Raw genomic sequence first — 57,671 nt, forward strand, 5'->3', positions numbered from 1 at the left:
CGCGTACGGCGCGTTCAGCGCTGGACGATGACCTTCGCGCCGACCTTGGCGCGGGTGTAGAGGTCGGCCACGTCGTCGTTGGTCATGCGGATGCAGCCCGAGGACACGGCGGTGCCGATCGTCTCCGGCTCGTTCGAGCCGTGGATGCGGTAGATCGAGTTGCCGAGATACATGGCGCGGGCGCCGAGCGGGTTCTCGATGCCGCCCTTCATGAAGCGCGGCAGATCGGGGCGGCGGCGCAGCATCTCGGCCGGGGGACGCCAATCGGGCCACTCGCGCTTCATGGTGATGGTCTGCACGCCACCCCAGGTGAAGCCCGGGCGGCCGACGCCGACGCCGTAACGCAGGGCCTTGCCGTCGCCGAGCACGTAGTAGAGGCGCCGCTCGCCGGTGGAGACCACGATGGTACCCGGGGCGTAGCCGCCGGCATAGGCGACTTCCTCGCGCTGGATCGCCGACATCTGCGGCACGGCCGAGGACGGAGCCATCGGGTCGGCGACAGGCAGGGAGGCGTTGGCGGTGGGGAGCGCGACGGGCTCGTTCTGCGGCCGCACCCGGATGACCAGGGCGTTATCCAGCGGCTGACGGGTGAGCGGGTCGATCTCGTAGGCGGCGGCGGGCGACGCCCACGCGCCCAGCGCGCAGACGAGCCCGGTCAGGGCGGGGGCGAAACGGCGCATCGGAGCCTCTCAAAGGCGAACGTAGTCTGTGGAAACGACTTGGAAAACTTGACGCACGTTACGGTGCGAAGTGTGCCCAAGACGTAAACGCTCACGCTTCAAAGCCAAGCCGAATTCGCACTGCAACGACGCTTGCCGCCGCGTCGTGATTTCATGGCAACACCGTGGCACCTTGGCCGTGCGGGCGTCCCTCAGACGGCGTCAAGGCCGAGGTCGATGATCGGCGCGCTGTGGGTGATCCAGCCGCACGAGATCAGGTCGACGCCGGAAGCCGCCACCGCGCCCACGGTGTCGCGGTTGATCCGGCCCGAGGCCTCGGCGATGGCCCGCCCGTCGATCATCGCCACCGCCTCCGTGAGCTGCTGCGGGGACATGTTGTCGAGGAGCACCGCGTCGGCCTTCACCGAGAGCGCCTGCGCGAGCTGCTCCAGGGTATCGACCTCCACCTCGATCTTCACGAGGTGGCCGGCATAGGCCCGGGCGCGCATGATCGCCGGCACGATGCCGCCGGCGACGGCGACGTGGTTGTCCTTGATCAGCACGGCATCGTCGAGGCCGTAGCGGTGGTTCGAGCCGCCCCCGGCGCGCACCGCGTGCTTCTCCAGGGCGCGCAGGCCCGGGGTCGTCTTACGCGTGCAGACGATGCGGGCCTTGCCGTGGGGCCGGGCCGCCTCGACGAGGGAGGCGGTCGCGGTGGCGACGCCGGATAGGCGGCACAGCAGGTTGAGAGCGACGCGCTCGGCCGTGAGGATGGCCCGAGCCGGGCCGGCCAGGCGGATCACCACGTCGCCCGGCTTCACCCGGGTGCCGTCGCCCCGCTCCACCGTGACGCCGACGCTCGGATCGATCAGCCCGAAGGCGATCATCGCGGTGTCGATGCCGGAGATCACCCCGTCCTGGCGGGCGGCGATGACGCCCTCCAGGCGGGCGCTGGCCGGCACGATGGCGTCGGTGGTGATGTCGCCGGCCCGTCCGAGGTCTTCCAGCAACGCCGCGCGGACGATGGGCTCCACCATCAGGCGGGGCAGGGGAGGCAGCTCTGAGGGATCGGACATGGTCCAGCTTCCGGGATGGAGGACGAGGGCCGGCCCCGCCCCTGGGGACCGGACCGGGTTCGCGAGGCTCAGGCGGCGACGACGGCCCGGCCGGGCGCGACCGCCTCGGCCATCGCCCAGAGGTCGGACAGCGCCAGCTCGGTATGCACCGGCGCCTCCTGGGCGGGATGATCGCTGCGCCAGTGCGCGCCGCGGCTCTCCCGCCGCGACAGGGCCGAGGCCGCGATGGCGAGGCCGGTCAGGGCGACGTCGCAGCCGCCCCGCGCCGCCGGGGCGAGGTGGCGCACGGCCTCTGCGAGACCGTCCGCCGCGCGCACAACGCCCACCTGCCGCTCCATCACGGTGCGCAGGGCGTCGGGGTCGCCCTCGCTCCGGGGCGTCGCGGCCTCGGCGCGGGCCTGGCCCGGGGCCGGGACCGCGGAGGCGGCCTCGGCGATCGACGGCGCGAAGGCCATCGCTTCGAGCAGCGAGTTGCTGGCGAGCCGGTTGGCGCCATGCAGCCCGGTCGAGGCGACCTCGCCGCAGGCGAACAGGCCCGGCACGGTGCTGGCGCCGGTCGCGTCCACCTTCACGCCGCCCATGTGGTAGTGCGCGGCCGGCCGAACCGGGATCGCCTGGATTCGCGGATCGATGCCGGCCGCGGCGCAGAGGCCGGCAACCGTGGGAAACCGCGTGGCCATGCGGGCGCCGAGATCGCCGCGACAATCGAGGAAGACCCGCGCGCCGCGGGCCTGCGCCTGGAAGATGCCCCGCGCCACCACGTCCCGCGGGGCGAGATCGCCCCCGGCGATGCCCGCCATGACGGGCGCGCCGGTCTCGTCGATCAGCCGCGCCCCCTCGCCGCGCAGGGCTTCGGTGGCCAGGGGCATCGGATCCGCGCCGGTGGCGATGGCGGTGGGGTGGAACTGCACGAACTCCATGTCGCGCAGCACGGCGCCGGCCCGGACCGCCAGGGCGAGGCCGCGCCCGGTGGCCCCCCGCGGGTTGGTGGTCGAGGCATAGAGCGCCCCGACCCCGCCCGTGGCCAGAACGACGGCGCGGCCCGGCAGGGAGAAGCGCACGCCGTCGCGCTCGCAGACCACGCCGGTCACGGCGCCGCGGGCATCCCGCATCAGGTCGCGGGCCGAGGCCACGAGGATGGTGACGGAGGGCGTGCGCGCGACAACCCGGACCAGGGTTTCGAGCACCATCCGGCCGGTGGAATCCCCGCCGGCCCGGACGATGCGGCGGCGGGAGTGTGCCGCTTCGAGACCGAGGGCGAGGGCGCCGGCGGCGTCCCGGTCGAAGGGGGCCGCGAGGCCGACGAGCCAGTCGATCAGGCCGGGGCCGGCCTCGGCGACGCGCAGGGCCACGTCGGCCTCGGTCAGCCCGGCCCCCGCCGCCACCGTGTCGGCGGCGTGCAGGGCCGGCGCGTCGTCGCTTCCCATGGCGGCGGCGATGCCGCCCTGCGCCCAGCCGGTGGCGGTGCCGAACCCGAGGGGCGCGGCGGTGACCAGGGTGACGGGGCGCGGCGCGAGGCGCAGGGCCGTGGCGAGGCCGGCAATGCCGGCGCCGACCACGATGATCCGGTCCGAGCCCGGAAGCGCGAATGAGACCGGGGCGTGCGCGTTCATCGCGTCCGCACCGCGAGCATGCGCTCCACCGCCATCCGGGCGCGCTCGGCGAGGGCGGGCTCCACCGTGACCTCCTCCGTCATGGTCTCCAGGGCGTGACGGATGTTCTTCAGGCTCATGCGCTTCATGTGCGGGCACAGGTTGCAGGGCTTGATGAACTCGATGTCCGGATTGGCCGCCGCGATGTTGTCGCCCATGGAGCACTCGGTCACGAGCACCACCTGCTTGGGGCGCTTCTCCAGGACGAAGTTCATCATCATCGCGGTCGAGCCCGAGAAGTCGGCCTCGGCGACGACCTCCGGCGGGCATTCCGGGTGCGTGATGACGGTGACGCCCGGATAGCTCTCGCGCACCTCGCGGATGTCGGCGGGAGTGAACTGCTCGTGCACCTCGCAATGGCCGGCCCAGGTCAGGATCTCGACCTCGGGCACCATCGCCTGGACGTTCTGCGCCAGGAACTCGTCCGGGATCATCAGCACGCGCGGCGCGTTCAGCGAGCGCACCACCTCGACGGCGTTGCCGGAGGTGCAGCACAGGTCGGATTCGGCCTTCACCGCCGCCGAGGTATTGACGTAGGTAACGATCGGAACGCCGGGGTACTTCGCCCGCAGGCTGCGCACGTCCGCCGCCGTGATCGAGTCGGCCAGGGAGCAGCCGGCCCGGCTGTCGGGGATCAGCACCGTCTTGCCCGGGTTCAGGAGCTTGGCCGTCTCCGCCATGAAGTGGACGCCGGCGAGCACGATGACGTCGGCATCCACGGTCACGGCCTCGCGGGCCAGCGCCAGGCTGTCGCCGACGATGTCCGCCACCGTATGGAAGATCTCCGGCGCCTGGTAGTTGTGGGCCAGGATGACGGCGTTGCGGGTCTTCTTCAGTTCGAGGATCGCGGCGACGTCCTCGGCCAGGGCGGGCCACTCGATCGCCGGCACGTGACGGCTCACGCGGGCGTAGATGTCCGGCAGGGGAAAGCCCGCGGGGAGGCCTCGGGAAGCCGGGCCGATCGGGAGACTGGTCGCCGCCATTGACGCGTCCTCACTTATGCTCAAACTGAGCATTGTGCCGACTAACGTAGGCGGCCCCGATCGCGTTGTCCAGATATACAGGGTTTGAGCATAACGTTTTTGCGATGCGAAAATGACGCTGCACCGCGAATGTCATTCGGGTCCGGCAGGGGGGTCAGGCGGGGCGGCGGACCGGGCGCAGGCGGAAGCCCGGGGCCGGGCGCTCCAGCAGAACCTCGCGGCGGAAGCGCACCAGGCGGGCCGGGCGGCCGGTCGCGCCGCTGGTGACGTCGTCGGTTTCCTCCACCAGACCCTGCTGCGCCACGAGGCGGCGGAAGTTCTGCTTGTGCAGGTTGGTGCCGGACAAGGCCTCCACCGTGCGCTGCAGCTGGAAGAGCGTGAAGGTCGGGGGCATCAGCTCGAACACCACCGGGCGGTACTTGATCTTGCCCCGCAGGCGGCCGATCGCGGTGGCGAGGACCCGGCGATGGTCGAGGGCCATGGGCTGGCCGGTTATCGCGAGGTCGTCTTCGCGGGCCTCGCCGGACTGGCCCTGCGCCTCCGGGATCAACCCGGCCTCGAACAGCAGCTCGTAGCGCTCCAGCACCCGCTCCTCGTTCCAGGCGCCGCCGCAGAGGCCGAAGGTCAGGCCGAGGCGGTCCTCCCGCCGGCGGCGCAGCTTCGGGTCGGGCGCCTGCTCGGCCCAGGCCAGGAGCTGGGTCTCGATCTCGCCAAGGGATTCGGGCCGGCCCTCCCGCCAATCCTCCCAGGGCAGGTAGCGGTACCAGTTGCGCCAGGAGGCCTCCGCCAGTCCGCCGGGACGTACCTCGCGCACCAGGGCGAGATAGGCCACCGACAGGGAGTGCAGGCCGCCGGCATCGTCGCCCTGCCTGTCGCGGTCGCCGAAGGTGTAGAGCTGCTCGACGTAGCCGAGGCGCTGGTGGGTCTGGCGCTCGACCCAGGCGCGCAGGCCGCGCTCCAGCGTCGGGTGCTCGGGCACCAGGGGCCCCGCCGGGAGGCCGTCCGAGCGGCCCCTGGCCTGGCCTCCGACCTGGACCGTGAGGGCGCGCGGCTCGCCGTCGGTGGCGGCGACGATGACGGCCACGAGCCCGACGGCGGAGGGATTGGAGAGCGCCCCCTCCGAATCCCGCTGGGTCTCCTCCGCCGTGGTCACGCGCCCCGATCCCCGCCGCTATCCGTCTGGTCCGCCTTGCCTACCCCTGCTCATGGCACATCGCGGCGGCGTGATGAATGTGGAAAAACCGCCGCGGCCCATTCGTCCCAAGGGGGGATCGGCGCATGCGCCCCCAGTCGGGATCGGGGCGGACGCCTCAGGGCTGGCTGCGGGGCAGGGCGCGGGCGGGGTTGCCCACCACCGTGGCGCCCTCGGGAACGTCGCGGGTGACGACGCTGCCGGCGCCGATGATGGCGTGGTCGCCCACGGTGATGCCGGGGAGCAGGATCGCGCCGCCGCCGATCCAGACGTTGCGGCCGATCCGGATCGGGCGGGCGAATTCGAGGCCGGCCTCCCGCGGGCCGGGCTCGCGCGGATGGTCCGGCGTGAGGATCTGGACGCCGGGCCCGATCTGGGTGCGGTCGCCGATGCTGACCGGAGCGCAATCGAGGATGACGCAGCCGAAGTTCAGGAAGACGTGGGCGCCCAGGCTGATGTGCAGCCCGTAATCGCAGTGGAACGGCGGCCGGATCACCGCGCCTTCGCCCACCGCGGCGAGGCGTTCGCGCAGGAGGTCGCGGCGGATCGCAGGGGTCTCCGCCAGGGCCGCGTTGTAGCGCTGCATCCAGACCTTGCAGGCATGGCTTTCGGCGTGAAGCTCCGGGTCGTCGGGATCGTAGATCTCGCCGGCGAGCATCTTCTGCTTCTGCGTGCGGTCCATGCGCGGAGCGTGTCCCTGTCTGGCTGGCTGGCGGTCGGGTTCGGGGGTGGCAACGCGACACCGCGCCGGAAAGCTCCGCCCGTGCCGGAGCTTCCGATCGCGGCGGCGCAGCCCTACAGTGCGGCACACCAGCGACGGAACCGGGGAAACGCAGCGTGATCGGACGGGACGAAGCCATCGGACGGGGCCGGCCGGTCGACCTGCGGCTCTACGGCCTCCTCGATACCGGCGTCTCCGGCACCGACGGCGCGCGCCTCGCCGCGATGGCGGCGGAGGCCGTGCAGGGCGGGTGCACGCTCCTGCAGTACCGGGAGAAGGCGATCGCGGATGCCCGGGCGGCCCTGGCCCGCATCCGGGCGATCCACGCGGCGCTGACGGGCACGGGGGTGCCGCTCCTGATCAACGACCGGGTCGACCTCGCCCTCGCCGCCGGCGTGGAGGGCGTGCATCTCGGGCAGAGCGACCTGCACCCGGCCGAGGCCCGCCGCCTGCTCGGCCGCGAGGCGCTCATCGGCCTCACCCTGAAGACCGGCACCCAGGCCGACGAGCTCTACCGCCTGCCGGTGGACTACGCCTGCATCGGCGGGGTGTTCGCGACGACGAGCAAGGACAATCCCGACCCACCGGTGGGGCTCGACGGCCTCGCCCGCATCGTCTTCCGGGGGCGCCTCGCCCGCGGCGCCGCCTTCCCCCTCGGGGCGATCGCCGGCATCGATTCCAGCAACGCGGCGGCCGTCATCGAGGCCGGGGCCGACGGGATCGCGGTGATCTCCTCGCTCTTTTCCGGCGAGTCGGTGGCCGGGCGCGCCCGCGACCTGCGCTTCCGGGTCGATTCGGCCCTCGCCGCGCGGGGCGTCGCGGCCTAAGCTGCGGAAAACGCCAGGATCTCCAAGCCATGACCTTCATCGCCGTCACCATCGCGGGATCCGATTCGAGCGGCGGGGCCGGCATCCAGGCCGACCTGAAGACCTTCGCGGCCCTGCGGGTCTACGGGGCGAGCGTCGTCACCGCCCTGACCGCGCAGAACACCCGCGGCGTCCAGGCCATCCACGACGTGCCGGCCGATTTCGTGACGGCGCAGATCGACAGCGTGTTCTCCGACCTCGCCGTCGGGGCGGTGAAGATCGGGATGCTGTCGCAGGTGGCCACCATCGAGGCGGTGGCGGCCGGCCTCGCCCGCCACGCGGGCCGGATCCCGATCGTGCTCGATCCCGTGATGGTGGCGACCTCGGGCGACCGGCTGATCTCGGAGGCCGCGGTGGAGGCCCTGCGCCGCCACCTCCTGCCGCTGGCCGACCTCGTCACCCCCAACCTGCCGGAGACCGCGACCCTGATCGGCGAACCCACCGCCGAGACCGAGAACGCCGCCGTGGCCCAGGGGCGCCGCCTCCTCGCCATCGGGGCCAGGGCCGTCCTGGTGAAGGGCGGCCACGGCGAGGGCGACGAGAGCGTCGACCACCTGATGCGCGGCGACGGCACGCTCCGGCGCTTCGCCGCCCCGCGCATCCGCACCCGCAACACCCACGGAACCGGCTGCACCCTGTCGTCGGCCGTGGCGGCGGGCCTCGCCCGGGGCCTGCCGATGGTCGAGGCGGTCGCGCAGGCCAAGCGCTACGTCTCCGCCGCCATCGCGGGGGCGGACGGTGTTCCCGTCGGGCACGGCCACGGCCCGGTGCACCATTTCCATGCCCTCTGGGTCTGACCGCGCCTTGCGTCGCCCCGCCGTTTGCGTTTGAAGTACCGCACAAGCGTCCGGTTAACGGAACGGACGCGCGGATCTCGGAACAGATGGACGACCAAGTGACGACGCCCGAGCGCGGGCGGCAGCGGGACATACTCACCGGGGCGCAGGTGCTCTCCGGGCAGCTCGGCAAGACGATCCAGCGCCTGCGCAAGGCCTACAACCTGTCGCTGTCGGAGCTGGCCGAGCAGTCCGGGGTGGCCAAGTCGATCATCAGCCAGATCGAGCGCAACGAGACCAACCCGACCCTGGCCACCATCTGGCGCCTGAGCCAGGCCCTCGACGTCTCGATCGAGCGGGTGCTCGCGACGAGCGACGAGGAGCCCTTCATCGAGAAGACCTCCCGCGCCGATACGCCGATCCTGGTCTCGGACGACGGCAGGGTCCGCCTCGCCATCATCGGCTGGATCAAGACCGTCGAGTGGCTGCAATGGTACGACCTCACCGCCGATCCGGGCGGCGTGCTCGATTCCGACCCGCACCAGCGCGGCTCGGTGGAATCCCTGACGGTGACGTCGGGGCTGCTCGAGGTCGAGGTCGCCGGCACCGTCCAGCGCGCCCGGGCCGGCGAGACCCTGCGCTACCGCTGCGACCGGCCGCACACCGTGCGCTGCATCGGGCCGGAGCCGGCCAAGGCCATCATGGTCGTCATCATGAAGGCGGCCGTGATGGAATGAGGCCGGGAGGGCGTCGGCCCCACGAGCCTCAGCGGCCGGAATTCACCCAGGCCACCATCTCGCCCAGCACCCGCGCCAGCGCGGCATCGAGGCCCACGGCGGCGGTGCCGGCATCGACCTTCTGCACCGGCACGCGGGCGGTGAAGATCCGCGCCGCGATCACCTTGCCCGTGCCCTCCGCGATGATCTTGGCGGAGATGTCGACCACCGCCTCGCCGGAGCCGGCGGCGATGTCGAAGGCCCGGATCTCGCTGATGAGCTGGTAGTCGGACACGATCTTGTCGCCCGGGCGGCTCACCGACTTCAGGCGGCCGGAATTCTCCAGGCTCTGGATCAGCCGCGTCTGGATCAGGCGCGGCAGGCGGTCGGCCCATTGGCCGCCGCCGAGGAAGGACAGGGCTCCGCCCGGCTCGCGCACGATGATGCGGTCCGCCTCGAAGGGCTGGATGCCCACGGGCTCGGCCACGCTTAACGACCGGGCCGCGCCGACGGCCCGCCCGCTGGGGGGCAGCGCGGCGAGATCGAAGGTGAGCGGCACCGCGCCGCCGCCGCAGCCGCCGAGGCCGGTGGCGAGAAGCATCGCGACGAGCGCGGGGGCCGTCTGGTGAAGTGTCATACGCATTCCGGAAACCCGTCGCCGCACTGACGCACAGCGTGGCGGTAAACTAACTCAAGTCCGGAATGTTGCCGTGCGCCGCAGCACGCATGGCCGGGGAGCGGTTGCTTCAACGACCACCGTTGTATTCCGGCAACGATGGCTTGCCGCCGAAGATGACCTGCGACGGATCCCGCTCGAGGCTCTTCACCGTGCGGTTCAGGGTGTTGAGCGTGCGCTGGCCGTCGGTCGAGAGCGCCTCCACCTCGCGCCGTCCGGTGCCGCTCAGGCGGTTGAAGCTGGTGGCGATGTTCGAGGTCCGCTTGTCAAGGTTCTCGGAGAGGGTCCGGAAGGCCCGCCCGGCGTCGCGGACGGAGATCGCCGCCTCGCGCACCTCGGTGAAGGTGCTGGTGCCGGCCGAGCCGGAGGCCGAGCCGAGGAAGCCCTCGGCCCCCTTCAGGACGGCATCGACGCGGTCGGCGGAGGCGTTGAGCTTGGCCGCCAGGGACCGGGCGTCCTTGAGGGCGCCCTCGATGTCCGGGCTCCCGGCGGCGAGGGCGCTCGAAAACCGCTCGGCATTGTCGATCACGCGATTCAGCTTCTGGCCGTCGATCGCCTTCACGAGGCCGCTCACCGCCGGCCCGGCCTCCGCGAGGGTCTTCGAGAAGGTTTCCACGTTGGCCAGGGTCCGGGTGATCGCGCCCTCGTTGCCGGCCACCACCTTGTCGAGGCGCTGGAGCACGTCGTCGGCCCGCTGGGCGATCTGCTTGGCCGCCGCCATCATGTCCTGGATGTCGGAGCTGTCGGCGAAGATCGTCGGCATCTGGTCGCCCGAGCCCGGCGTCAGGGCCGGGGCATCGGCGTTGCCGCCCGACAGGGAGATCGTCGAGACGCCGGTGAGCATCGCCGAATCGAGGCGGGCGCGGGTGTCGGCGCGCAGGGGCGTGGTGCGCTCGACCTCCACGATGGCGACGACGCGGCGCGGGTCCTGCGGCAGCAGGCGCACGTCCATGACCTCGCCGACCTTGATCCCGTTGAAGGCCACGGTCGAGCCCTTGGCGAGCCCGCCGACGCTGCCGGAGAACACGATGCGCACGGCCTGCCGGACCTGGCTCCGGGACCCGCCCTGCAGCCAGAACACGAAGCCGAAGGCCGCCACCAGGACCGCGAGGGTGAAGGCGCCGATCAGCGCGTAATTCGCACGAGTCTCCATCGGATCAGCAATACCTTGACGGGGTGGGGCGCGGGCGGTGCGCGGCGGCACGCCATGGGCGGCGGGCGTCAGGCCGGCGCATGAGGCGTGCCGGGCGAGACGACCGCGCGCCCGCGCTTGCCGTGGAAGTAGGCGCGCAGCCAGGGATGGTCGCTCGCGAGCATCTCCGCGATCGTGCCCTGCGCGATGATCTGGCCGTCGCCCAGGGCCGCGATGCGGTCGCAGGCGGTGTAGAGGCTGTCGAGGTCGTGGGTGACCATGAAGACGGTGAGGCCCAGCGTCTGCTTCAGGGTCGCCACGAGCTCGTCGAACTCCCCGGCGCCGATCGGGTCGAGGCCCGAGGTCGGCTCGTCGAGGAACAGGATCTCGGGGTCGAGGGCGAGGGAGCGGGCGAGGGCCGCGCGCTTGATCATGCCGCCGGAGAGTTCGGAGGGCAGCTTGTCGGCGGCATCCGGCTTCAGCCCGACCATCTCGATCTTCAGGCGGGCGAACTCGTCGAGGAGGCGGTCGGACAGGTTCAGATGCTCGCGCATCGGCATCTGGATGTTCTGCTTGACGGTGAGCGCCGAGAACAGCGCGCCCTGCTGGAAGAGCACGCCCCAGCGCTGCTCGATCTGGCGCCGCCGGGTCACGGTGAGGCCGTCCACGTCCTCGCCGAACACCTCGATGGTGCCGGCCCGCTTCGGCACGAGGCCGAGGATCGTCCGGGTCAGGACCGACTTGCCCTGGCCGGAGGGGCCGACGAAGCCCAGGATCTCGCCGCGCCGGATGTCGAGGTTCAGCCCCTTCATCACGATCTTGCTGCCGAAGCCGACCACGAGATCGCGCACGCGGATGATCGGCTCCGGCGCGACCGCAGGCGCCGGATGGCTGAGGCTCGTCTGCGGGTGCGGGGCGGACACGTTCGGGCCGAGCCTCAGAAATCGATCGCGGCGAAGAAGACGGCGAACAATCCGTCGAGGACGATCACCATGAAGATAGACTTGACGACTGAGGCCGTGACGTGGCGGCCCAGGGACTCGGCCGAGCCCTCCACGGCGAAGCCTTCGATGGTCGCGATGATGCCGATGATGAGCGCCATGAACGGCGCCTTGATCAGCCCCACCGCCACGTGGTGCAGCGAGACCGCGGCCTGCAGGCGCGCCAGGAAGGCGTCGACGGTCATGCCGCCGTAGAGCGAGGCGGTGAGGCCGCCGCCGGCCAGGGCCGCCAGGGAGGCGAGGAAGGTCAGGATCGGCAGGCCGATCACCAGGGCGAGGATCCGCGGGACGATCAGGATCTCGATGGGATCGAGTCCCATGACCCGCAGGGCGTCGACCTCCTCGCGCATCCGCATCGAGCCGATCTCGGCCGTGAAGGCCGAGCCGGAGCGCCCCGCCACCATGATCGAGGTGAGCAGCACGCCGAGTTCGCGCAGGATCAGGAGCCCGATCAGGTTCACGACGAAGCTCTGGGCGCCGAAGCGCTGGAGCTGGAAGATGCCCTGCTGGGCGACGATGCCGCCCACGAGGAACGAGATCAGCACGATGATCGGCACGCCCCGGAAGGCGACCTGCTCGATCTGGTTGACGAGGGCGGTTCCCCGGAAGGTGCCGGGGCGGGCCGCGACCCGGATGCAGGCGGTGACGACCTCGCCGAAGAAGGCGAGCCCTGTGACGAAATCCGACTTCGCGCCGACCACGCGCCGCCCGAGATCGTCGAGGAAGCCGAAGAGGCGGCCGCGCCGGGGCGGCGGCGGTTCGGCGGGGCGCAGCTTCACCTCGCTCAGAAGGATGCGGTGCTCGGGCGTCGCGCCCGCATAGGCCAGGCGCCCGCCGGCGGCCTCGATCTCCGCGCGGGTCCGCTCCAGCACCCAGGCGCCGAGGGTGTCCAGGCGGGCGACCCCGCTGAGATCGACGAGGAGGGCCGTGCCGGCGGCGCTGCCGGCGATGCGCGCGGCGGCGACCTCCACGGCCGCGCCCTGGTCGGCGGTCCAGCGTCCGGACAGGCCGACGCGACCGCCCGCGAGGATCGCGGCGTCGGCAGCTTCCGGAAGGGTCCTGATCTCGGCTCTAGCCAATGACGCCGCACTCCATGCCGCGGTCACGGTACACCGATCCGGGTTACCGGACGGTCAAGGTTAATCGGGTTGTCCTGCCCCCTGACCCACAATCGTGGTGCTGTGAAGGCTGAACGCGCGGGCGGCCTGCGCGGCGCGTGCCGCGAGGCACAAGCCGAGGCCGGCCAGGGGCGCCATCAACACGAAGGCGAGAGGCCCGCCCCCGGCCTGGTAGGCGGCGCCGGTCATCAGGGTGGCGCTGGCCGAGGCAAGGGCGCCCGCGGAACTGACCGTGCCCTGGGCCCGCCCGCGGGCGCCGTCCGGGGCGAAGCGCGACACCGCCGCCATGGCGCCGAGCTGCGTCGCCCCGAAGGTGAGGCCGTGCAGGACCTGGAGGACGATCACCGCCCCGAGGCGATCCCCGAACGCGGCCATGCCGAACGCCCGCAGGAGGGCGGCACCGCCGCCGAGGCCGAGCAGGACGAAGGGGTTGCGCCAGCGCGCAGGCAGGCGGCCGACCACGGCGAAGAGCAGGATCTCGGAGGCGACGCCGATGGCCCAGAGGGTGCCGATCCACGCAGGGGCGATGCCGTGGGTGCTCCAGTGGATGCTCCCGAAGGCGTAGATCGCCGCGTGGCTCGACTGGATCAGGGCCGCCGCCCCGATCGAGAACCACAGGACGCGGGGCAGGGCGGGCCGGCCGGCCTCGGGGTGGCGGGGCGGGACAGGAGGCGCGTCGATGCGGGCCGCCGCCACGACCCCGGCGGCGATCAGCGCCAGCACGGTGAGGAGGAGGGGCACGGCGAGGCGCTCGCCCATCGCCCCGAGGGCGGCGCCGCCGGCGAAGTTGGCCAGGAGGAAGCCGATGGAGCCGGCCATCCGGATCCGCGCGTAGTCGAGCCGGCGGCTCCGGCGCACGGCCCCCAGGGTGAGGTAGTCGATGCTGGGCACCAGGGGGGCGGCCGCGACGGCATTCAGCGCGATGAGGAGGGCGAGCACGGGCCAGCCGAGGGCGGCGCCCGTGGGCATCAACCCGTAGGTACCGGCCAGGACCAGGCTGCCGGCGAGCAGGATCCGCGGCGCGGCGATCCCCCGGTCGATCAGCCCGACCAGGGGGGCGGTAGCGACGATGCGGATCGCGATCGGCAGGGCCAGCAGGGCGCCGATGACGGCCGCGTCGAGCCCGAGGGCGTTGAGCCAGACCGGCATGAACGGCATGGCGATGCCGATCTCGACGAAGACGACGGCGTAGAGCACCGACAGCCGAAAGGCGTTCGGCTCCGGGGGAGCAGGAGAAGGGTCAGACACAGCGACCGGACTGGGACGAGGGGGGCCTGTGGGAACGTCGCGTCAGGCGGACGCTGCGTAAAGCCGGCGTTAAAACGATCCTGTCAACCTGAGACGGCTTGGACCCGGCCATCGCGTGCCGGCCCCCGCGGCCAAGGACACGTACTTGATGTCGAGTTCCCATTCGCTGACGTCCCTCGACATCTCGGAATACGATCGCATCGAAGCGGCGATGACCGAGAGCGAGCGCGGTCGCTGGTTCCTCGACGCCTATCTCCGCCGCAACCGCACCAGCGACACCGGGATCCTCCTCGACGCGATCGCCCGCCTGGAGAGCGTGGTCACCCGCGATCGCGAGAGCAGCCAGATGGGGCGCGTGCGCGGCGACCTCATGGACATGGCCCACGCCATCGCCCGCACGAAGGCCGAGATCGCCGCCATCAACGCACCCGAGCAGGATCAGAGCCGGCTCGGCGGCGCCTCCGCGGCCCTCGACGCCATCGTGCGCTCCACCGAGAACGCGACCTCCGATATCCTCAGCGCCGCCGAGCACGTGCAGGAGGCCGCCTGGACCCTGCGGGAATCCGGCTCCGACGCCGCGATCTGCGACGAGCTCGACCGGCGCGCCACCGCCATCTACACCGCCTGCTCGTTCCAGGACCTCACCGCCCAGCGCACGGCGCGCATCATCCACACCCTGCGCTACCTCGAGGAGCGCCTCGCCGCCATGATGGCGATCTGGGGCGATGCCCTCGATCCGGTCCCGGCGGGCCCCGGGGGGTCGAGCGCGCCCGAGGTTCAGGCCGACCTCTGCCAGAGCGACGTCGACCGCTACATCGACATGGACGGATCGTCCGCGGAGCCGGTGCCGCCCGTGGCCTTCGCCCGGGCGCCGCTGTCGGACGACCCGTCCGCCGAGGACGACATCGTCTTCCTGGAGGCGACCGACGCCCTGGCGGACAGCGCCTCCGCGACGGCGCCCCCGGAGGAGTCCGCGCGTGCGGACGACCCGCACGCCGAGGACGCGCCCTCGCCCGGCGAGGCCGCCTTCGCTGTCTCCGAAGCGGCCGAGCCCGCGGCCCCGGATGCGGCCGAGGCGATGGTCGCGCCGGAGGAGCCCGAGGCCGAGCCGAGCCCGACGGGTGAAGACGAGGCCGATCCGGCCGGGGATCTGCCCGAGACGCTGCCGACGGCGACGATCCGGGTCTCGGAGCAGGCGCAGACCGACATCGCGACGGCCTTCGCCGAGATCGATGCGCTGTCCGAGGACGAGAAGCGCGCGCTCTTCTCCTGAGGACCGAACCCGTGAGCGGCGCGGGGTCGCGCCGTTCACGGAAGGAGGCGCGCGGCTGCGGCGCGGCTGCTACAACGCCGCCATGCCCGCCGTCATGCCCGCCGCCCAAACCCTGCACCTGCTGAAGCTCTGCGTCGGTCCCGCCAGCATCGGCGATCTCGAGGCGCGCATCGCCCACACCCGCGCGGCGGCCCTGCGCGAGGGGCGCGATCCCGCCCCGGTGCACACCACCCGCATGGTGCCGACCCGCGCCGCCGAGATCGTCGGGCGCGGCTCGATCTACTGGGTCATCAAGGGCACGCTGCTGTGCCGCCAGTCCATCACCGCCATCACCCCGTTCACGGATGCGGATGGGATCGGCCGCTGCCGGCTGATCCTGCAGCCCGACGTCACCGCCGTGTCGCCCCGTCCATGCCGGCCGTTCCAGGGCTGGCGCTACCTGAAGGCGGAGGATGCGCCGGCCGACCTCGACGCCCGCACGGCGGGCGGGCTCGCCGAGATGCCGGAATCCCTGCGCCGCGAACTCGCCGGCCTCGGCCTGATCTGACGCGCGCCAATCCACGACGGAAGAACCCCCGCCCTCCGGGGGGAGGGCGGGGGGTCCGTTCGTCCGGTCCGGGGCGTGCGGGGCCCTACGCCCCGTCGAAGCGGCCGCTGGCATGGGCCAGCATGGTGTAGACCTTGCCGGTCTCCGAGGTAAGGTAGGCATCCGCCCGCGAGGAGTCGCGGTCGTTCTTCGAGACGTCGCCGAGCAGGCGCTCGAACTCGCCCACGTAGCGGTCGACCGTGCGCTGGAAATCGGCGTCCGCGGCGTAGCGGCGGCGCACTTCCTCGAAGGTCTGCCGGCCCTGCGCCGTGTAGATCCGCCGGTCGAACAGGTTCGGCTCGCCCCGGCGATAGCGCTCCCACAGCTCCACCGCGGTCTGGTGGTCGATCATCTTGGCGATGTCGCTGGAGATCGTCTCGAGGGCGGTGCGCCCGCGCTCGGCGGCGTTCTTCTGGGCTTCAGCCTGCTGCGTCGTGGCCGCAGCCGGCGCGTCCGGCGCCGGGTCCGCATCCTCGTCGAGGGAGGCCCGCGTCAGCAGGTCGGAGAGCCAGCCGCGGCCTTCGCCCGGCCGGGCCTCGGCGCGGGACGCCGGGCCGGTCCGTCCCGCCGCGGGGGCGGAGACGAGGTTCATCGAGGTGCCGGGGCGGCCCGCCGGAGCCGCGGCCTTCGCCGCCGTTGCCGCGACCGGCTTGGCCGGGGCCGCGGCCGGCTTGGCCGGGGCGGCCTTCGCCGGAGCGGTCGCGGCGGGAACGGGGGCCGGCGCCGGGGCGGCGGGGCGCTTCGGCTCCGACACCTGCGGAACCGCCGCGTCCACCGCGCGGCCCGCGCTCTGGACCAGGCCGGAAAGCTCGGTCAGGGCCTTGAGCTGCTCGGAGACCACCCGGCGCATCTCGCCGGTGGCGTCCTGCGTCTCGCGCGGGATCTCCAGCACCCCGCGCTGGAGGTCGGCCCGGGTGGCATCGAGCTCGCGCCGGATCTCGGCCGCCATCTCGCGCAGGCCGGAGACGGAGTCCCCGAAGCGGCCGGAGGCGGTTTCGAGGACGCCCATCATCTGCTGCGACGCCGCCTCGATGGCGGTGCGCACGGCCTCGGCGGTGCGTCCGCTCTCGCTGTCGGCGCTGGCGCGCAGGCCCTCGAACGCCGCGGCGACGGTGGTCCCGGCGCCCGCGGCGGTCTCGGACAGGCTGGTGCCCAGGGCCCGCGCCCGCTCCTCGGCGGCGCGCAGGGTCTCGCCGATCATCGCGTCGAAGCGCGCGGTCTGCGCGTCGAGGGTGCCGGAGCGCTCCTCGATCCGCGACAGCACGCTGGCGATGGCGGCCTCGCGCTCGCCCAGACGGTCCGCGAGGCGGCTCTCGGCGCCCTGGATCTGGCCGGCCGCGCCCTGCAGCTGCCCGGCGGCGCCTTCGAGGTGGCCGACGGCTTGCCGCAGGGTCCCCGCATGGATGCGGCCGATCTCGTCGAGGGCACGACCGCGCTCGTCGAGGGAGGCCGCCAGCTCGGCGGCGTCCCGCAGGGCGCCCTCGGCCACGTTCCGGAGAAGGTGGACCTGCTCGGACACGCCCGCGCTGGCCCGATCCGTCTCGCTGGCCACGGCCGCCAGGCCGTCGCGGATGTCGGCGATCCGGTGCGAGAGGCCCGCCTCGATATGGCCGAGGTTCTGGCCGGTCCCCGCCAGGAGCTCGCGCAGGGCGTCGTTGGCCCCGTCGATCCGCTCGAGGATGGCTGCGAGTTCGCCGCGCATCTGGGCGTTGGCGTCGTTCAGGGAAGCGATGGCCCGGGTCGCACCGCCGTCGATGGCCGAGAGCAGCGTCTCGGCGGAGGCGCGGGACTGGGCGGCCAGGGCTTCGGTGCGCTCGCGGATGGCGGCGACCAGCGGCGCGCCGCTCTCCTGCAGGGCGCGCTCGATGGCGTCGCCGCGCAGCGCCAGGGCTTCCACGAGCTGGGCCGCCGGTCCGTCCACGATCTCGCGCAGGCGCTCGGACTGGTCCGTCAGCTGGGCGACCACCGCGTTCCCGCGTCCGTCGAGGGTCTCGACCAGGGCACCGCCCCCCGTCTCGATGGCGCGGGTGATGGTCTCGGCGCTCTCCGCCAGCCGGCGGGCGAGGGCCTGGCCACGGGCCTCCATGAGTCCGGCCAGGGCCGTCGAGCGACGGTCGAACGCCTCGGTCATGGCGCCGGTGCCGGTGTCGAGCAGGGCCGCCACGGCCTCGTTGCGCTGGTCGAGGGCCGCGGCCAGGGCCTGGCTGTGCGCCTCGGCGAGGGCTGCGTGGCGGTCGACCCGCGCGTCGAAGGCCGCCAGCATCGCCGCGGTGCGCTGGTCGACCAGGGACGCGTAGGCGTCCTGGCGGTCGTCGAAGGCCGTGGCCAGGGCGTCGCCGCGCGAGGCGACGAGGGTGGCGAACACCTTCATCCGGGTGTCGATGCGGCTCGTGAAGGCCTCCGACCGGCTGTCCACCGCCTCCGTCAGGGCCTGGCCCTGCGTGTCGATCGTGCGGGCGAACTCCGCCGCGCTGGCCTCCACGAGGCCGCCGAGGGCCGTGAGCCGCTCGTCGAACATCGCCGCGAGGGCGCTGCCGCGGTCCTCGGCCTGCTGGGCCAGGACGTTGGCGCGGTGATCCACGGTCTCGTCGAGGGTCCGCAGCTGGCTGTCGAAGACCGAGGCGAGGGTGTGGGTCCGCTCCGCGACGCGGTCGGCCAGGGCGCCGGCGCGTCCATCCACCAGGCTCTCGAGGGCACGCAGGCGCTCGTCGAAGATCGCCGCGAGCGCGAGGCCGCGCTCCTCGGTCTGGCGGGAGAGGCTGTCGGCCCGGTGCTCGACCGTCTCATCGAGGGTCCGGAGCTGGGTGTCGAACACCGAGGCGAGGGTGCGGGTCCGCTCCTCGACGCGGTCGGCCAGGGTGCCGGCGCGCCCGTCCACCAGGCCCTCCAGGGCCCCCAGGCGCTCGTCGAAGATCGCCACGAGGGCGCGGGTCCGGTCGTCCGCCTGTGCGGCGAGGCCGGTGGCGCGCTCCTCGAAGAGGGAGACCAGGGTCTGCGCCATGGCCTCGGCCTGCTGGCGCAGGGCGCCCGCCCGTTCATCCACCACCTGGTCGAGGGCACCGACCCGCGTGTCGATGAGCGAGACCAGTGCCTGGGCGCGGGCATCGACTTCGTCGGACAGGGTGCCGGTGCGGTGGTCGACGAGGCGGTCGAGGGCGCCGAGCCGCTCGTCGAACAGGGTGGTGAGGCCGCGCGTCTGGGTCTCGACCCGGTCGGTCAGGGCCTCGGCGCGGCCGTCGATCAGGCCGTCGAGGGCACTCAGGACTTCGTCGAACAGGCCGCGCAGGCCCTGGGCCCGGGCGTCGAGCGACTGGGTCAGGTGGTTGCCGCGGCCGTCGACGATCGCGTCGAGGGCGCCGATGCGCTGGTCGAGGAGGGCCGTCAGGGCCTCGGTCCGGCCCTCGAGGGTCTCGGTCAGCTGCGCGCCGCGATGGTCGACGAGCTGGCCGAGGATGTTGATGCGATGGTCGAACAGGTTGGCGAGCGCGCGGGTGCGCTCGTCCACGGCCTGGGCCATCTCGCCGCTCCGGCGCTCGACCACGTCGTCCAGGCTTCCGAGGCGCTGGTCGAACTGCTCGACCAGGCTCTGGGCCTGGGCCCCCAGCGTCTCGGTGAGGCGCCTGCCGCGGGTGTCCACGAGCTCGTCGAGCACACCGATGCGCTGGTCGAAGGTCTCCGCGAGGGCGCGGGTCCTGGCCTCGACCGAGTCCGCGAGGCTGCCGCCGCGACGGTCGACCACCTCGTCGAGGTGCTCGATGCGCTCGTCGAAGAGGGTGGCCAGGGCCTGCGTCCGCGCCTCGACCGCCTCGGCGGCACTGCCGAGGCTGGCCGCAATGGTGTCCACGAAGGCCCGGCCGCGCTGGTCGAGCGTGTCGTGCAGCGGCGCGATGCGGTCGCTGAAATTGGAGCCCAGGGAGCTGGCGTGGTTGTCGAGCAGCGCGCGGATCTCCCCCGTGCGGTCGTCGAGCAGCTGGTGGACCGTGCGCACGCCCTCGTCGAGGAGCGAGCTGATGTCGGAGGTCCGGCGGTCGAGGGTGGTGCCGAGGCGGCCCTCTCCCTCGCTGAGCTGGCGATCGGCCTCCGTGACCATGTCGCGCAGGCGAGCGAGGATCGTCTCGCCGCGCTGCTCCAGCACCGCGCCGAGGGAATTGCTGCCGAGGTCGAACAGCCGGGCGAGCTCGGTGATGCGGCCGCCGAGGGCGCCGAACACGGCGCGCCCCTTCTCGTCGAGCTCGGTGCCCATCGCGGCGGTGCGGGCATCGATGAGGCGGACGAGCTCGTCGGCGCGCTGCGAGAACGCCTCGCGGATGGCCACGGCCTGGGTGTCGAGGGCCTGGTTGGCGCTCCCGGTGCGCTCGACGATCATGTCGACGAGCTCGCGGGTGCGGGTCGCCAGATCCTCGTCCACCGCGCGGGTGCGGCTCTCGATCAGGCGGATCGCCTCGAAGGCCTGGGCTCCGAACGACTCCTCGATGAGGCGGCTGCGCTCCTCGAGGGCGGTGCCGATCGCTTCCAGGCGACCGAGCACGCCGGCATCGAAGCGGCCGGCGCCCTCGTCGAGGCGGCGGGACAGCTCCAGGGTCTGCTCGTCGAGGCGGCGGGCGATGTCCGCCGAGCGCTCGCCGAGGACGTCGCCGAGGCTGGCGCCGCGCTGGGCGATGTCGAGGGCCATGGTGTCCGCCCGCGTGTCGAGGGCCTGGACCAGGTCGCGGCCGCCCTCGGCCATGACGCGGGCCATCTCGGCGGTCCGCACGATCAGGGCTTCGTTCAGGGCGGTGGCGCGGCCGCCGAGATGGCCGTCGATCTGGGCGACCAGGTTGGCGAAGGTCTCGCCGATCTCGGTCGAGCGACGGGCGGAGCGCTCCTCGAGGGCGCCGAGCTGGCTCTCGACGGTCTCCTGGGCCTCCCGGGTGCGGGCGGCGATGCTGTCGGCCACCACCTTGCCCTGCACCGTGATGACGCGGTCCATCTCCTCGAGGCGACCGGACACGGATTCCGTGAGGGCGGCGGTGTCGCGGGCGATGCGCTCGGCCAGGATGTCGCCGCGGGCGATGGTCTCCTGGAGGGTCGCGAGGCGGTCGTTGAGCACGCGGTCGATCGCCTGGACGCGAGTCTCGGTGGTGTCGGCGAAGCTGGCGCCGGTCTGGTTGAGGGCGTCGTTCACCCGCGCGCCCTGCGCGGTGACGGCCAGCACGATGTCGCGCCCGGTATTGGCGAGCTGGGTCTGGGCGTCCTGCGCCTGGGAGGCGATGAGGTTGCCCAGGGTCCGGCCGTGGTTGTCGAAGACCGTCTCGACGTCGCGGATGCGGGCGATGAGATCGCCGCCGAGGCCGTCGGCCGCGCGGGCGATGGTGCCGGCGGCCTCCTCGGCGCGCCGGGCCAGTTCGTCGTTGACGGCATCCAGGGTGCTGCGCAGGGCCTCGATGGAGGCGCTGGCCCTGCTGCCCACCGTGCCGCCGAGGCCGTCGGCGGCGTTGCGCAGGAGCTCGGCCGCCTCGGCGGTCCGGGCCGCGAGATCGGCCGACGTGGCGGCCAGCCGGGTCTCGAAGATCTGCACCGCCTCGACGGTGCGGGCCTCCAGCTCGCCGGTGGCGCTGGCGGAGGCGCGGCGCAGGGACTGCGCGGCCTCGGTGGTGCTGGCGCCGAGGGCCACGGTGGTCTCCTCCGCGCTGCGGCGGAAGGTGTCGGCGGCCTCGGACGTCCGGTTGCCGATCTCGGATTCGAGGGTCGCGGCCGTGGCGCGCAGGCTGTCCACCGCCTCCAGGGCCCGGGTCTCGAAGGTGTAGCCGAGGGCCGACAGGGCGCCCTCGAGCGTCTGCGTGGCTTCCTGCGTCCGCAGGCGCACGAGTTCGCCGACGCGATCGCCGGTCGCCCCGAGGGTGGATTCCAGGGTCGCGCCCTCGACCGTGACGGTCCGATGCAGCTGGTTCGCCACCGTCTCGATGCGCTCGGCCAGGGCCGCGCCGTGCTGGTCCAGACCGTTGGCGAGGCCTTCCACCGAGCGGAGGAGGTCGTCACGCACGCCGTCGGCCCGGTTGCCGAAGGTCTCCACGATGGCGCTGGCGGCGAGGGCCAGGGCGGCCTGGGCCTCGCGGCCCGACGCGTCGATGCGCTCGGAGACCGAACCGCCGTGCACGTCGATCGTCTCCCGCAGGCGGGTGGCCGCGGCCTCGATGCGCTCGGCCAGGGTGCCGCCGCGCTCGTCGAGGCGGGTCGTCGCGTCCTCCACCGAGCCGATCAGGGTCTCCCGGAGGGCGTCCGCGCGGGCGCCGAAGCTCTCGATGATCGCGCTGGCGGCCAGCGCCAGGCCGGCCTGGGTGTCGCGGCCGCGGGTCTCGAACAGGTTCGAGACCTCCGAGCCGTGGACCGTGATGGTCTCGTGCAGGCGGGCCGCGGCGGTCTCGATGCGATCGGCCAGGGCGCCGCCCTGGGTGTCGAGGCCGGAGGCGATGCCGTCGACGGAGCGGACGAGGTCCTCCCGCACGCCGTCGGCGCGGGCCGTGAAGGTCTCGATGATGCTGCCGGCGGCGGCGGCCAGACCCGTCTGGGCCTCGCGGGCCCGGGCCTCGATGAGGGCGGACACGCCGGTGCCGGCGGTCTCGATCTCGCTGCGCAGGGCATCGCCGCGCACGGAGATGTCGTGGGTGAGGGCGGCGCCGGTCTCGGCGAAGTGGGCGCGCAGGGCATCGCCCGTCTCGGCGAAGCGCTCGGTGATCTCGCCGCCCGTGGAGGAGAACTGGGCCGTCAGCTCGGAGCCGCGGGCCAGGAAGGCCTCTTCGAGGCCGCGCGCGGACAGTTCGAAGGTCTGGCGGACTTCGCCGCTCTGGCGGTTCAGGGCCTCGATGACCTCGGAACCGGTCTGGGCCAGGGTCCGCGCCACCTGCCCGGCATTCTCCGCCAGGGTGGTGGTGAGGATGCCGCCGGTGCGCTCGAAGGCCCGGGTGACCTCGTCGGCCCGGGTCTCCAGGGACAGGGTGAGGGCGCTGCCGACCTCCGCGAGGCTGCCGCGCACCCCGTCGCTGGTGGAGGCGAGGCGCTGCACGAGGTCGTCGCCGCGGCCGGAGACCAGCTCGACCACCCGGTCGCCGGCCTCGCCGAGGGCGGCGGTGATGGCGTCGCCGCGGTCGCCAAGGGCCGAGGTGATGGCCTCGCCGCGGGCATCGAGGGCGCTGGTGACCCGGTCGCCGGCGCCGTTCACCGCGGAGACGATGCGCTCGGCGGCGCCGTCGAGCTCCGCCGTCAGGCTCTGGTGGGTGCCCGTGATGGCCCCGCGCACGCGCTCGGCATTGGCGATGATCGACTCGCGCTGGGCGACGAGCTCCTCGACGAGGGAGCGGATGCGGATCTCGTTGTCGGAATAGGCCCGCTCCAGGGTCGCGATCTCGCCGCGCACCAGGGTCTCGAGCTCGCCCGCCCGGGCCAGGGCCCGCTCGACGCCGTCGCCCACCGCCGCGACCTCGCGCCGGACGGTCTGCGACATGGTGAGCACCGCGTCGGTGGAGAAGTTCTCGGGCTCGGCCAGACGGATCGCCACCTCGCCCACGGCGCGGGCGACGAGGCGCATCTCCTGGGCGCGCACGGCGAGCATCCCCATGATGGCGAACAGCACCACGGGGCCCACGAGGGCGGTCGCCGCCACGGCGCCCTGAAGCGCGGTCAGGCCCTGGAAGAAGCCGCGCAGGTCGCCGGAGGACTGCACCCAGGCCAGGGCGAGTAGGCCGGCGATCCAGAGGGCGCCCGCCGCGGCGGCGATGAGGTAGGGGGTGCGCGAGGGGCGCACGCGCAGGGTCTGCTGCAGGATGCCGATGTTCTGGCGATCGTCGTTGGCCACCATGGAACGGTCGGGCGGCAGGAGGCCGCCCTCGCGGCGCGGCCGGTTGCGGTCCGGCGGCGGCAGGTCCGAGGCGAGGGGCTGGTCGAGGTCGAGGCGGGGCGGCGCGAGGCGACCGCTGGGATCGCGCAAGGGATCGCCGTCGCCGACATCCGGCAGGCGGGGTTCCACCCGGGATGCCTCGTCGCCCTGAGCGAAAGCGTCGAGGTTGAGAGCCTGCTCGATCGCCGACAGAGCCGCCTCGGCCGGGTCCTTGAGCTTCTTTTCCGTGGCCATTCAACGCCTCGTTACGCGTATCCCGATCGGCGGCCGCGCCCGTCGATCAAGGTTACTTTTACCAATTTACCAAGGAACTTTAGACTTCGGCACAGGGCTCGGATACCCGAGCCGGCCGCAGCGCCCAAAAAACCTTAACGGAATGGTTACCAAGCCGAGGGCCGGTACCGCGCCGTCGTCTTTCTGCATGATGCCTCAACGCGTAGACGGAAGCGAACGACGGCGGGGCTCAGCTGTGGATAGCCAGGATGGCCGCCGCCGCAGGCGCGCGAGGATGCAGTGCGAGAACCGGATTTCCCAGACCCGTCGGCGGCGGTGCTCCTCGATGCCGACCACCTGTCGCGCCAGACCTTCGGCGACGCCGCGCTGGCCGCGGAGCTCCTCGGGCTCTTCGCGGACCAGTGCCACCGCCTCCTGCCGGGAATCGTCGATCCGGACCGGGAGCCGGCCGAGCGGGCCGACCTCGCCCACACCCTGAAGGGCTCGGCTCTCGGGATCGGTGCGGTCCGCGTCGCCCGGATCTCGGGGGCGATCGAGGACGCGCTGCGCGCCGGTGGGACGGACGTCCCCGCCGAAACGCTCGCCGCCGCAATCGTCGAAACCCTCGCGACCTCGACGCGACCCCTCTGAAATACCGGGCCCGGACGTCGCGTCGCGGATCGTCGATGGAACGGCGCGGCCGCTGCGGCGTAAGCGCAGGAAACATCGCCCGGTCGGCGAGCGCGCTTGCATTCGGAGGCCTGCCCCTTCAAGGCAGGCTCTGCGCCGCACAACCGGCCGTACTACGCGTTGTCCGAGCCCGGAGCCCCCGATGCCCAAGATCACCTACGTCGACCACGCCGGAACGGCCAGGACCGTGGAGGGCGACGTGGGATCGACCGTGATGGAAGCGGCGATCCGCAACAACGTACCGGGGATCGATGCGGAATGCGGCGGCGCCTGTGCCTGCGCCACCTGCCACGTCTACGTCGATGCGGCCTGGGCCGAGGTCGTGGGTCCCGCCGAGGCGATGGAGCAGGACATGCTCGATTTCGCCTCCGACGTGCGCGCGACCTCGCGGCTGTGCTGCCAGATCCGCATCACCCCGGAGCTGGACGGGCTTAGCGTCACGACGCCGGCGCGTCAGGGCTGAAGGGGCGCTCGAAGCCCGCCAGCGCGCGAGGCCGCCCGAGCCCGGCGCCGGATTTCCGATGGCGGTAGAGTAACTTACCGGACCAAAGTCCGAATCGCCGCATCGATGCCTTCGAGGTTGAGCGGGAACATGCGCTCTCCCATCAGCCGGCGGATCATCCCGATCGACTGGGTGTAGGCCCAGTGTTCCGCCGGAACGGGGTTCAGCCAGACCGTCTTCGGAAACCGCTCGAGGATGCGGTTCAGCCAGACCTCGCCGGGTTCCTCGTTCCAGTGCTCCACCGATCCGCCCGCCATGGCGATCTCGTACGGGCTAATGGAGGCGTCGCCGACGAACACCACGCGATAGTCCGGCGGATAGGTCCGCAGCACGTCGAGGAGTGGCAGTGTCTCGTCGTGCCGGCGCCGGTTCTCGCGCCAGACGCGCTCGTAGGGGCAGTTGTGGAAGTAGAAGTGCTCGAAGTGCTTGAACTCCGAGCGGGCAGCGGAGAACAACTCCTCGGCCAAAGCCACGTGGAAGTCCATCGAGCCGCCCACGTCGAGGAACAGTAAGACCTTCACGGCATTGCGCCGCTCCGGCCGGAGCCTCACGTCGAGGTAGCCCTTGGCGGCGGTCTCGCGGATCGTTCCGTCGAGGTCGAGTTCGTCCGCGGCGCCGCTGCGGGCGAAGCGGCGCAGGCGTCGCAGAGCCACCCGCATGTTGCGTGTGCCGAGCTCGACCGTGTCGTCCAGGTCCCGGAATTCTCGCTTGTCCCAGACCTTAACGGCGCGGAAGTTGCGGTTGCCGTCCTGGCCGATCCGGATGCCCTCCGGATTGTAGCCGTAGGCCCCGAACGGCGAGGTGCCGCCGGTGCCGATCCACTTGTTACCGCCCTGGTGGCGCTCGCGCTGTTCGGCGAGGCGCTGTTTCAGGGTCTCGAATAGATTGTCCCAGCCGAGCGCCTGCAATTCCGCCTTCTCGGCATCGGTGAGGTACTTCTCGGCGAGCTTGCGCAGCCATTCCTCCGGGATCGCCGTCGGTTCGGATGCCGCGCTCAGGGTCTCGATGCCCTTGAACACGGTGCCGAACACGCGGTCGAAACGGTCGAGGTTGCGCTCGTCCTTCACCAGGGCCGTACGGGCCAGGAGGTAGAACTCCTCGATCCGCTTCTCGGCGAGGTCCCGGTCGAGCGCACCCAGGAGCGTCAGGAACTCCCGCAGCGTGACGGGGACCTTGGCGTCGCGCAGGGCGGTGAAGAACTGGAGCAGCATGGGGTGACAACGCGGGAAGCCGGTGTCGGGGTCAAGACCCGACCCGCGCCCGACACCTAGCCGAGTCACATACGTTAAGCTGGGTATAACCCAGGATTTCTGTTGATAGTGCCAAGCGGACGTTATTCCAGCGAACAGGACTTGTCATCTGAATCGAACATCTTGGCCCCACGGTCTCGTGCAAGTCAGGGCAAGTCGTCAGGGCGCATGGTCTTCGGGTTGAGTTGGGAGTGACCGACATGGCGCTCGCGTTGCGCTCGTTGAGCGATTTCAAGCGGTTCCTTTCGGAGCCGGGCGCGACGATTCAGGTGGTGCGCAACACCTTCATCGACCGGCAACCCGCCTCCTTCGCGGACGCCTACCGGGCCAAGGGAATGTACGAGCCGCGCACCATCCGGGCGGTCTCCAAGAAGGCGGCGATCTTCTCGATCCAGGGGCATCCGACGACGATCTGGCTTTACTGGGACAAGGGCACGCGCAAATGGCGCTTCAACGACGATACGGTGACGATCCCGCTCGACACCGGCCTCGGTCCGCCGGACGAGATCGTCTATCGCTGCAGCTACGCGCCCGGCATGGATCCGGCAGCCCATTCGTCCGTCCGTCGGGCCAAGCCCCGAACGCCGAAGCCGCCCGATGCCCTCAAGCCGGCATCTCCGAAGCCGCCACCGGGGCTCAAGGCCGGGCGGAGCGGCACGGTCCCCGGTCCATCCAAACCATCCGCTTCGAACTCCCTGTCCGTGCCCGTGATGCCCCCCCGTGGCCAGGGCCGGCTGCTCTGAAGCGCTCGGGTTCGTTCCTCAGGCGGTCTTGCTGACCGGTTTGGCCTCGTCCGCAGGCGTCGCGTCCCGGACTTCCACGACCTTGCCGACGGTGCGGCGAGCCCGAAAGGCCGGCCGGACCTCGGTCTCCTTCCGCTTCAGCATCGCCCGATACTCGTCGCGTCGTTCGTGGATCGAAGCGATCACGAGCCCCATCGGCACGCCGACATCGACGAGGACGGCTTCCGAGAGCTGGAGCGACGCCTCGATGGTTTCGGGAACCGCATCATCGACGCCCATCTCGTAGAGCGCGGTGGCGTGTCGGGCATCGCGCGCCCGCGCCACGATGGTGATGTCGCGCCGCTCGGCCCGGGCTGCTTCCACCACCGCCTCGACGGCCCTGGGATTGTCCAGGGTAACGACGAGGGCCCGGGCATTGGCGATGTCGCAGCGGCGCAGCAGCTCGGGATTGGCCGAATCCCCAAAGTAGACCGGATTGCCCAGACGCCGATGTTCCGAGACTCGGGCCGCATCCGCGTCGAGGGCGAGATACGGGATCTTGTGTCGAACCAGCATCTCGCCAACGAGCCGCCCGACGCGGCCGTATCCCGCGATGATGACCCGGTTCTGCTGACGATCCGGCACCGGCTCGGCCCGCGCCCGGCCGAGCTGCGCGGTCGAGAGTCGCTTGCCGAGGCGTCGCGCCAGCACGGCGAGGGCCGGGATCGCGATCATGGTCACCGTGGTCACGACCAGGGCGGCCTGCCCGACCTCCTCGGGCACGAGCCCGCCCGCCAAGGCGCCACCGATCAGCACGAAGGCGAACTCGCCGCCGGGACCCAGCAGAAGGGCTGCTTCAACGGCCACTGCCCGGGACAGCTTCAGGAAACGCGCGGCGATGACGATGACGGCGCCCTTGATGAGGATCAGGGCCAGGGCGAGCCCCAGCACCGCGCCCGGGGCCGACATGAGGTGGGCTGGATCGAGATTCATGCCCACGGAGACGAAGAATACCCCCAGCAGCAGGCCCTTGAACGGGTCGATCGTCGCCTCGATCGCGCGGCGATACTCGGTCTCCGCCAGCAACAGCCCGGCCACGAAGGCGCCGAGGGTCATCGAGAGCCCGGCGGCGGCAGCCGTCACGGCGGTGCCGATGATGACCAGGAGGCAGGCCGCCATGAACAGCTCGGGCGAGCGCGTTCGGGCCACCAGCTGGAACAGCGGCCGCAGCGCCACGCGTCCCACCACGACGATTACCACGATGGCGACAGCCGCCTGACCGAGCGCGAGGGCGAGGGCGCCCCCCACATCCGAGTCGTCGTTCCTGCCGAGCACCGCGATGGCAAACAGGACCGGGGCCACCGCGAGGTCCTGGAACAGCAAGACCGCGAAGCTTGCGCGGCCCGCCGGGGTATTCAGTCGCTTTTGGTCCGCCAGGACCGGCAGCACGATCGCGGTCGAGGACAGAGCGAGGGCCAGTCCGACGATGATCGCGGCGGCGAGCGGCACTGACAGGGACAGGAGGATCAGGCCGATCACGACCGAGGAGACAAGGACCTGGATGGAGCCGAGGCCGAAGACGAGGCGGCGGAGCGTTCGCAGACGCTCCCACGAGAGCTCGACGCCGATCATGAACATGAGGAAGATCACGCCGAACTCGGCGAGGTGCGCGATTTCCGCCCGGTTGGCGATGGTGAAGGTCGAGACCCAGTGGTGCGTCTCGGCGAAGCGTCCGAGACCGAAGGGACCGAGGAGTGCGCCCGCCCCGATGAAGCCCAGCACCGGACTGATGCGCAGCCGATGGAACAACGGCACCACCACGCCCGCGGTGACGAGGAATAGGATCGCTTCCTTGTAGGAGCCGGCGTGCACGTCCGTCATCAGTCGGGGATGTCTCCAGCGGCCGGAGCAATGGACGGGCGCGCCCCGGCCCAGTCCGTCCATGACCATGGGCACCGGGGCCATCCCGGCGCAACAGCGCACACACGCGGAAACAACAAAATGGTCGGCTGCGACCATTCGGATGGGGAGACCGTGCTGGTCAGCACCGCTGATGCGGCGCAAAAACGGCACAATATGCGCATAAGGCAAAGCCTTAACGGACGGTTAAGCGCGCAGCGTCGCGTTTCGAGACACGAGTGCCCCATGCGAAAGACGCCGCCCAACCGCGACGTGCAACGTGAAGCCCGAGACTGGCGCCGGGAGTCCGACCGCTGGACTCACGAACGACATATCGAGAGGGGCTACCGCATCAAGTGGGGCTACGTCGCGATCGCCTATCTCGTCGAGTTCATGGTCATCGGTGCCTCGCTCTGGGGATCGTGGCTGTTCGCTGGCGTCTACAGCGACGGCGACTCGCAGGCGTTCTACTTCATGCTCCTCGCCCCGCTGGTCTACGCGGCGGTGGAGCTGTGCCGCGTCCCCCTCGGGATTCTGGCCCGCACGCAGCGCTCCTATTTCATCCGCGCGCTGGCGATCGTCGGCATCATCTTCGCGGCCGGCGTTACCACCAAGTCGGTGTCCCAGCTCGGCGAAATGATGTTTCATCCGCGCCTGATGGACGCCGCCAAGGCGAAGACCGCCCTGAAGGACGCACAGGCTGATCGCGGCACCATCGACAACCGCATCGCCACGGCGGATGCGCGGGTCGCGCAGTACACGACCGAGCTCGATCAGATCGAGAAGCGCGCTGCCGAGAACGCCAGCCAGCTCGCCGGCTTGCCGGCGCAGCGCTGCGAACGCGTTTACGGCACCAACAGCCGTGGTCAGCGCTACTCGAACATGAAGTGCGTCACCGATCCGCGCACGGCGACCCTCAATGCGAGCGTCGCGAAGGCCGGCTCCGACCGGGGCGCCGTGACGAAGATGCTCGAAGAGGCACGCAAGGCCCGCGGCGACCTCGATCGGGGCGCGGCGGAGCGCAAGGTCGCCGACGCCGAGCAGGCCTATCGCAACTCGGTCAACCGCTCGCAGCTGCACTCCTTCACCGCCATGGTCTACGGCGTCGACCCGATCGACGTGAGCGAGGCGCAGGTCCACGCCTTCCTGCGGATCTTCGTGTTCGTGCCGGCGGTCTGTGCCGCTTTCGCGTCGACGATCCTCGCCCTCTGCGCCGTGTCGGTGCGCAAGACCTTTATGGACGAGGATGACCTCGGTGCCACCGTCGACCCGGCCGCGACCCCTTACATGCTCGACTCGATTACCGACGCCCTGCGCCAGGAAATGGCCTTGAGCCAGTCCCGAGGCGTGCCGGATGAGCCTTCCGTCGCTGCCCAGGCGCCGGCCCCCGCGGCTCCGGCAACGGCCGCGGCCGGCGGCGCGGTGATCCCGATCGATCGACGTGGCTCGGCACAGGCCGCGAGCGCAGGAGCCGGCGCGTGAGCATCCATACCCCCGGCACCCCCGAGAATGTCGTCCTCGCTCAGAGCGTGAACGGACGCCTTCGGGCCGAGGCGCGCATCATCGCCGCGCGCGCTTTCCTGTTCCGCTCCATTGGGGCAGGCGCCTTCCTGCTTCTCGCCGGCGCCGGACTCGGCGCGGCGTCCTACGGCTATGCCTACATGAACCAGTTCGATTCGGCGGCGGAGAAGATTGCGGCCGCGATGCAGGCGGCCCTGTCCGACGTGACCCTGAAGACCAAGGGCGAGGTCACACTGACGGATAACGTCCTCAAGCTCGAGGGCGGGGTGCCGAAGGCGGGTGGAGCGCCGATTCCGACGAAGGCGCAGCTCGGCAACGACGCCGCGCCGGCCTCGAAGGCCCCCGTGAACACCACCTTCACCGTGTTCAAGCAGGTGCCCTACATGGACGGCCAAATCGTCACCGGCTGGAACTTTCGTGCGAACGAAGACCAGCCGTTCCAGCAATACTGCTACTTCTCCCGGCGCCAGAACGAGGCGAAGGGGCAGGTCGAGATCAAGATCGATCTCGCTATGGACGGAAAGACGCTGCCCCAACCGCAGAAATCCGACGTCAACCTCGGCATCCTGGCATCGAACTGCGTCTGGCACGACGGAAAGACGCTCTAGCACGACCGGTCTTCGTCGGCCGCGGACGGTGCCTTGCTGGGATCCCGGCCGCGCTCTTACCCCGGATGTCTCAGCGTCCTCATCCCGCGAGTTCTGCCATGCGCTTCACCGGCACCGCCGACTACGTCGCGACCTCCGACCTGACCACGGCGGTGAACGCCGCCATCGTGCTGGAGCGACCGCTGCTGGTGAAGGGGGAACCCGGTACCGGCAAGACGGTGCTGGCCGAGGAAATCGCCAAGGGCCTCGGTGCGCCACTCCTCACCTGGAACGTCAAGTCGACCACCAAGGCGCAGCAGGGCCTCTATGAATATGACGCGGTCTCGCGCCTGCGCGACAGCCAACTCGGCGACCCGCGCGTCTCGGACATCGGCAACTACATCCGGCGCGGCAAGCTGTGGGAGGCCTTCACCGCCCCCGAGCGTCCGGTGCTGCTCATCGACGAGATCGACAAGGCCGACATCGAATTTCCGAACGACCTCCTGACCGAGCTAGATCGGATGGAATTCCACGTCTACGAAACCGGCGAGACGGTTCGGGCCGAACGGCGCCCGATCGTCATCATCACCTCGAACAACGAGAAGGAGCTGCCGGACGCCTTCCTGCGGCGCTGCTTCTTCCACTACATCAAGTTCCCCGACGCCGAGACCCTGAAGGCCATCGTCGAGGTACACTATCCGGGCATCAAGCACCGTCTGGTCGAGGAGGCCCTGCGCGTCTTCCTCGAGACCCGCGAGGTCCCGGGTCTGAAGAAGAAGCCCTCGACCTCCGAGCTACTCGACTGGCTCAAGCTTCTCGTCTCCGAAGACGTGGCGCCCGAGACCCTGCGCGAACGCGATGGGCGCAAGCTGATCCCGCCGCTGCACGGTGCGCTCCTGAAGAACGAGCAGGATGTCGGGCTGTTCGAGAAGCTCGCCTTCCTCATGCGGCGCGAGCAGCGCGGTAACTAAGCCGCACCATCGGGCGTCGGCCCCTGGCCCGGCGCATCGGCGGAACCCAAATAGATCGGGCGGCCCGCGCAAGGTTCGTCTCCAGTGGAACGCTTCCGATGAATCTGAAGAAGCTCGGCCGCACCGGCCTCGACGTCTCGCCTCTCTGCCTCGGCTGCATGACCTACGGGGTTCCCGAGCGCGGTCCCCATCCTTGGACCCTGCGCGAGGACGAGAGCCGGCCGATGATCAAGCGGGCGCTCGATCTCGGCATCAACTTCTTCGACACCGCCAATGCCTATTCGGACGGCACCAGTGAGGAGATCGTCGGGCGCGCCCTGCACGACTATGCCGACCGCGACGCCGTCGTGCTCGCCACCAAGTGTTTCTTTCCTCTCAAGAGCCAGCCCAATGCCGGTGGACTCTCGCGCAAGGCGATCTTCGCCTCCATCGATGCCAGTCTCAAGCGCCTCGGCACCGACTATGTCGACCTCTTCCAGATCCACCGCTGGGATTACGGGACGCCGATCGAGGTCACGCTGGAAGCGCTCCACGACGTGGTGAAGGCCGGAAAAGCCCGCTACATCGGCGCATCATCGATGTACGCTTGGCAGTTCGCCAAGGCGCTCTTCACGGCCGACCGCCACGGCTGGACCCGCTTCGCCACGATGCAGGACCACTACAACCTGCTGCACCGGGAAGAGGAGCGCGAGATGCTGCCGCTCTGCCTGGACCAGGACATCGCGGTGCTGCCCTGGAGCCCTCTGGCCCGGGGTCGGCTGACCCGCGACTGGGATGTGCGCAGCGCGCGTCAGGATAGCGACGAGGTCGGCCGGCATCTCTACGCCTCCGCGGATGCGGCCGATCGGGCCATCGTCGCTCAGGTCTCGACCATCGCCACCACGCGGGGCGTGCCGCGCGCCCAGGTCGCCCTGGCCTGGTTGCTCCAGAAATCGGTGGTGACCGCGCCGATCATCGGCGCGTCAAAGCCGAGCCATCTTGCGGATGCCGTCGCGGCTCTCGATCTCGACCTTACGAGCGAGGAGGTGAGTGCCCTCGAAGCGCCCTATACCCCGCATCCCGTCGTCGGATTCACCTGAAAGTCCAAGCCCGCATGCGTCGCCTGATCCTCCTGCGTCACGCCAAGTCCGACCGTCCGCCCGGCATCGCCGATCTCGATCGCCCGCTGAACAACCGCGGCAAGCGCGCCGCCCCGCAGATGGGGGCGTACCTTTCGGCCGAAGGCTTGATTCCCGAGGCGGTCGTCGTGTCTCCGGCACAGCGCACCCGCGAGACCTGGGATGCGATACAGAGCGCCCTGCAGGGGCCCGAGGCCGAGATCGTCCCATCGATTTACGAGGCGCCGGAAACGGCCTTGCTCGCCATCGTGCGGTCGACGCCGAATATGGTGGGGAGCCTCCTGATGATCGGTCACAATCCCGGCCTGCAGGATCTGGCGATGCGGCTGGCCGGCTCCGGCGACAAGGACGGACGCAAGCGGCTGGCGCTGGAGTTTCCCACCGCTTCCGTGGTGGTCCTGGATTTCGACGGGGACGCCTGGAATGCGGTCGCTGCCGGGATGGGACGGCTGGAGCGGTTCGTCGCCCCGAGGGACATCGACATCGCGGATTGAACCCTTCTGGCCCGGACGCCGTTGCCCTGATCCCGAACAAGCTTCGCAGATCCCGTGCTCCTGACCACGCTCCTCGTCCTCTCGACGCTGCTGCCGCGCCTGGAGGGGACGATCGAAGATCTTCGACCGGACGCGACGCGCTGGCGGATGGCATCTGCGGCATCCGAAAGGAATTCTGCGCCCTTCCCGGTCTTCGAATCCGAGGGCCGGGCCGTCTCGAACTGGCGCTATGAGGCAGCCGAAAGCCTGCGCCCAGCCTCACTCGCTCTAGTGGCCCGCTACACGTCCGGCGCCCCGGCCTTCGTCGCCCGTTGCGTCAAGCTGAACAATTACTGGTGCATCAAGAAGGCCCGCTGGAACGGAGAGATCGGCGCGGACAGCGAGGGTCATACCGGATTCGCCACCGCGGCCGATGGCGCCGATGCGGCGGCGCAGCTGCTCCGGCGCTACTATCGTGAATTCGGCCGCCGGTCGGCCCTCGCCATCGTGCGGCGCTGGGCTCCCGCAGAGTGCCGGATCGGCGGGTCGGTCGCACCCCTCGCGAGCCGTCGAACAGGCACGAGGATTTCTCCGGAGGTCGCGCCCCGCGGGATCGGCGGCACGCTCCGGGCCCGCTTCCTGGCTCGCCATTCGCGCGGCGGCATCTCCCGCGCGGCCACTGTGGGACGGGGCGGCCGTCTGCGGATTCAGCCTTGGTCGCCCCTGGCGCGCCTACGGGGGCGTCCGAGCCCGGTGCGCGAGACAGCCAAAGGTCCAGCTTCCGCGAAGTTCGCAGCGGCGACGCCATCGAAATCGGCACTGCTGGTCCGCCCTTCCGAAATTTTGGTGAAGCCCTCGACGATGATCGCCAGGCCATCCGTGCTTCTCGTCGAGCCGAGCGCTGTTCTGAGCGCCGCATCGACGGCTCAACAGCGTGTGCCGCCTACGAAAGCCGAGTCGGTGGCGCGTCTGCAGGAGCGTTTCGTGGCGGAGTCCGCCGCTCTGCCGGCGATTGCGGCGGGCGCGTCGAGCCTGCCGCTTCTCGATCTGAGCGTGCCGGCGCCGGTCTGCGGCAACGATGAGACCCGCATCCGTAACTATGCCACGCGGATCGCCGCCAGCGTCGGCCTGAAAGTCGAAGACGACCTCGAGCTGTTCGGACCCGACGGACGTCCATTGCCGAACCTGCGCCCGGTCATGCAGGCGATGTCGAGCGTGGAGCTCGGGGCCTTGCGCGCTGCCCCGGCCCTGGTGGAGACCGCCATTGAGCGTCTCGATACCAACACCCTTGCCGCCGCCAACGCACCGGTCACGGCACCCTGAGCAGCGAGGCTTGACCCGCACGTCTTGCAGCGGCGTCGTGGTCGCGCCACCTCAGCGACATCGCTGCGGCGTCCAGCCTCGCCTTCCCCAACCCGCCCCATGAGAAGGTTGCCATGAACAGCTTCGCCGCGCGTGCGGGTTCCGCGGTCAAGGCCTTCGCCGAGGCATCGAGCGACCTGCTGATCCAGCCCACCCTGCGGCTCGGCGTCACCGGTCTCGCGCGATCGGGCAAGACCGTCTTCACGACGGCCCTGATCCATCACCTCGTCGAAGCCCATGCCCTTCCGGCCTTTGCGCCGGCCCACGAGGGCCGCCTGCGCCGGGCGCGCCTCGTGCCGCAGCCGGACGACGACATTCCGCGCTTTCCCTATGAGGACCACTACGCTGCCCTGATCGAGCAGCGACTCTGGCCACGCTCGACCGACCGGATCAGCCAGTTCCGCCTCGCCATCGAGTATGAGAGATCCGGAGGCTGGCGCTCCGGTCCGGGCACATTGATGCTCGATGTTGTGGACTATCCGGGTGAGTGGCTTCTCGACCTCGCACTGATCGATCAAAGTTACACCGCCTGGTCGCGCTCCACCATCGCGGGCACGCGCCGAAGTGGCCGCGGAGCGATGGCCGCGCCCTGGCTCGAGATGCTGAGGGGTCTCGACCCGCACGGCGCCCTTGACGAAGTGGTGGCCGAGCGCGCCAGCACCGGTTTCAAGACCTATCTCTCGGCCCTACGCGCTGGTCCCGAAGCCGTGGCGACCACGCCGCCCGGACGCTTCCTGATGCCTGGCGATCTCGCCGGCTCGCCGGCCCTGACCTTCGCGCCTCTCGACAACCTGCCTGAGATCCTGGCGCCGGACAGTCTCGCCGGACTGATGGAACGCCGCTTCGAAGCCTACAAGGCGAAGGTCGTCGAGCCGTTCTTCCGCAACCACTTCCAGCGAGTCGATCGGCAGATCGTCCTCGTCGATGTCCTGGCGGCGGTGGATGCCGGACCGGCCGCGCTGGCCGAGCTCGAGGAGGCGCTTGATGCCGTGCTTCTCAGCTTCCGCATCGGGCGCAACACGATTCTGTCCCGGCTGTTTGCGCCACGCGCCGAGCGGATCCTGTTCGCCGCCACAAAGGCTGACCATTTGCACCAGACGAGCCACGATCGCCTCGACGCCCTGCTACGGCTGCTCGTTTCGCGGGCGATGCGGCGGACGGAGGCGGCGGGCGCACGGGTCGGCACCGTCGCCCTGGCCTCGGTCCGGGCAACGCGTGAGACCACCGTGCATGACGGAGACGAGATCCTCCGTGCCGTATCCGGTACGCCGGAAGCGGGCGAGCGCGTCGGGGACGAGATCTTCGACGGCTTGAGCGAGGCGGCGATCTTCCCCGGTGAGCTGCCGCAGCGCCCGGAATTGGTATTGGAAGGAGCCGTCCCTCCCGGGTCCTTACGGTTTCCCCGCTTCCGACCGCCCCTCGTGAAACCCGATGCCCTCGGCCGGCCTGGTAACCTGCCGCAGATCCGGCTCGACCGCGCCATGCAGTTCCTCATCGGCGACAAACTCGTCTAAGACCTCCGGGATGTCCCAGTCATGAGCTCGAGCAACCGCCCCCGTGCCTTTCGCATTCCGCCGAGCGGATCCGAGGAGATCACCGACGGCATTGCGCCGTCTCCCGCGGCGGCGGCCCATGTCCGAATCGTCGAGGAGCCCTTCGAGGTCGTCGATGCGGCCGACGGTGTTGCGGTGCCTGTCGCCCCCAAGGCGCGCGCTCCGTGGCTCAGCCTGCTTCTTATCGCTCTCGGAGGTCTCGTATCCCTCGGCGTCGGGTTGTCGGTGGAGCGCCTGATCGCAGACCTGTTCAGCGCCGCCCCCTGGCTCGGCACCGTCGCCCTGGTCCTGCTGGCCGTCGCGGCAGTCGCATTCCTAGCCCTCGTCGCCCGGGAGTTGTCGGGGATCTGGCACGAGCGCCAGATCGAGCGGGTCCGCGCCAAGGCGATCGAGGCGATTGCCACCCGCGACCATTCCGCCGCGCAGGCCGTTGTGCGTGACCTGACGGGTCTCTACGCCGAGCGTACCGCGTTGGCGGCGGGCCGTGCTCGTCTCGCCACCCTCGGCGACGCGATCCTCGATGTGGACGACCGCATCGGCCTCGCCGAGCACGAGTTGCTCGCGCCCCTCGATCGCCAGGCTCGCAACGCCATCGCGGCCTCGGCCAAGCAGGTGTCGGCGGTGACCGCCCTGAGCCCACGTGCCATCGTCGACGTCGCCTTCGTGATCTTTGCCGCCGTGCGCCTGTTGCGCCGGATCGCCACGATCTATGGCGGACGCCCGGGCTTTTTCGGCTTCCTGCGCTTGGCGCGTGCCGCTTTCGCCCATCTCACCGTGACGGGGGGCATGGCGGTCGGCGAGAGTATGATCCAGCAGGTGCTCGGCCTCGGCCTTGCCGCCCGCGTCTCGGCGAAGCTGGGCGAGGGTGTCCTTAACGGCCTAATGACGGCTCGCTTCGGCCTTGCCGCGCTGGCGGTCTGCCGGCCGCTGCCGTTCGTGCGTGAGGCGCCGCCGCGACTTTCGGACGTGGCGGGCGAACTGCTCAAGCCGCTGACGGATGAGGCGAAGGGCTGATCGCTACAGGGTCTTCATGAAGCCGGCGAGGCGCATCAGGCCTTCCGGCCAGGGACCGTGCCCGCTCGCCACGTTGATGTGCCCGGCCTCCCCCGCATCGACCACGACGGCACCCCAGGCATAAGCGAAGTCCTCGGCACGGGCGTAGCTGCAATAGGGATCGTTGCGGCTGGCGACCACCAGGGACGGGAAGGGCAAGGGAGAGCGCGGCACCGGTGCGAAGGCGGTGACGCTGGCGGGCAGGTTCGGCGTCGTCTCCACGTCCGGGAAGGCGACGAGAAGCGCACCGCGCACAACGCCCGGCGCGAAGTCCGAGGCGGCCTGCACCGCGGCCACAACGCCGAGGCTGTGCGCGATCAGGATCACGGGGCGGGTCGCGCCGTTCACAGCCCCGACGATCCGCGCGCGCCAAGCTTGAGCATCAGGGTGATGCCAGTCGTCTTGTACAACGATTCGACCCGTGGAAAGTCGATCGGCCCAGCGAGCCTGCCAATGCTCGTCTTCAGAGCCGGCATAGCCCGGCAAAATTAGGATCTCGCAGTCGGCAATCTTCATGGCTCTGCGATACCGGCGGGGCTCCGCGTCGTCGAGTCGTTCGAAATTCTCGATGTGGAAAGGGGCGACACGATTGTGTGCCGCCCCTTTCGTGCCTGACGCGAAAGATCCGCGTGATCGATCAGTGCGCCTTGGGCGCGGAGGACGGTGACCGAGCTTGTGCGGGAGCGCCGGTCTCCGGCTGCTCGTTGCCAGCGGCCCGTTGAACGGCGGCGTTGAGGTTCTCTGGATCGAGGGCGCTCGCGACGAAGTCCCGTCCGCGATGGGTAACGTCGCGGGCGTAGCGAAGGCCCTGGTCACGCACTTCGTCCGCCCAGGGACCGACATTCTCGTCCTCGGTGCGGGTCCGTGGAAGCAGGGCGCCGATGAGGAGACCGGCCGCGAGTCCAACGACGCCAACGAGGAGTGGGTTTTCAGATACGAAGTCCTCGACGGCCGAGCGGCCATCCTGGAGACGCGCACTGCTGCGCTCGCTAAGATCGTCGATGCGGCGGCGCCCCTCCTGGCGGGTGTCCGATGCCCAGCCTCGGGCGTCGTCGTAAACATCCGAAGCCCGTTCACGCAGGTCCTGAACCGTGTCGGAAACGCGGCCGCGGACGTCGCCTGCGGTCTCAGCCGCGCGGTCGCGGAGGTCGCTGGCGCGGGCCTTCACCTCGTCGGTGGTCGAGGAACCATGGCTGCCCTCCGTCGTGTAGATGCTGTGTGCCTCGGTGCCGGAGTGGTGGGAGCCCGGGCTCGGCACATCGTGCAGGGAGCCTTCGGCCTGATGGCCGCGCGGCATTCCGGCGGCGAGAGCGATATCGTCGGGGAGCGAGCGGTGCTCGTCACCGGGTTTCTGGGTCGAACTCATGGGTTGCTCCTGAGAGTCGCCGAAGGCCGCATGGGCTGGATCGGGTCACGTGCGGTTGTCCGCGAGGGCCTAAATCTGGGTTTCGCCGGCGAGATGGTTGACGGGATGCTGCGTCGGAAGATCCGGATCGTAGACGCGGTCGGCGCCCGTCTTCGTCACCGGAAGGCCGTCGACCGCGAGGCGCGCGCGCCGGCGGATTCCCGGCGTCGTCTGGTTGGTCGACATGCGGTGGATAAGCCAGCCGACTCCGGCGGCGATGAGGAGCACCGGAACCGGATTGCGCCGCACCGCCTCCAGAGCCCCATCATAGGCGCCGCTGAGCGGCGTACGCCGAGCGTTGCCTAGCATCTCGTCGACGATGCTGGAGACTGAAAGCCGCTCTTGAATTTGGTCAATGGTCTGGTCGAGACGGGCACGGCTCGCTTCGATGTCCTTCTCCAGATCGTTCAACGATTCGGTCATCCCGAGACCCTCTCAGACAATGTACGGGCGTCCTCGCGGACTTGGCGGGTCGTGCGCACGGGGGCGAGGGTCGAGAGCGACATGGCATTTCGCCCGATCAAGGCAAGCGCCACAGCGACGACGAGGAGGACGCCGCCGACGATCAAGGCGGCGAGGGCCTCCGAGTGAACCATGGTGGCGAGCCATTTCACCAAGGCGTCGACGAGGACGAAGAGAGCGACGACGCCGAAGACGGCGGCGCCGACGAGGAGCCCAAGGCCGATGAACAGCGCTCGGACGTTGCTGGTCATCTCATTGCGGAAGAGGGCAATCTCCTTCCGCGCAAGTTCGTTGGTTTCCCGCAGGGCGTCGCCGATCAGGCCCTGGATACTGGATTGCGGACCGGTGGTCATCGAACGGTCCTCAGAGGCGATGGGAGGTCGGATGGGTACTGTTCAGAGGTGCGGCACTCGTCGACTTGATGAAGCGGGCCACCACGAAGCCGGTAAGGAAAGTCGCGACCGCAACCGCCACGGGAGCGCGCCGTGCGAACGCTTCTGCATCCTCGTAGAATTCCGAGAAGCTGCGTTCCTCGATCGAAGTGCCGAGATGCTCGAGACCATCGGCGGCACTATCGAAGAAGGCCCTGATGTTAGGCTGCGCCTCGAAGGTCTTGCTGGACTCCCGGACGGACGTCGCGAGGTCGGTCACGGAGCGCGCGGCGTCGCCCTTGCGCTGGTCGATGTAGTCGGTTGCGTGCGAACGAGCCGCTTCGACGAAGCTGCGGCCACGCTCCGCCGCAACATCCGCGATCCCCTCGACATCGCCGCGCAGAGCCTTCCAATCGGCCGCCTGGTTCGCCGGCTCCGCGCCCATGGGGCCTGGGGGTTGGTTTGCGGTCACGGTGATACTCCTCGGCACGAGTTGAAAAGAAACGGCATTTGCGACGGTTAAACAGCAGCGGAAGAGACAGGGTTCCGCCTTGGGCTACAGCGTCTCGGACGAGGCCTGGGACGACCGGCGTCAGGCTCCGTTCAGCCGCGGTCTGGCAAGGCGCGAAAGCTTGAGCGTTGCGGTGTTCGGTAGGGTGTTCGACGATGTCTGCGAAATGCAACGCCAGGCGCCGGAATGAGACAGAACGGGTTTTGAAGTGGGTTTGTTTGCCGTGAACCCCACGCATTCAGGTCTTGACCCGGGTCCATCGAACGCGCTTGGCTGCACCGACGGATCGCGCTCGGCTTCCGCGCGTTCACCCAATGTATCAGTCTGGTCGCGCGCAATTCTGCGCGGGACCCGTGAGGACCGGAGCCGGCTTCGTGGCACGTCTCGTCATCGTATCGAACCGCGTTGCAATCCCCGAGGAAGGGGGAAAAGCCGTTGCGGCAGGTGGCCTCGCGGTGGCCGTCAAAGAGGCGTTCACCGCCTATGAAGGCCTCTGGTTCGGCTGGAGTGGCAATGTCGTCGAGAATCCATCCAGCGAACCGACCCTGATCGATCGGGGGCATATCAGTTACGCCGTGGTCGATCTGTCACCGCAGGACCATCGGGAGTATTATAGCGGCTTCGCCAACCGCGCCCTCTGGCCGATCATGCATTACCGGCTCGGCCTTGGAGCCTTCTCGCGCTCCGATTATGCCGGTTATCAGCGTGTGAACCGCATCTTCGCCCGAGCTCTCGCGAACCTCGTCGAACCCGACGACATCATTTGGGTGCACGACTACCACCTGTTGCCCCTGGCTTCCGAGCTTCGCGGGCTCGGGATCGCCAATCCGATCGGATACTTCCATCACATCCCGTGGCCGGCGGCAGACGTGTTCAACACGCTCCCCGCCAGTGGCGATCTTCTACGCGGCATCGCGGATTACGATCTGATCGGTCTGCAGACCGATCCGGACGTCCACAACCTGACACGCAATCTCATCGACGAGCTTCGAGCGATTCCCCTCGGCGGTGGTTCCCTGATGGTGGACGGCCGCCGCACGCGCATCCGCAGCTTCCCGATCGGGATCGATGTGGCCGGCTTCAAGGAAGCGGCCGAGAATGCCGGGTCCAACCGTACCGTCCGCGAGACGATGGCGGGCCTGCGGACGCGCAAGCTGCTGATCGGCGTCGACCGCCTGGATTATTCCAAGGGTGTGCCGGAGCGGATGGAGGCGGTGGACCGTTTCTTCGCCTCCAACCCGGACCAGCGCGGGAACGTGGTCTATCTTCAGATCACCCCGAAATCCCGGACCGAAGTTCCGGAATACGAGGACCTCAGCCGCGAGGTGAACGAGACCGTCGGACACATCAACGGAACACTGGGCGAGCCGAACTGGACGCCGATCCAGTACGTCACCAAGGCTTATCCCCGTCCTGTCCTCGCCGGCCTCTATCGGGCTGCACGCGTCGGTCTCGTTACGCCGATGCGCGACGGGATGAACCTTGTCGCCAAGGAGTACGTCGTCGCGCAGACGGAAGAGGATCCCGGTGTTCTTGTGCTGTCGAAATTCGCTGGCTCGGCCCGACAGTTGCCCGAGGCGCTTCTCGTCAATCCCTATGACCGCTTCGAAGTCGCGGAGGCGATTCGTACCGCGCTCTACATGCCACGCGGTGAACGCCTCGAGCGCTGGAAGCCCATGGTCGAGCGTATGACGCGCGAGGATGTTGACTGGTGGGCGCGCAATTTCATGGCGGAACTCGAGAACTTTCGAACGATCGAGCGTGAGCCGCCCCGTACCGCCGCCGCTGCGGAATGATCTGTCGGCGTCGTCCGGCGACGCCTAAACCCGGGACGACACCAGATTCTTGATTGCAACTGACCACATGATCGGCGTCGATGACGGTGTGCCGGCGCCGCTCGGCGCGCATTTCGACGGGCGCGGTGTCAACTTCGCCTTGTTTTCGCAGAATGCCACGGCCGTCGACCTGTGTCTGTTCGATCCTGGCGAGCGCCACGAAACTCGTCGAATTCGGCTACCCTGTCGCACCGACGACGTCTGGCACGGTTACCTGCGCGGCGTATTCCCGGGCCAGCTCTATTGCTACCGCGTCCACGGTCCCTGGGATCCGGCTGAGGGCCACCGCTTCAATCCAGCCAAACTGCTGCTCGACCCCTATGCCCGAGACATTCAAGGCCGCATCCGTTGGCATGATTCGCTCTACGGTCACCGCCGCGGACTCCAGCGCGCGGACCAGATCGACCGGCGCGACAGTGCCGCATTCATGCCACGTGGCATCGTGGCGCCGCCGGAGGTGCCCGACCTCGCGGTGAGCCCGGTTCGACGACCGCTGTCGCAGACGGTGATCTATGAGGCGCACGTCAAGGCACTCACGCAGACCCATCCGGACGTGCCGGAGGCGGCACGCGGGACCTATGCGGCGCTCGCCCATCCGGCGATCATCGAGCATCTTCTGAAACTCGGCGTCACCGCCATCGAGCTCCTACCGCTTCAATCCTTCGCCGACGACCGTTTCCTCGTCGAGAAGAACCTCGTGAATTTCTGGGGCTACTCGCCCCTGAACTACTTCGCCGCCGATCCACGCTACCGCGGCCCGGCCGGCATCGGCGGCCTGCGGGCGGCTATCCGCGAGCTCGCCGCCGCCGAGATCGAAGTGATCCTCGACGTCGTCTACAATCATACGGCGGAGGCCGATCACACCGGACCAACCCTGTCGTTCCGCGGCATCGACAACGCCAGTTATTACAAGCTGAAACCGGACAATCGCCGCGAGGAAATCGACTGTACCGGCTGTGGCAACACCCTCGACCTCGACCATCCGCGCGTCATGCAGATGGTCCTCGACTCCCTGCGGCACTGGGTGACCGCCTACGGCGTCGCGGGTTTCCGCTTCGATCTGGCGACGAGTCTCGGTCGCAACCCGTATGATTTCAGCCCCAAGGCGGCCTTCTTTCAGGCCGTCGCGCAGGATCCCGTCCTCGCCCAGGTGAAGATGATCGCCGAACCCTGGGACATCGGCGCAGGGGGGTATCAGCTCGGAGGCTATCCCCGCGGCTGGAGCGAGTGGAACGATCAGTTCCGCGACAGCATCCGGGGCTTCTGGCGCGGCGATCGCGGCACCCTGGCCAAGGTCACGCAGGGTCTCTCCGGCTCACGCGAAATCTTCGCGGCCTCCGGGCGGTGGCCGCTGTCGAGCATCAACTTCGCCGCCTCTCATGATGGCTTCACCCTGGCCGACGTCGTAGCCTACGAGGAGAAGCACAACCTCGCGAATGGTGAGGACAATCGCGACGGCCATGGACACAATCTCTCGCGTAATTACGGCGTCGAGGGCGAGACTACCGATCCAGTCATCCTTAACCTGCGGGCCCGTCAGAAGCGCAATCTCCTGGCGACAGTGTTCCTCGCGCAGGGCGTGCCGATGCTGCTTATGGGCGATGAGCGCTCGCGCAGCCAACGCGGGAACAACAATGCCTACGCGCAGGACAATCAAACCAGCTGGATGGACTGGGAGAACGATCCCGATCTCAGCCTCACGACCTTCGTCGGCAACCTGACACGCATTCGCCGCGAACAGCCCGCCCTTCGTCGGCGCGACTATCTCACTGGAGCACTGGTCGATGACGGGCCTCTACGGGACGTTCATTGGCTTGCCCCGGGCGGGACTGAGATGGCAGATGGCGATTGGGCGGATTCCGAGCGGCAAGCCTTCGGCATGCAGATCGGGAATGACCTACCGCAGGCGGATCGCCTGCTGATCCTCGTCAACGCGGCTGAGGAGCCCTGCGACTTCACCCTGGCGCCGATCATCGGCGGCCCCTGGACGCTCGTTTTCGACACCACCAAACAGACCGGTGCGGTACCGGCCGGACAGGCTCTGTTTCCGCCTGGGGCCGGGATCCGCCTCGATTCGCAGGCAATTTACGTCCTGCGCGCGAGGCCGTCTTCGGCGTATCGGGGATAAGCGCAGGGCGGATCGAAATCGTCGCCGGGGCTCGGACGAGGGCTCATCCCGCCGATCCCTCATGGCACAGCTCATGACGCGCTTGTTCGAGGAACTCTTCGCGTTCGGAATTCGAAAGCGGTAGCAAAGCGCATTCGGAGGTCGGGTGGGCGTCGGCGCCGTCGGCGTCCCAGCATCGCTCTGCGTGACCGTTCCGGGCGAAATTGAGCTTGGCTCTCGCCAGGACCAGGACTGCAACAGTTTCTTTTATTTCGGATCTCAGAGCAGGGGCGAGCGTGTCCGTCGCGCATGAGGCAAATGTCGGACCGTGCCCGTATTGACGCCGAGAAGCCGGTGCGGTGCACAAAACTCTTTCGGCCGGTGGTTGTCGCTGCCGAGCCACGCCTTACCTCGACGGTGATCCCGCAGGGAACAACACGGTGCGCGCCGGCTTCTGCAAGGTGCGACGGACGCTCATGTCCCCCCGAAGCGTGCGAGAGACGGAAGATGGTGGCTTGATGCGGCGCGCCCACAGCATGGCTTTCGGCAGCGAAGTGACGAAGGACGGGGTTCGCTTCGCCTTCTGGGCGCCGACGGCCCAGGAAGTGAGCCTGGTGCTCGACGGGGCCGACCATCCGATGCCGGAAGCCGGTGCAGGCTGGCGCCGGCTCACGGTTCCGAACGCCGGCGGTGGTGCGCGCTACGGCTATCGCATCGACGGCGATCTCGTCGTACCGGATCCGGCATCGCGGTTTCAGCCCGACGACGTCTCCGGCTTCAGCGAGGTGATCGATCCGCGCGCCTACGATTGGACCGACAGCGCCTGGACCGGACGCCCCTGGGAGGAGGTCGTGCTCTACGAACTCCATGTCGGGACGGCAACGCCGCAAGGCACCTACGCGGCGCTGGAGGGCAAGCTCGAGGATCTGCGCGACCTCGGCATCACGGCCATCGAACTATTGCCGCTGGCCGACTTCAAGGGCACCCGCAACTGGGGCTACGACGGGGTGCTGCCCTACGCGCCGGACAGCGTCTACGGCCGACCGGACGACCTGAAGCGCCTCATCGACAAGGCGCACGCCCTCGGGTTGATGGTATTCCTCGACGCCGTCTACAACCATTTCGGCCCGGCTGGGAATTACCTCAACGCTTACGCCAAGACCTTCTTCACCGAACGACACCAGACGCCCTGGGGCGCCGGAATCAATTTCGACGGCGAGACCAGCGGACGCGTTGTCCGTGACTTTTTCATCGAGAATTCCCTGTACTGGCTCGAGGAGCTTCATTTCGACGGTCTCCGCTTCGACGCGGTCCATGCGATTCTCGACGATTCCGAGAAGCACTTCATTGGAGAACTCGCTGAGACGATCCGCGCAAGGCTGCCCGGCCGCCACATTCACCTTGTTCTCGAAAACGAAGCGAACCAAGCCCGCTGGCTCGAGCGCGATCCGCAGGGTGAGGCGATCCAGCACAACGCACAATGGGCCGACGATCTGCATCATTGCTGGCATGTGCTGCTGACCGGCGAGGATGCCGGATACTATGCTAGCTTCGCCGACAAGCCGGTTGAGCATCTGGCTCGCTGCCTGTCGGAAGGCTTCGCCTATCAGGGCGAGCCGTTCCCGACCCTCGACAACCATCCGCGCGGCGAGCCTTCAGCCCACCTGCCGCCCTCGGCCTTCGTCACCTTCCTGCAGAACCACGATCAGGTCGGAAACCGGGCGTTGGGTGAGCGCCTGAGCGACCTCTGCGATCCGCAGAAGCTTGCGCTTGCCCGGGCCGGGCTGATCCTCAGCCCGCAGATCCCGATGTTGTGGATGGGCGAGGAGTGGTCGGCGACCGCGCCGTTCCTGTTTTTCGTCGATTTCGCGCCGGACGGGGAATTGAACAAGGCCGTTCGTGAGGGCCGCCGCCGGGAGTTCAAGAGCTTCGCCGCCTTCGCCGACGACACGTCGGTGATCCCGGACCCCACCGAAGCGAAGACGTTTACGGATTCGCGGATCGACTGGTCCGAGCGCTCGGATGCGCCGCACCGCGCGGTGCTCGCCGATACGCGCAACCTGCTTCAGATCCGTCATCAGAGCGTGGTGCCGCTGACGAAGACCCGCTACCTCGGCGCGAAGACGACCCTCCCGCGGCCCGACATCGTCGACTGCACCTGGACCTACGCGGGCGGCTGGCTTCGCTTCGTGGCCAATGTCGGCAGCGAGGATTTTACCGTCGAGCGTGGGAGCGGTCAGGTCATCTGGTCGAGCGGGTCGGGCAACGGATCGATCGTACTTCCGTCTTGGACGGGTGTTTTCCTGACGGGTGTGAACTGATGAGCCGCGACCTCGAACGCCTCGCCGACCTCCTTGGCGTCGCCGCCGGCTACACCGACGCCTTCGGGCAGCCGGTGGAGACCGCTCTTGACGTCCGGCGCGGGATGATCACCGCCCTCGGCTATCCCGCCGAGACGGATGAGGATATCGCCGCGAGCCTCTCCGAAGTCTCGGCCGTGCGGAGCGGGTTGATCCCGCCGCTGCTGCCAGCCGAGGCCCGCCGCGCCACGAGTGTCCCGATCCAGGTGGCAGGCGCCGGCGGGACCTTGTCCTGGCGTCTGGTCGACGAGCGTGGACATCACCGCGAGGGTCGTGTCGCGGTCACGGGCTCCAGCTTCGAGTTGCCGCCACTCACTCCCGGCTATCACCGCCTCTCCGTCGCACTTGGTGAGCATCGCTCGGATACTTGGGTGATCTCGGCGCCGCAGCGCTGCTGGCGCCCGCGGGCCTACGCCGATGAGGGAGCCCGCGATTGGGGGCTCGCGGCACAACTCTATGGCCTGCGCTCACCCGACAACCTCGGGATCGGCTCTTACGCCGATGCGGGGCGGGCAGCGCGGGCTGCGGGCCTGCGCGGTGCGTCCTTCCTGGGCCTCAGCCCCGTCCACGCGCTGTTCGCCACCGACCGCACCAAGATCTCGCCCTACTCGCCGTCGTCACGGCTCTTTCTTGAGACCCTCTTCATCGAGCCCGGTGCCCTGCCGGGCTTCGTCGGCTCGAAGGCGGCCGCTCTCCTCGCCTCCATGGCGAATCGCGTGGAGAGCCTGCGCGAGGCCAAGCTCGTCGAGCATGCTGGCATCTGGGCCGTGCTCTCGCCGGTGCTTCAGGCCCTCTGGCAGGAATCCGCGGCGCGCGACGGGATGGACGCGGGCTTTATCGCCTTCCGGGCCGCCGGCGGCCCGGATCTCGAAGCCCACGGCACCTTCGAGGCGCTCGCCGAGCATTATCAGGCACAGGGCGCCCAGTGGCTCGGTGACTGGCCGGAAGAGATGCGCCGCAACGGGACGCCCACCGTGCGCGCCTTCGCCGAGGCCCACGCCGAGACCGTGACCTACCACATCTGGCTGCAGTACCTTGCGGATCGCCAACTGGAGGACGCATCCAACACCGCGCTCGCCACCGGCATGCGTCTCGGGCTCTACCGCGATCTCGCCGTCGGCGCCGACCGCGGCGGCTCGGAGATCTGGTCGCATCCCGAGCGGTTCGCGAACGGCGTCTCCATCGGGGCACCGCCGGACCTTCTAGCGCCGAAGGGCCAGGATTGGGGCCTGCCAGCCTTCCATCCCCTGGAGATGGAGCGCGACGGGCTCGCGGCCTTCCGCGCCCTGGTGGTGGCTAACATGCGCCACGCCGGCGCGATCCGGATCGACCACGCCTTCCAGCTCGCGCGCCTGTTCCTGATCCCGGTCGGACGCTCGGCCAAGGAGGGGGCTTACGTCGCGATGCCTTTCGAGCCGATGCTCGCGGTCCTGCGCCTGGAAAGCCACCGCGCCAAGTGCCTCGTGATCGCGGAAGATCTTGGCACTGCGCCAGAGGGCTTCTCAGACGCCCTGATGCAGGCCGGCATCCTGAGCTACCGGATCCTCGCCTTCGAGCGCGATCAGGGCGCCCGCTTCAAGCCCCCGGCAGCCTATCCCCGCGATGCCCTCACGGCCATCACCACGCACGACCTGCCGACGTTCGTCGGATGGTGGCGGGGCGTCGACACTGACACGCGTCAGGCGCTGGGCCTCTACGATTCCGAGCGGGCCGATGCGGAGCGCCGCGAGCGCATCGAGGAGCGCGCCCGCCTCACCGAGGCGCTCGCTGCCGAACAGTTGCTGCCGAGCTATGATCCGCCCGAGGCCGCGCCGTTCGAGGCTGCTGCCCGTTATCTTGGGCGCGCGCCGTCCATGCTGACGGCGGTCCAGTACGAAGACGTCGTGTCCGAGCTGTCCCAAGCCAACGTCCCGGGCTCGACGGAAGGCTATCCGAACTGGCGGCGTAAGCTCGATCGCACCCTGGAGAGCATCGCCGCCCCAGGGGGGCCCCTCGCCAAGCTCGCCGCCTCCCTTGCCGCCGAGGATCGCGGGCCGCGCTCGGGCGCCGCGCGCCTCGCATCGGCTCCCCCCCGATCGACCTATCGCCTTCAGTTCCACAAGGATTTCACCTTCGCGGATGCGGAGAAGATCGTCCCCTACCTTGCCAAGCTCGGCATCAGCCACGTTTACGCCTCGCCGATCCAGAAGGCCCGGCCTGGCTCGACGCACGGCTACGACATCGTCGACCACTCCACCATCAACCCGGAGCTCGGCGGCGAGGAGGACTTCGTCCGCTTCTCGGACGCGCTGCACGGTGCCGGACTCAAGCTCCTCCTCGACATCGTCCCGAACCATATGGGCGTGGGCGGCGCCGACAATCCCTGGTGGCTCTCCGTGCTTGAATGGGGTGGCCTCTCCCCCTCGGCCGAGGCCTTCGACATCGACTGGTCACGGCTCGGCGCCAAGAACAAGCTTGTGGTGCCCTTCCTCGGCGACCGCTACGGCGAGGCCCTGGAGAAGGGGACTCTGGCGCTGAAGTTCGACTCGGAGAAGGGGGCCTTTAGCATCTGGCACTACGAGCACGAATTCCCGATCTGCCCGTTGCAGTATCCGACGATCCTGAACCGCTCGCTCGCGGCCCTCGGCGACATCGAGGACGCAGCTGCCCTGGAAGTCTTGGGCATCTCCGAGCGTCTGCGCCTCATGGGCGAGGAAACGACCGACGAGCGCCGTCGCGCCTTCCCGGCTGAGGCCGAGGAATTGAAGGATCGCCTCGTGGAGGCCGTCGAGGCCTCGCCAGCCATCGCGGCCGCGATCGGCCGCACGCTGAAGCTTCTCAACGGCGCCAAGGGGCACCCCGACAGCTTTGGCCCGCTGCACCGCCTGCTGGAGCAGCAATCCTACCGCCTCGCCCATTGGCGGATCGCCGCGAGCGACATCAACTATCGCCGGTTCTTCGACGTGAACGGCCTCGCCGGCCTGCGCGTCGAGCAGTCCGACGTGTTTCGGCGATCGCACGAGACGATCTTCCACCACATCGCGGCCGGGCGGATCGATGGGCTGCGCATCGACCACATCGACGGGCTCGCCGATCCCCTTGGCTACGCGCGCGCTCTTCAGGCCGCCATCGGCCCGGGCTTCTACGTGGTGGTGGAGAAGATCCTCGAACCCGGCGAGCGCCTGCGGCCCTGGCCCGTGGCGGGCACCACCGGCTACGACGTCCTGAACCAGCTCGACGGTATTCTCGTCGATAAGGGCAAGCGCGCCGAGATCCGCCGGCTCTACGAGAGCCGGACGCAGTTCGACGAGCCCTACAAGTTCATGCTTCGTGCCGCCAAGGCCGAGATCCTCGAGATCAGCTTCGCCTCCGAGCTCGAGGTGATGACCTCCGACCTCAAGGCGGTGGCCGATGCCGACCGGCGGACGCGTGACTTCTCGGTGAACGCCATCCGGCGGGCGCTCATCGAGACCATCGCCCGCTTCCCGACCTATCGCAGCTACCTGCCGGGCGACCTCGACGAGAGCGATGTCGAGGACGAGGATATCCGCCTCATCGAGACGGCGGTGAAGAAGGCCAAGCGCTGGAGCGCGCTGCCGGACCGCTCCGTGCACGACTTCGCCGCCGACGCCATGCTCGGCCGCATCGACGTGACGGGCCCGGGCAGGCCGGACCCGGAGGTGATCCTGCGTTTCCGCCGCCGCTTCCAGCAGCTCACTGGCCCGGTGATGGCCAAGAGCCTTGAGGATACGCTGTTCTACCGTTTCGCGGAGCTCCTCGCCCTCAACGAGGTCGGTGGCGATCCGGGCGAGTACGGCCTCGACGCGGAGCACTTCCATGCGCTCCAGGCGGCGCGGGCGCGCGACTGGCCGAACGCAATGATCACAACCGCGACCCACGACACCAAGCGCGGTGAGGATGCCCGCTCCCGCCTGCTCGCCCTGTCGGAAATCCCGCAGGATTGGGCCGCCGCCTGGGAGACCTGGACGAACCTCGCCCAGCCTCACCTGACGGTGATCGACAAGGAGCCGGTGCCGGACGCCAACGACCAGTGGATGTTCTTCCAGGCCATCCTCGGTGCGTGGCCGCTGGAGCTTCTGGACGCGGACGATCCCGTGGCGATCGAGGATTTCCGTCATCGCCTCGACGCCTATGCCGAGAAGGCCCTGCGTGAATCGAAGCGCCGGTCGAGCTGGGTCAACGTCGACGAGGACTACGAGGGCGCGGTCCACGCCCTCTTCGCTCAGCTCATCGCGCCGGGGTCGGCGTTCCTGGCTCAGTTGCGCCCCTTCGCGAAGCGCCTTGCCCATCTCGGCATGATTGCCGGTCTTGGCCGAACCGTGCTGAAGGCGACCCTGCCGGGCCTGCCCGACACGTACCAGGGGACCGAGTTCTGGGATTTCTCGTTCGTCGATCCCGACAACCGGCGCCCCGTGAACTATCCGGCCCTGGCCCGTGCGCTCGAGGAGGGCCTGCCCGCCGCCGACCTGCTGGCACACTGGACGGACGGGCGCGTCAAGCAGGCGACTCTTGCCAGACTTCTGGCCGATCGCGCCGCTCGCCCGAGCTTCTACGCCGACGCCGATTATCAGGCACTTCCGGCGTCCGGTCCGCAGGCGGAGCATGTCATCGCATTCACACGGTCCGATGCGACGACGGGCGAAGGCGATCTCGTCGTGGCGGTCCCGCGCCTTGTCTCGGGCCTCGTCGGCGAGGACCTCTGGTCGAGTGAGGCTTTTGCGGGCACGGGCGTGGCGGTGACGCCGGCCTCGGCCTGGATCGATCTCGTCACCGGCGACGAGATTGCTGCCGAGGATGGCCGGATCGAACTCGGACGGGCCTTCGCGCGTCTGCCCTATGCCGTCTTGAAGCGGATCCGCTGACGGCGCGTCGAACGCGTCTCGCATGGCGAGGGCGCACCGACACGATCGACACGGGGGAGGGATCGGCCTTCCCCGTCACGGCTTCGCCTTCTCGGGACAGCCGCTCGCCGGTTCAAGCGGTCCCTGCCGGGGTCCAGAGCCGTGCACGCAGAGACGAAATGGAGCACGCATGAACGCACCCAGTCCCGCAACGACCGCCGCCCAGCGGACCGCCGCCGGTCAGGTGCCGCTTCCCGCCGCCCTCGCGCCCCGGGCCGAGGGGCCCCGCATCTACAACCTCTTCCCGCTTCTCGTCGGCCGGGTGTCCGCCTGGACCGCCGAACTGCCTCGGATCGCCGCCCTCGGTTTCAACTGGGTCTATCTCAATCCCTTCCACCAGACCGGTGGGTCGCGCAGCCTCTACGCCGTGGCCGATCCGGACCGTCTGGACGAGCGCTTCCGCGACCAGGACGGAACTTCGGACGACGAGCAGATCCGTCGGTTCTGCGCCGCTGCTGCGGCGCACGGTCTCAGCGTGATGACGGACCTCGTGATCAACCACACTGCGATGGATGGCCCCCTTGCCAGCCAGCGTCCGGATCTGTTCGTGCGGGATGCCGAAGGCCAGATCGAGAGCCCCTACGCGGTCGACCCCGACGATCCGTCGATACGCACGGTCTGGGGCGATCTTGCCGAACTCGACTATCATTCGGACAGTGCGCGTCGCGAACTCACCGCCTTCTGGTCGGGCTACGTCAATCGGCTGCAGGATCTCGGCGTCCAGGGCTTCCGTTGCGACGCCGCCTACAAGGTCCCGGCTACGGTGTGGCGCGACCTCATCGGTGCTGCCAAGGCGCTGGAGCCGGATTGCCTGTTCGCGGCCGAGACACTCGGCTGCACCTTCGAGGAGGCGCAATCCACCGCCGGCGCCGGGTTCGATTACCTCTTCAACAGTTTCGCCTGGTGGGACTTGAAGGCATCCTGGGCGCTGGACCAGTACGAGCGCCTGCGCGTCATCGCGCCCTCGATCGCTTTCCCCGAGAACCACGACATGGCCCGCTTTGCGGCTGACCTCGACGGCGACGCGGCGGCCGTCGCTCGTCATCTTACGGCGCGCTATGCGCTGTCGGCGTTCTTCTCGGCCGGTGTGCTGATACCGATCGGGTACGAATGGGGCTACCAGCGTGCCCTGCACGTGGTCGACACGACGCCGGAAGCGCGGGAATCGAACACCGGAATCGACATCTCGGCTTCGATCGCAGCGATTAACGCACTGCGGGCCGAACTTCCGGCTGCCAACGTCGAGGGCGCCCAGGCGCGCATCTCCTCGCCGGACGCGCCCTACGCGGCTCTGCTGCGCTTCGACACCGGACATGGCGCCTCCGCGCGCAGCGCCACGCTGGTCCTGTACAATCCGACGGAGGCTCCGGTGCCGGTGGAGCCCGGCGTCCTTCTGGCCCGGACCGGTGGCATGCTCGGCGATTTCGTCGATCGGACCCCTGAGGCGGAGCCCATCGATTTTCGCCCGGGCGTCGCCCTGACTCTGGCGTCGGGAGAAGTCCGCATTCTCGCCGCGGAGCGCGCGGACGTACAGGTTGAGCTGAAGCCGAGCACGCCCACCGGTGAGGGACGGGTGGTGATCGAGGCGGTGATGCCGGAACTCGACGGCGGTCGGTCGGCGGTCAAACGCGTCGTCGGCGAGAGCGTCCACGTCACTGCCGACATCTTCAGCGACGGCCACGAGATCATCGACGCCGAGATTCTCTCGCGGGTGGTCGGCGAGACCGAATGGCGGGCCGATCGCATGGTCTTCGTGGACAACGATCGCTGGGGCGGTCACTTCCCGCTCCTTCGCAACGCCCGCTACGAGTTCACGATCCAGGCTTGGCGCGATGGCTATTCGTCCTGGGTCCGCGACACCTTGAAGAAGCGCGACGCCAGGGTCGACGTCCGTCTGGAGACCATCGAGGGCGTGGACTTCGTGATGGGCGCGGTGGAGAACGCCGAGGGCCCGGACGGCGACCGACTGAAGGCGCTCGTGCGCGAACTCGCGGCGCAGCCGACTGGCTCTTCGGCGCAGCTCGACCTCATGCTTGCGCCCGCCAACGCGCACCTGATCCGTCGGCATGCCCCGCGCAACAACCTCTCGCGCTATCCCGTGAAGGTGCCGGTGATCGCCGACCGCCTCGCCGCCCGATTCTCGGCTTGGTACGAAATTTTCCCGCGCTCCCAGTCGATGGACGTCGACCGCCATGGCACCTTCGACGACGTGATCCGACGCTTGCCGGAGATCCGCGAACTCGGCTTCGACGTGCTGTACTTCACGCCGATCCACCCCGTCGGAAAGACCAACCGCAAGGGCAAGAACAACACCCTCAAGGCCCTGCCCGGGGATGTGGGCTCGGTCTACGCGGTCGGCTCCGAAGAGGGCGGGCACGAGGCCGTGCACCCGGATCTCGGCACCCTCGACGACTTCCGCCGCCTCGTGGCGGCGAGCCACGCCTACGGGATGGAGATCGCCCTCGACTTTGCGATCCAGTGCTCGCCCGACCATCCCTGGATCAAGAACCACCCCGAATGGTTCGAGTGGCGCCCCGACGGCACGCTGAAGTTCGCCGAGAATCCGCCCAAGAAGTACGAGGACATCTCCAACGTCCACTTCTACGGTGGCGCGCTGCCGTCCCTTTGGATCGAGCTGCGCGACATCGTCATGGGCTGGGCCGAGCTCGGCGCCCGGATCTTCCGCGTCGACAACCCGCATACGAAGCCGATCCCGTTCTGGGAGTGGATGATCGCCGAGGTGAATGCCCGCTACCCGGACGTGATTTTCCTCGCGGAGGCCTTCACCCGGCCGAAGATGATGAAGAAGCTTGCCAAGGCCGGCTATCAGCAGAGCTACACTTACTTCACCTGGCGCGACACCAAGCAGGATCTGATTGCTTATTCGACCGAGCTAGCCGGAGAGATGGGCGAATATTATCGCCCTAACTTCTTTGCCAACACGCCGGACATCAATCCGATCTACCTGCAGACCAGTGGACGGGCGGGCTTCGTCGTGCGTGCGACCCTCGCCGCCACGCTGTCGAGCGTCTGGGGCATCTACAACGGCTTCGAGATGTGCGAGGCCGAGCCCTACCCAGGCAAGGAGGAATACCTCAACTCCGAGAAGTACGAGCTGAAGGCCTGGGACTACCACCGCCCCGGCAACATCCGCGACCACATCATCAAGCTGAATCAGATCCGGCGCGACAACCCGGCCCTATGGGACTTCCGCAACGTCGTCTTCACCGGCGCCTACAACGAGCAGATCATCGGCTACGCCAAGGTGACGCCGGACGGGGACAACTGCATCTTCGTGCTGGTCAACCTCGACCCGCGCAACCGTCAAGAATGCACCTACGAGGTGCCGCTCTGGCTGCTCGGACAGCCCGATGACGGCGCGGTCGAGGTCGAGGACCTGCTCCTCGGCTACAAGTTCGCGCTGCGTGGGAAATCGCACCGGATCGCTCTCGATCCCGCAGAGCGCTCGGCGGTGATCTGGCGCCTTCGCGCCCCGAGCCGGGTTGCGTAAGCCGCGTGCCCGTGTCAGCAAAAAACCCGGCGGCCCAGGCGGGCCGTCGTCGTGTCGCCCGATTGTCGGCGCCTACCCCGCCGACGGACGCCGCGCTCGCCAGTCTCACCGCTGAGAGTGGTGCGGATGCCCCGGACACGCCCTTGAACTCGACGCATGAGGCAACGACGCGATGATCGATCGCAGCGATCCGCAATGGTACCGTGACGCCATCATCTACCAGATCCACGTCAAGTCGTTCTTCGACTCCAACAACGACGGGATCGGCGATTTCGAGGGCCTGACGCAGAAGCTCGACTATGTCCGCGACCTCGGTGTCACGGCCATCTGGCTGATGCCGTTCTATCCGTCGCCCCTGCGCGACGACGGTTACGACATCGGCGACTATCGCGAGGTGAATCCCTCCTACGGAACGATGGAGGAGTTCCGGAAGTTCGTGGACGCCGCGCACGAGCGCGGCCTGCGGGTGATCACCGAGCTCGTCATCAACCACACCTCGGACCAGCACCCCTGGTTCCAGCGGGCCCGCGAGGCCCCGGCCGGTTCGCCGGAGCGCGACTTCTACGTCTGGTCGGACACCGACACCCCATACTCGGACACGCGCATCATCTTCCTCGACACCGAGGTCTCGAACTGGACCTGGGACCCAGTCGCGAAGCAGTACTTCTGGCACCGCTTCTACAGCCACCAGCCGGACCTGAACTTCGACAACCCGGCCGTGCTCGAGGCGGTCATCGAGGTCATGCGCTACTGGCTGGACATGGGCGTGGACGGCCTGCGCCTCGACGCGATCCCCTACCTGATCGAGCGGGATGGCACGAACTGCGAGAACCTTCCCGAGACCCACACGGTCATCAAGGCCATCCGCACTGCGCTCGACGCGAGCTATCCCGACCGCATGCTGCTCGCCGAAGCCAACCAGTGGCCCGAGGAGACCGCGCAGTATTTCGGCGACGGCGACGAGTGCCACATGGCATTCCACTTTCCGCTGATGCCGCGCATGTACATGGCGATCGCCCGGGAGGACCGGCATCCGATCACCGACATCATGCGCCAGACGCCGGAGATCCCCGAGGGCTGTCAGTGGGCGATCTTCCTGCGAAACCACGACGAGCTGACCCTCGAAATGGTGACGGCCGAGGAGCGCGACTACCTCTGGTCGTTCTACGCCGCCGAGCGACGCGCCCGCATCAACCTCGGCATCCGGCGCCGCCTCGCACCCCTGCTGGAGAACGACCGCCGCAAGATCGAGCTGATGAAGTCCCTCGTCCTGTCGATGCCCGGTACGCCGGTGCTCTATTACGGCGACGAGATCGGCATGGGCGACAACATCTACCTCGGTGACCGCGACGGCGTGCGCACGCCCATGCAGTGGTCGCCGGACCGCAACGGCGGCTTCTCGCGGGCGAACCCGCAGAAGCTGTTCCTGCCTTCCGTGCAGGACCCGATCTACGGCTTCGACGCGATCAACGTCGAGGCACAGACCCAGTCGCAGACCAGCCTGCTGAACTGGACGCGTCGGATGATCGCGATCCGCAACAATTCGGTGGCTTTGGGCCGCGGCGGCATGCAGTTCCTGTATCCCTCGAACCGCAAGGTCCTGGCCTGGATTCGCGAGTTCGAGGGCGAGCGCGTCCTCTGCGTCGCCAACCTGTCGCGGGCGCCGCAGGCGGTGCAACTCGACCTATCGGAACTCCGCAGTGCTGTGCCGATCGAGCTGACCGGCGGTTCGGAGTTCCCGGCCATCGGCGAACTACCCTACCTGCTCACCCTGCCGTCCTACGGCTTCTACTGGTTCTCCCTCAGCGCGGCGAACGCCGGGAGCATCGGCCCGCAGCCGGAACTGCCGGAACTCTTCACCCTCGTCCTCACCGGCGGCATCGAGACCCTGATGGCCGGGCGCGAGCGCACGGCGTTCGAACGAACCGTCGCTCCGCGCTTCATCGCCACCCGCCGTTGGTTCGCCGCCAAGGGCTCGCGCATCAAGTCGGTGCAGGTCACCGACAGCGCGGCGCTGAAGGACAGCACCGGCGAGGCGAAGTTTCTTCTGCCCCGCGTCGCGGTCCACCTCTCCACCGGCGAGCGGCAGGACTACTTCGTACCGGTGGCCGTCGATGAGGGCCGCGAGGACGAGGCGATGCTTCAGCACGCCGTGGCCCGCGTACGCCGCGGTCCGCGCACCGGCCTGCTGCTCGGAGCGGCGGCTTCGCCGAGCTTCGCGGTCGCGATGATCGAGAGCATGCGCGAGGGTCGTGAGATCCCCACCGAGACCGGGCGCCTCGTGTTCTCGACCACCTCCGCCTTCGACAGCGACGTCACCGTCGAGGCCGGCGAAGTCCGGTCGCTCAACGCCGAGCAGAGCAACACCTCGATCGCCATCGGATCGAAGATGATGCTCAAGCTCCTGCGCCGCCTGCAGACCGGGATCCATCCGGAGATCGAGGTCGGTCGCTTCCTCACCGAGACCGCGCATTTCCATAACACGCCGGCGCTCCTTGGCGTTCTCGAACACGTCGACGCAAGAGGTACCCGCACGGCGCTCGCAGTGCTGCAGAAGTTCGTGCCGAACCAGGGCGACGCCTGGACGCTCATGCTGGAAGGCCTGCGCCGCGACTTCGATACCGTAGTGCTGGCTCCGGAGAGCGAAGCGCCGTCCCCAGCCGAGGCCTTCGAGACACATCTGCGCTGGGCAATCCTCCTCGGTCGCCGCACGGCCGAGATGCACAACGCGTTCGCGGTCGAGACC

The 57,671-nt window shown here is 69.3% G+C and carries 41 protein-coding genes (1 of these 41 only partly in view); 22 read left to right on the forward strand and 19 right to left on the reverse strand.

The genetic code is table 11. From position 1 onward, the window contains the following. Positions 1-14 precede the first annotated feature (14 nt). From ASG63_RS13745 to ASG63_RS13770, 6 genes are all read right to left on the reverse strand, one after another. Positions 15-680 (reverse strand): L,D-transpeptidase, encoded by a 666-nt coding sequence (locus tag ASG63_RS13745; protein ID WP_056217160.1) that lies wholly within the window; start codon positions 678-680, stop codon positions 15-17. A gap of 191 nt (positions 681-871) precedes the next feature. After that, positions 872-1,735, reverse strand: a complete 864-nt coding sequence (gene nadC, locus ASG63_RS13750; protein WP_056217163.1) for a carboxylating nicotinate-nucleotide diphosphorylase — start codon at positions 1,733-1,735, stop codon at positions 872-874. Positions 1,736-1,803: 68 nt separating this feature from the next. Continuing rightward, entirely contained in the window at positions 1,804-3,348 is a 1,545-nt protein-coding gene (locus tag ASG63_RS13755) for an L-aspartate oxidase (protein WP_056217165.1), read from the reverse strand. Continuing rightward, entirely contained in the window at positions 3,345-4,370 is a 1,026-nt protein-coding gene (gene nadA, locus ASG63_RS13760) for a quinolinate synthase NadA (protein ID WP_056217169.1), read from the reverse strand. The genes ASG63_RS13755 and nadA overlap by 4 nt, the downstream gene beginning before the upstream one ends. A gap of 154 nt (positions 4,371-4,524) precedes the next feature. After that, positions 4,525-5,523 (reverse strand): NUDIX hydrolase, encoded by a 999-nt coding sequence (locus ASG63_RS13765; RefSeq protein WP_056217172.1) that lies wholly within the window; start codon positions 5,521-5,523, stop codon positions 4,525-4,527. 157 nt (positions 5,524-5,680) lie between these two features. Then, the gene (locus tag ASG63_RS13770) at positions 5,681-6,244 is read right to left on the reverse strand and encodes a sugar O-acetyltransferase (protein WP_056217175.1); all 564 of its coding nucleotides are present in this window, start codon (positions 6,242-6,244) and stop codon (positions 5,681-5,683) included. Positions 6,245-6,399: 155 nt separating this feature from the next. Here ASG63_RS13770 and thiE point away from each other — a divergent pair, with 155 nt between their 5' ends. The 3 genes from thiE (at position 6,400) to ASG63_RS13785 (ending at position 8,662) form a co-directional block, all read left to right on the forward strand. After that, on the forward strand, positions 6,400-7,110 hold the full coding sequence (thiE, locus tag ASG63_RS13775) for a thiamine phosphate synthase (protein ID WP_056217179.1): 711 nt from the start codon (positions 6,400-6,402) through the stop codon (positions 7,108-7,110). 29 nt (positions 7,111-7,139) lie between these two features. Continuing rightward, complete coding sequence (thiD, locus tag ASG63_RS13780; RefSeq protein ID WP_056217182.1) at positions 7,140-7,946, forward strand: bifunctional hydroxymethylpyrimidine kinase/phosphomethylpyrimidine kinase; 807 nt, start codon at positions 7,140-7,142, stop codon at positions 7,944-7,946. 86 nt (positions 7,947-8,032) lie between these two features. After that, a complete protein-coding gene (locus tag ASG63_RS13785; protein WP_056217184.1) occupies positions 8,033-8,662 on the forward strand; it encodes a helix-turn-helix domain-containing protein in 630 nt (209 codons plus the stop codon). 28 nt (positions 8,663-8,690) lie between these two features. Here the strand turns inward: ASG63_RS13785 and ASG63_RS13790 are convergent, their stop codons facing one another. The 5 genes from ASG63_RS13790 to ASG63_RS13810 form a co-directional block, all read right to left on the reverse strand. After that, positions 8,691-9,278: an ABC-type transport auxiliary lipoprotein family protein gene (locus ASG63_RS13790; RefSeq protein WP_244479899.1), complete on the reverse strand. Its 588-nt coding sequence runs from the start codon at positions 9,276-9,278 to the stop codon at positions 8,691-8,693. Between the two features lie 109 nt (positions 9,279-9,387). Then, entirely contained in the window at positions 9,388-10,470 is a 1,083-nt protein-coding gene (locus tag ASG63_RS13795; RefSeq protein WP_056217193.1) for an MlaD family protein, read from the reverse strand. Positions 10,471-10,538: 68 nt separating this feature from the next. Next, a complete protein-coding gene (locus ASG63_RS13800; protein ID WP_244479549.1) occupies positions 10,539-11,261 on the reverse strand; it encodes an ABC transporter ATP-binding protein in 723 nt (240 codons plus the stop codon). A 125-nt stretch (positions 11,262-11,386) separates the two neighbouring features. Further along, complete coding sequence (locus ASG63_RS13805) at positions 11,387-12,529, reverse strand: ABC transporter permease (protein WP_056217196.1); 1,143 nt, start codon at positions 12,527-12,529, stop codon at positions 11,387-11,389. 60 nt (positions 12,530-12,589) lie between these two features. Beyond that, the gene (locus ASG63_RS13810) at positions 12,590-13,765 is read right to left on the reverse strand and encodes an MFS transporter (protein WP_244479900.1); all 1,176 of its coding nucleotides are present in this window, start codon (positions 13,763-13,765) and stop codon (positions 12,590-12,592) included. A 199-nt stretch (positions 13,766-13,964) separates the two neighbouring features. Between ASG63_RS13810 and ASG63_RS13815 the strand changes: the two genes are divergently transcribed. Beyond that, positions 13,965-15,089, forward strand: a complete 1,125-nt coding sequence (locus ASG63_RS13815) for a hypothetical protein (protein WP_056217198.1) — start codon at positions 13,965-13,967, stop codon at positions 15,087-15,089. Between the two features lie 82 nt (positions 15,090-15,171). Further along, positions 15,172-15,636 carry a DUF1489 family protein gene (locus tag ASG63_RS13820; protein WP_244472604.1) on the forward strand — a complete coding sequence of 155 codons (465 nt, stop codon included), beginning with the start codon at positions 15,172-15,174 and terminating at the stop codon, positions 15,634-15,636. 85 nt (positions 15,637-15,721) lie between these two features. On the opposite strand, the gene ASG63_RS13825 is transcribed toward ASG63_RS13820, so the two are convergent. Further along, positions 15,722-23,782, reverse strand: a complete 8,061-nt coding sequence (locus ASG63_RS13825; RefSeq protein WP_056217201.1) for a hypothetical protein — start codon at positions 23,780-23,782, stop codon at positions 15,722-15,724. A 279-nt stretch (positions 23,783-24,061) separates the two neighbouring features. Here ASG63_RS13825 and ASG63_RS13830 point away from each other — a divergent pair, with 279 nt between their 5' ends. Together ASG63_RS13830 and ASG63_RS13835 are read left to right on the forward strand one after the other, a co-directional pair. Next, positions 24,062-24,412 (forward strand): Hpt domain-containing protein, encoded by a 351-nt coding sequence (locus tag ASG63_RS13830; protein WP_082559303.1) that lies wholly within the window; start codon positions 24,062-24,064, stop codon positions 24,410-24,412. Positions 24,413-24,593: 181 nt separating this feature from the next. Further along, entirely contained in the window at positions 24,594-24,914 is a 321-nt protein-coding gene (locus tag ASG63_RS13835; protein WP_055954982.1) for a 2Fe-2S iron-sulfur cluster-binding protein, read from the forward strand. Between the two features lie 74 nt (positions 24,915-24,988). Here the strand turns inward: ASG63_RS13835 and ASG63_RS13840 are convergent, their stop codons facing one another. After that, entirely contained in the window at positions 24,989-26,164 is a 1,176-nt protein-coding gene (locus ASG63_RS13840) for a vWA domain-containing protein (RefSeq protein ID WP_056217209.1), read from the reverse strand. 239 nt (positions 26,165-26,403) lie between these two features. Here ASG63_RS13840 and ASG63_RS27025 point away from each other — a divergent pair, with 239 nt between their 5' ends. Beyond that, positions 26,404-26,946, forward strand: a complete 543-nt coding sequence (locus tag ASG63_RS27025; protein ID WP_244472603.1) for a hypothetical protein — start codon at positions 26,404-26,406, stop codon at positions 26,944-26,946. 18 nt (positions 26,947-26,964) lie between these two features. Here ASG63_RS27025 and ASG63_RS13850 read toward each other — a convergent pair whose 3' ends face one another. Beyond that, positions 26,965-28,806 (reverse strand): cation:proton antiporter domain-containing protein, encoded by a 1,842-nt coding sequence (locus tag ASG63_RS13850; RefSeq protein ID WP_056217212.1) that lies wholly within the window; start codon positions 28,804-28,806, stop codon positions 26,965-26,967. A gap of 264 nt (positions 28,807-29,070) precedes the next feature. Here ASG63_RS13850 and ASG63_RS13855 point away from each other — a divergent pair, with 264 nt between their 5' ends. From ASG63_RS13855 to ASG63_RS13890, 8 genes are all read left to right on the forward strand, one after another. After that, entirely contained in the window at positions 29,071-30,306 is a 1,236-nt protein-coding gene (locus tag ASG63_RS13855; protein WP_056217215.1) for a hypothetical protein, read from the forward strand. Next, positions 30,303-30,953 carry a hypothetical protein gene (locus tag ASG63_RS13860; protein ID WP_056217218.1) on the forward strand — a complete coding sequence of 217 codons (651 nt, stop codon included), beginning with the start codon at positions 30,303-30,305 and terminating at the stop codon, positions 30,951-30,953. Before ASG63_RS13855 ends, ASG63_RS13860 begins: the two co-directional genes overlap by 4 nt. Positions 30,954-31,051: 98 nt before the next feature. After that, on the forward strand, positions 31,052-31,903 hold the full coding sequence (locus ASG63_RS13865) for an AAA family ATPase (RefSeq protein ID WP_056217221.1): 852 nt from the start codon (positions 31,052-31,054) through the stop codon (positions 31,901-31,903). 98 nt (positions 31,904-32,001) lie between these two features. Beyond that, positions 32,002-32,982 (forward strand): aldo/keto reductase, encoded by a 981-nt coding sequence (locus tag ASG63_RS13870; RefSeq protein WP_056217224.1) that lies wholly within the window; start codon positions 32,002-32,004, stop codon positions 32,980-32,982. A gap of 14 nt (positions 32,983-32,996) precedes the next feature. After that, on the forward strand, positions 32,997-33,515 hold the full coding sequence (locus ASG63_RS13875) for a SixA phosphatase family protein (protein WP_056217228.1): 519 nt from the start codon (positions 32,997-32,999) through the stop codon (positions 33,513-33,515). Between the two features lie 54 nt (positions 33,516-33,569). Next, complete coding sequence (locus ASG63_RS13880; protein WP_056217231.1) at positions 33,570-34,817, forward strand: hypothetical protein; 1,248 nt, start codon at positions 33,570-33,572, stop codon at positions 34,815-34,817. 113 nt (positions 34,818-34,930) lie between these two features. Beyond that, positions 34,931-36,370: a YcjX family protein gene (locus ASG63_RS13885; protein WP_056217234.1), complete on the forward strand. Its 1,440-nt coding sequence runs from the start codon at positions 34,931-34,933 to the stop codon at positions 36,368-36,370. Positions 36,371-36,391: 21 nt separating this feature from the next. Next, positions 36,392-37,423 carry a YcjF family protein gene (locus tag ASG63_RS13890; RefSeq protein WP_056217237.1) on the forward strand — a complete coding sequence of 344 codons (1,032 nt, stop codon included), beginning with the start codon at positions 36,392-36,394 and terminating at the stop codon, positions 37,421-37,423. 3 nt (positions 37,424-37,426) lie between these two features. On the opposite strand, the gene ASG63_RS13895 is transcribed toward ASG63_RS13890, so the two are convergent. From ASG63_RS13895 to ASG63_RS13915, 5 genes are all read right to left on the reverse strand, one after another. Then, positions 37,427-37,978 carry an RBBP9/YdeN family alpha/beta hydrolase gene (locus tag ASG63_RS13895; RefSeq protein ID WP_056217242.1) on the reverse strand — a complete coding sequence of 184 codons (552 nt, stop codon included), beginning with the start codon at positions 37,976-37,978 and terminating at the stop codon, positions 37,427-37,429. A gap of 121 nt (positions 37,979-38,099) precedes the next feature. Next, positions 38,100-38,828: a DUF883 family protein gene (locus ASG63_RS13900; protein WP_082559304.1), complete on the reverse strand. Its 729-nt coding sequence runs from the start codon at positions 38,826-38,828 to the stop codon at positions 38,100-38,102. Positions 38,829-38,897: 69 nt separating this feature from the next. Beyond that, positions 38,898-39,290, reverse strand: coding sequence for a DUF3618 domain-containing protein (locus tag ASG63_RS13905; RefSeq protein ID WP_056217244.1), 393 nt, complete (start codon positions 39,288-39,290; stop codon positions 38,898-38,900). Next, positions 39,287-39,682, reverse strand: coding sequence for a phage holin family protein (locus ASG63_RS13910; protein WP_056217248.1), 396 nt, complete (start codon positions 39,680-39,682; stop codon positions 39,287-39,289). The genes ASG63_RS13905 and ASG63_RS13910 overlap by 4 nt, the downstream gene beginning before the upstream one ends. Before the next feature lie 10 nt (positions 39,683-39,692). Next, positions 39,693-40,145: a hypothetical protein gene (locus ASG63_RS13915; protein ID WP_056217251.1), complete on the reverse strand. Its 453-nt coding sequence runs from the start codon at positions 40,143-40,145 to the stop codon at positions 39,693-39,695. Between the two features lie 440 nt (positions 40,146-40,585). On the opposite strand from ASG63_RS13915, the gene ASG63_RS13920 reads away from it, so the two are divergent. The 6 genes from ASG63_RS13920 to treS all read left to right on the forward strand — a co-directional run. After that, positions 40,586-42,007: an alpha,alpha-trehalose-phosphate synthase (UDP-forming) gene (locus tag ASG63_RS13920; RefSeq protein ID WP_055954941.1), complete on the forward strand. Its 1,422-nt coding sequence runs from the start codon at positions 40,586-40,588 to the stop codon at positions 42,005-42,007. A gap of 67 nt (positions 42,008-42,074) precedes the next feature. After that, positions 42,075-44,174: a glycogen debranching protein GlgX gene (glgX, locus tag ASG63_RS13925; RefSeq protein ID WP_056217254.1), complete on the forward strand. Its 2,100-nt coding sequence runs from the start codon at positions 42,075-42,077 to the stop codon at positions 44,172-44,174. Positions 44,175-44,671: 497 nt separating this feature from the next. Continuing rightward, positions 44,672-46,474, forward strand: a complete 1,803-nt coding sequence (gene treZ / locus ASG63_RS13930; RefSeq protein WP_056217258.1) for a malto-oligosyltrehalose trehalohydrolase — start codon at positions 44,672-44,674, stop codon at positions 46,472-46,474. Continuing rightward, positions 46,474-51,375, forward strand: coding sequence for a malto-oligosyltrehalose synthase (locus ASG63_RS13935; protein WP_056217262.1), 4,902 nt, complete (start codon positions 46,474-46,476; stop codon positions 51,373-51,375). Before treZ ends, ASG63_RS13935 begins: the two co-directional genes overlap by 1 nt. A gap of 169 nt (positions 51,376-51,544) precedes the next feature. Further along, positions 51,545-54,925, forward strand: a complete 3,381-nt coding sequence (locus tag ASG63_RS13940; RefSeq protein WP_056217265.1) for a maltotransferase domain-containing protein — start codon at positions 51,545-51,547, stop codon at positions 54,923-54,925. 172 nt (positions 54,926-55,097) lie between these two features. Continuing rightward, positions 55,098-57,671, forward strand: partial view of a maltose alpha-D-glucosyltransferase gene (treS, locus tag ASG63_RS13945; RefSeq protein ID WP_056217268.1) — the 5' portion only. Its footprint extends 684 nt past the window's final position; only the first 2,574 of its 3,258 coding nucleotides appear in the window; its start codon is at positions 55,098-55,100; the stop codon falls past the right edge of the window.

Origin of the sequence: Methylobacterium sp. Leaf94, from assembly GCF_001426045.1 — a bacterium.
Lineage (GTDB): Bacteria > Pseudomonadota > Alphaproteobacteria > Rhizobiales > Beijerinckiaceae > Methylobacterium.

Bases quoted from the DNA above. Each gene is read 5' to 3' on its own strand.
- ASG63_RS13755 (WP_056217165.1), bottom strand. From the start codon at position 3,348: ATGAACGCGCACGCCCCGGTCTCATTCGCGCTTCCGGGCTCGGACCGG.
- ASG63_RS13770 (WP_056217175.1), bottom strand. From the start codon at position 6,244: ATGGACCGCACGCAGAAGCAGAAGATGCTCGCCGGCGAGATCTACGAT.
- ASG63_RS13745 (WP_056217160.1), bottom strand. From the start codon at position 680: ATGCGCCGTTTCGCCCCCGCCCTGACCGGGCTCGTCTGCGCGCTGGGC.
- ASG63_RS13905 (WP_056217244.1), bottom strand. From the start codon at position 39,290: ATGACCGAATCGTTGAACGATCTGGAGAAGGACATCGAAGCGAGCCGT.
- ASG63_RS13870 (WP_056217224.1), top strand. From the start codon at position 32,002: ATGAATCTGAAGAAGCTCGGCCGCACCGGCCTCGACGTCTCGCCTCTC.
- thiD (WP_056217182.1), top strand. From the start codon at position 7,140: ATGACCTTCATCGCCGTCACCATCGCGGGATCCGATTCGAGCGGCGGG.
- glgX (WP_056217254.1), top strand. From the start codon at position 42,075: ATGATCGGCGTCGATGACGGTGTGCCGGCGCCGCTCGGCGCGCATTTC.
- ASG63_RS13895 (WP_056217242.1), bottom strand. From the start codon at position 37,978: ATGAAGATTGCCGACTGCGAGATCCTAATTTTGCCGGGCTATGCCGGC.
- ASG63_RS13795 (WP_056217193.1), bottom strand. From the start codon at position 10,470: ATGGAGACTCGTGCGAATTACGCGCTGATCGGCGCCTTCACCCTCGCG.
- ASG63_RS13855 (WP_056217215.1), top strand. From the start codon at position 29,071: ATGCGAAAGACGCCGCCCAACCGCGACGTGCAACGTGAAGCCCGAGAC.
- ASG63_RS13910 (WP_056217248.1), bottom strand. From the start codon at position 39,682: ATGACCACCGGTCCGCAATCCAGTATCCAGGGCCTGATCGGCGACGCC.
- ASG63_RS13790 (WP_244479899.1), bottom strand. From the start codon at position 9,278: ATGACACTTCACCAGACGGCCCCCGCGCTCGTCGCGATGCTTCTCGCC.
- ASG63_RS13785 (WP_056217184.1), top strand. From the start codon at position 8,033: ATGGACGACCAAGTGACGACGCCCGAGCGCGGGCGGCAGCGGGACATA.
- ASG63_RS13815 (WP_056217198.1), top strand. From the start codon at position 13,965: ATGTCGAGTTCCCATTCGCTGACGTCCCTCGACATCTCGGAATACGAT.
- ASG63_RS13885 (WP_056217234.1), top strand. From the start codon at position 34,931: ATGAACAGCTTCGCCGCGCGTGCGGGTTCCGCGGTCAAGGCCTTCGCC.
- ASG63_RS13915 (WP_056217251.1), bottom strand. From the start codon at position 40,145: ATGGGCGCGGAGCCGGCGAACCAGGCGGCCGATTGGAAGGCTCTGCGC.
- nadC (WP_056217163.1), bottom strand. From the start codon at position 1,735: ATGTCCGATCCCTCAGAGCTGCCTCCCCTGCCCCGCCTGATGGTGGAG.
- ASG63_RS13935 (WP_056217262.1), top strand. From the start codon at position 46,474: ATGAGCCGCGACCTCGAACGCCTCGCCGACCTCCTTGGCGTCGCCGCC.
- ASG63_RS13865 (WP_056217221.1), top strand. From the start codon at position 31,052: ATGCGCTTCACCGGCACCGCCGACTACGTCGCGACCTCCGACCTGACC.
- ASG63_RS13890 (WP_056217237.1), top strand. From the start codon at position 36,392: ATGAGCTCGAGCAACCGCCCCCGTGCCTTTCGCATTCCGCCGAGCGGA.
- treZ (WP_056217258.1), top strand. From the start codon at position 44,672: ATGCGGCGCGCCCACAGCATGGCTTTCGGCAGCGAAGTGACGAAGGAC.
- ASG63_RS13900 (WP_082559304.1), bottom strand. From the start codon at position 38,828: ATGAGTTCGACCCAGAAACCCGGTGACGAGCACCGCTCGCTCCCCGAC.
- ASG63_RS13940 (WP_056217265.1), top strand. From the start codon at position 51,545: ATGAACGCACCCAGTCCCGCAACGACCGCCGCCCAGCGGACCGCCGCC.
- ASG63_RS13835 (WP_055954982.1), top strand. From the start codon at position 24,594: ATGCCCAAGATCACCTACGTCGACCACGCCGGAACGGCCAGGACCGTG.
- ASG63_RS13875 (WP_056217228.1), top strand. From the start codon at position 32,997: ATGCGTCGCCTGATCCTCCTGCGTCACGCCAAGTCCGACCGTCCGCCC.
- ASG63_RS13820 (WP_244472604.1), top strand. From the start codon at position 15,172: ATGCCCGCCGTCATGCCCGCCGCCCAAACCCTGCACCTGCTGAAGCTC.
- nadA (WP_056217169.1), bottom strand. From the start codon at position 4,370: ATGGCGGCGACCAGTCTCCCGATCGGCCCGGCTTCCCGAGGCCTCCCC.
- ASG63_RS27025 (WP_244472603.1), top strand. From the start codon at position 26,404: ATGGCGCTCGCGTTGCGCTCGTTGAGCGATTTCAAGCGGTTCCTTTCG.
- ASG63_RS13840 (WP_056217209.1), bottom strand. From the start codon at position 26,164: ATGCTGCTCCAGTTCTTCACCGCCCTGCGCGACGCCAAGGTCCCCGTC.
- ASG63_RS13800 (WP_244479549.1), bottom strand. From the start codon at position 11,261: ATGAAGGGGCTGAACCTCGACATCCGGCGCGGCGAGATCCTGGGCTTC.
- ASG63_RS13825 (WP_056217201.1), bottom strand. From the start codon at position 23,782: ATGGCCACGGAAAAGAAGCTCAAGGACCCGGCCGAGGCGGCTCTGTCG.
- ASG63_RS13850 (WP_056217212.1), bottom strand. From the start codon at position 28,806: ATGACGGACGTGCACGCCGGCTCCTACAAGGAAGCGATCCTATTCCTC.